Genomic DNA, 56,111 nt, shown 5'->3' with positions numbered 1-56,111 from the left:
CCAACTCCGTCCGTGTCCGCCATGTCCGCCGCGCCGACCGTGTCTGCCGAACCCGCCGCGCCCACCGAACCCGCCGCGCCCACTCCTCCTGCCCCTTTCGTCGCCCCCACCCCGTCCGCCGCATCCGCCGCACCCGCCGCGCAGCCCGGAGCGACCCGCGTCCGCCCCGCCCCCACACCGAGCCCGCCAACCCCGCCCTCGCCTCGGCCGAGCGAGACGCCACCACCGGCCACCCATACCAAGCCGCCCCGCCGACCACCACCACCGAGGGCCTCGACCGCACCAACCGCCTGGACCCCGCCGACCACCCCGCGCAGGTCCAAACGCCCGGCCCCGCGCCGGCCCCGCGGCCCGCTCCTGCTCGCCGCCGCCGCACTGCTCGCGATCGCGCTGGCCACCCTGGGCGTAGTCATGTCCCACCGACCCGCCACCCCGACCCCCCAGTCCACCCCGCCCCCCGCGCCGGCCCCGCCGACCCCCCGGTACGCCACGCCCACGGACCTGGTCGCCGCGATGACTGCCCGACAGCGGTCGGACCAAGCCGGCAAAGTTCACATGCACACCGGTGGCACCGGCCCCGGCGCGGTCAGCATCGACGTCGACGGGGCGTTCCGCTACGGCGACGCCGGCGCCGCCCTGCGCTACGACGAGCGGATCCAGGACGGTGCCGCCGGCATCGGTGACATGGAACTGAGCGTGATCATGCTGCCGGACCAGGACCGAGCCTGGCTGAGGCCGACCCGGATGCCGGGCAGCGCGCCGCTACCGCCCGGCAAGACCTGGCTCGAACTCACCCCCGGCTCGACGAACCCGCTGGCCACAGGCCACCTCGACACTGCCGCCTCACGCCGCCGCGAGGTCGACCCGGCGCGCCAGCTGACCCGGCTCGGCGACGCGGTCACGCTGCTCGGCTCGGCCGACGACCCGGTCGCCGGAGTGCCGGCCCGCCGCTACGCGCTCGTGGTCGACTGGGCCAGGGCCGCCGCGCGCGAGCCCGATCCCGTCCTCAAGGCCGACATGCGACGGCGCGCCAAGGACGGCCCGGAGACGCAGCTGCTCTGGCTGGACGCCCAGGACCGGACGCTGCGCAGGCTCACCCCCGAGGTCGACCTCACCTTCCGCGACTGGTCGACCCCTGTCGACATCGCCCCACCCCCTACCGACCAGATCGCCCCCGGCTGACCGCCCGCACCCAGAAGACTCAGCTCAAGCGGGCCAGCTTGGCTCCCAGCCCGTGCCGCCACCCCTCGGCCAGCGCGGGCGCCCGCACCGCCCGCTCCAGCAGCCGCCGGTGTTGGCCGGGGTCCAGCTCGCCGGCGCGGACGTTCGCGGCGAGGTACACCTCGCCGACCGTCGGCGCGGACTCGTCCCGCTCGACCAGCGTCATCGGCCCCTCGGTGGGCACCCGCCCGGTCCGCGCCACCCGCAGGTACCAGCCGCAGCGCCCGGTGCGCAGCATCGCGGCGATCATCTCCTGGCGGCCCACCCGCATGGCCAGCTTGTAGCACGGCGAGCGGGGCTGGGAGACCTCCACGACCGCCGTGCCCCACGCCCACCGGTCGCCGATCCGCACGCTCCACTCGTCCGCACCCGAGGTGCTCACGTTCTCCCCGACCATCCCCGGATACAGCTCGTACGGCTCCGGCTCGGCCCGCCAGCCCGGGTAGTGCTCGGCGGGGTAGGAGTAGACGGCCTTGTCCGGCCCGCCGTGCACGCTCAGGTCGGCCTGCTCGTCGCCGTCCAGGTTCACCTCGGTCAGCGCGAGCTCGGCGGCCGCCACCGGATGCTTGACGATGCCGCTGTACACCGGCCGTCCGCGCCGTGACCCGAGCACCGCCGGGCGGCCGACGTACACGCCGGCCACCGTCAACACCACCGGCGCGTTCAGGCGTCGATCACCTGATCGGGCGGCGGCGGGTTGATGTCGACCGGGAGTCCCCAGTCCCGGTAGCGGGCGTCGATGGTCACGATGCTGGTGGCGTCCTCACCCGGCCGCTGGGCGACCTGACGCAGCATGCGGTTGTGTTCGTCCAGCCAGAGCGTGGCGTCCACCGAGGGCGGCTGCGACTGGAGCTGCGCCTTGATCGCCGGGTCGGTCTGCTGCTCGGCCGCCTTGACCATGTCGATCCTGATCTTGTAGCGAACCGACCGGACGCCGTTCACCGGTTCCTCGACCGACTCCGTGATCCCGGCCGCCGATCCGAGCTGGGTGAACGTCTTGGTCGGGTCGGCGGTCTCGCGCAGCGCCTGCACCTGGAGGATGAGCTGTTGCAGCCACGGCTCCTCCGAGGCGGTCGGGACCTTGATCCACGACTTGCCCAGCGGCATGCCGATGCCCTCCGGCGGCTTGACGTAGGCCTGGTCGGGCAGCACCAGGATGGTGCTCTCCATCGGGACCGGCGAGCCGGGCTCCTGCAGCTTCCGGCTCAGCTGCACGGAGATCCCGCCCGCGTCGTAGCGGACCTGCTGTTCCTCGTTCGTGGCCGGTTGGGGCGAGGCGCCGCCGCTGACGGTCCCGACGATCGAGAGCTTGACGGTCTTGTCCTGTTTGGCCTGGATGCCGACGGCGTTGCCCAGCTCGGCCACCGTGGCGTAGCGCGGCAGCGGCGGTGGCGCAGACGGAGCGGACGGAGGCCCGCCACAGCCCGAGGCCAGCGCCGTGAGCAGCACAGCCGTCACGGCGAACCGCCCCGGGCGTGCGAACGATGGGGACGTTGAGCGACGCATCGGCTGCTCCAATAGGGGGGATCCGTCCACGGTATCTGCTGGGCACGGTTCCCGCCGATGCGGCACCCGGACGGGTCCGACCCGCGTCACGACCACGACGGGGTGGACAGCGCCACCAGCACGCGGCGCAGCGCGGCCAGCCGACCGTCGCTCACCCCGCCGCGCGCGGCGAGCTCGTCCAGCACGCACTCCGGGTCGGCCGGCGGACCGAGGTGGCCGCATCCGCGCGGACAGTCCCGGACCGCCTCGGCCAGGTCGGCGAACGCGGTCACCACCTCGGTGGCCGTGACGTGTGCCAGCCCGAACGAGCGCACCCCCGGTGTGTCGATCACCCAACCGCCCCGGGCGCCCGGCTCGGCGGACGGGGTCGCTGCCAGCGCCAGGGCGACCGCCGAGGACGAGGTGTGCCGCCCCTTGCCCACCCCGGAGACCTCGCCCACCGCCCGCTCGGCCTCCGGCACCAGCGCGTTGACCAGCGTCGACTTGCCCACGCCCGAGTGCCCGAGGAACGCCGAGACCCGTCCGGCCAGCATGTCGCGCAGCTCGTCGAGCGGACGGTCGTAGCGGGTGACGACCACCGGGAGGTCCAGCTCGGCCCACTCGGCGGCGACCTGGTCCACACCGGCGCCCGCGTCGACGAGGTCGGCCTTGGTCAGGCACAGCAGCGGCCGCAGCCCGCCCGCGTACGCGGCGACCAGCGCGCGGTCCACGAACCCGACGCTGGGCGGCGGGTCGGCCAGCGCGGTCACGATGACCAGCAGCTCGGCGTTGGCCACCACCACCCGCTCGTACGGATCGTCGTCGTCCGCGGTGCGGCGCAGCACGCTGGACCGCTGCGCCACCCTGACGATCCTGGCCAGCGCGTCCGGGCCGCCGGACAGGTCGCCAACCAGCCCGACCCGGTCACCGACCACCACCGGCGTCCGTCCCAGCTCGCGGGCGCGCATGGCCACCACCCGCGCGTCCGGGTCGTCCGGCGCGGCGCCGTCCGGAACGCAGGTCCAGCGGCCCCGGTCCACCGCCACGACCATGGCCGGGGTCGCGTCGGCGTGCTCCGGGCGGCGCTTGGTGCGCGGCCTGGTGCCTCGGCGGCCGGGGCGCACCCGGACGTCGGACTCGTCGTACTCCCGGGGGCTCACGAACCGCTGGTCACGCTCCTTTCTCCGAGATCAGCTCCGTCCAGCGGGCCGGGAAGTCCGGGATGGTCTTGCCGGTGCTGTCGATGTCGTCCACCGCCATTCCCGGCACCACCAACCCGAGCACCGCACCCGCGGTGGCCATCCGGTGGTCCGCGTACGCCCGCCATGGCCGCCCCACCGGTGCGGACAGCGGCCGGGGCCGGATGAGCAGGCCGTCGTCCGTCTCGGCGGCGTCCGCGCCCAGCGCGGTCAGCTCGGCGGCCAGCGCGGCCAGCCGGTCGGTCTCGTGCCCGCGCAGGTGGGCCACGCCGCGCAGGCGCGTCTGCCCGGTGGCCAGCGCGGCCACCGCCGCGATCGTCGGGGTGAGTTCGCCGACGTCGTGCAGGTCGACGTCCACGCCGACCAAGGTGTCCGGGCCGGTCAGCGTGGCCCCGTCCGGCCCGACCGCGACGTGGCAGCCGAACCGCTCCAGGATGCCCAGCACCGCCGCGCCGGGCTGGCGGGACTCCGAGGGCCAGCCGGCCACCGTGACCCGCCCACCGGTGACGGCCGCGGCGGCCAGGAACACCGCCGCGTTGGACAGGTCGGGCTCGATCGTCCAGTCCCGCGCGGCGATCGGGCCGGGGTGCACCCGCCAGCTGTCGTCTTCTCCGTCCTCCACCTCGACGCCGGCCGCTCGCACCATGTCCACCGTCATCTCGATGTGCGGCAGCGAGGGCAGCGGCGGGCCGACGTGGCGCACGGCGACGCCCTTGTCGTACATCGCCCCGGACAGCAGCAGCCCGGACACGAACTGGGACGAGCCGGACGCGTCCAGCACCACCTCGCCGCCGGGTAGCCCCCCGGTGCCGTGCACGGTGAACGGCAGCGCGTCGCCCTCGATCCGTGCGCCGAGGGCGCGCAGCGCCTCCAGCACCGGCCCCATCGGCCGCTCCCGGGCGCGCGGGTCGCCGTCGAACCGCACCGGGCCGTCGGCCAGCGCGGCGGCCGGCGGCACGAACCGCATCACGGTGCCGGCCAGGCCTACGTCCACGGTGCCGCCGCGGAGCGCACGGTCCGGGCGCCCGACCAGGAGCCGCTGGTCGCCCGCCTCGGTGACGGTGACCCCGAGCGCCCGCAGCGCGCCGACCATCAGCGCGGTGTCCCTGGTCGGCGGCGCGCCGACCACAGCTACCTCGGCCGGCCCGGTGGCGAGCGCGGCCAGCAGCAGCGCGCGGTTGGTCTGTGACTTCGAACCGGGCACGTGGACCCGGCCGGTCACCGGGCCGCCCGGTGTCGGCGCTGGCCACGGGTGTGTGGCGGACGAGGCGTTCACCTGGCCAATGATTCCGTATTCGGGGCGGCCGTCCAGCCGAGGGGGCCGAGTTATCCACAATCGGAACGAACAGGGCACCCCGGTAACCCGGTGGGATGTGCGAGCGGTGATTGACCGGCTGTGATGTGGGAACATCGCGAGCATGTGCGGCCGGTATGCCTCGACCAAGTCGGCGGCGGACATCGCGACGGAGTTCCACGCGGTGGACGCCACGGCTCGCAGCGCGCTGGCCGCCCCGGGCGCGGACTACAACGTGGCGCCCACCAAGCCGGTGCTGGCGGTGGTGCAGCGGCACCCGCGTGACGAGGACGGCACCGCGGACACCGGCCGCACCGAGCGCAGCGTGCGGGTGATGCGCTGGGGCCTGGTGCCGTCCTGGGCGAAGGACCCGTCAGTGGGCTCCCGCATGATCAACGCACGGGCCGAGACGGCGGCGGACAAGCCGGCGTTCCGCAAGGCGCTGGCCCGGCGGCGCTGTCTGCTCCCGGCGGACGGCTGGTACGAGTGGCGCCGTGACGGCCGTACCAAACAGCCCTACTTCATCACCGGCGCCGACGGTGCGTCGCTGGCGATGGCCGGCGTGTGGGAGTTCTGGCGCGCCCCCGACGGTGGCGAGGACGAGCCGCTGATCACCACCGCTGTGGTGACCACCGACGCCGTCGGCCCGATGCGGGACATCCACGACCGGATGCCGTTGCTGATCGCCCCCGACGACTGGGCCGCCTGGCTGGACCCGGACGCCGACCAGGTCAGCGAACTGCTCAGGCCGCCGAGCGCGGAGCTGGTCGCCGGCCTCGAGCTGCGCACGGTGTCCGCGCTGGTGAACAACGTCCGCAACGAGGGCCCCGAGCTGGTCGAACGCGTCGACCCGGTCACGGCCCCCGACGAGCACCGCCAGACGCTCGCCCTGGACCTGTGACCCCATGACCGTACCGCGCCCGCGCGCCGAGCCCGTCCCGTTTATCCACAGCGGAAGCGGCGCGGCATGACGACACACGAGGTGGACACCCCGCACGGGCCGGCCCGGGTGGCGCTGCACTGCGCCCCGGAAGGGCGGGCGGGGCTGCTGCTCGGGCACGGCGCCGGGGGCGGCGTGGGCGCTCCCGACCTGGTGGCCGCCGCCCAGTCCGCGCACCGGGTCGGCGTGCACGTCGCGCTGGTCGAACAGCCGTACCGGGTCGCCGGCCGCCGTGCACCCGCCCCGGCGAACCAGCTCGACGCCGCCTGGCTGGCCGTCGTCGAACACCTCGGTAGCGGGGTGCTGGAGGGATTGCCGCTGGTGTTCGGCGGCCGGTCGTCCGGCGCCCGGGTGGCCTGTCGGACGGCGGAGGACGGCGGCGCGACCGCCGTGTTGTGCCTGGCCTTCCCGGTGCATCCGCCCGCGCGCCCGGAGAAGGACAGGACGGGCGAGCTGTCCGGCGTGGACGTCCCGGTACTTGTCGTCCAGGGCGAGCGTGACCCGTTCGGCCGCCCCGAGCCCGCGCCGCACCGCGACGTCGTGCTCCTCCCGGGTGACCATTCGCTCAAGTCCGACCTCGACGGGCTGTCCCGGGCGGTCGGCGAGTGGCTCGAGCGGGTGCTCCGCCCCATCGCCTGACCCCCCGCCGCGGCTGTGGACAGATTCTCGTTTTCCGCCCACGGCGCCGGCCTCGGGTGCTAGCGTCGATCGCAGCTCGGACCGGTCCGTTGCCAAACTCTCTCGCGAGGGGCCGCTCGGAGCAGCTCACGGCCCGGCGTGACCCACGCTCGTCACGACCGCCCGTCTTCTTCGGCCGCCCCGTGCGCGACGGGCTCTCTTCGCATCTCTGAGCCTCCTCTCACCCGTCCCGCGTGCGGCCCTTCACTGGAGCCGATCCGATGAGATCACCTGTCCCTGCCCGCGTGCGGTGCCTGGGCCGGCTGGCGTCCGTGCTGTGTTGGTGCCTGGGCGTGGCGGGCGGCGCGGCGCCGCTGTGGCTCGGCGTCGCGCTGTTCGGCGGCGCAACCGCCTCGGCGGCCACCCCCGCGCCCTGGGCGGCCACCGCCGCGCCCTCGGTGGCCGATCCTGCGTTCTCGGTCGCTGCCCCCGCGCCCTCGGTCGCGCCCGCGCGAGCCGTCACCACCGTCCCTGCCGAGGCGATCCCGGACTCGGTGTGGGACAAGATCGCCAAGTGCGAGAGCGGCGGCCGGTGGAACATCAGCACCGGCAACGGCTACGACGGCGGCCTGCAGTTCAAGCCGTCCACCTGGCGCGCGTACGGCGGCACGAAGTACGCGGACCGGGCGCACCGGGCCACCAGGGAGCAACAGATCGAGATCGCCGAGAACGTCCAGGCCGGGCAGGGCTGGGGAGCCTGGCCGGTGTGCGCCCGCAAGGCCGGCGCGACCGGGCGCGGCAAGGCCACCGCCCCCAAGGCCGAGCCGAAGCCCCCGCCGAGGTCCGAGCCGGGGTCACAGCCGAAGTCACAACCGAACACGGCCCCGTCCATGCCGCCGGCACCCGATGCGGGCAAGGACACCGGCGGGCCCGCGCCGCACGGCAAGATCCGCGTCAAGGCCGGCGACACGCTCTCCTCGCTGGCCGCCGAACACCACATCAAGGGAGGCTGGAACGAGCTCTACCAGAAGAACCGCGACAAGCTGTCGAGCCCGAACCTGATCAGGCCGGGCCAAGAACTGAACACATAGGCCGACCCGGCCACCCACCACACGGCCACCCACCACGGGGGTGGCGGCTAGGGCACCTGCTGCGCCGCCACCGGCTGCTCGGCGGTCACGGTGAATGACGAGATCATCTCCGTGAGGACCTGGGCGTCGACCTCGGCACGGTCGGTCAGGCAGCTGCCGACCAGGGCGTAGACGCTGCGCACCCCGGTGGGCGAGCGATCCGGCCCCTCGGTGGTCACCGCGATCTGGCGGACCCAACGGCCCTCCAGCTGCAGGTCGGTCTGCCGGGCCGCGCTCGGCAGTTGCTCCTCGCTCTCCGCGCCGTCCTCACCGATCGGCACGATGTTCGTGGCGCCGGCGCCGAGCAGGGCCTCCTCGGCCAGCTCACCGAGCTCCTTGTCCGAGGGCACGCGCTCGCCGAACACGACGAGGTTGACCCGGAAGTCGTCCCTCGGTGGGGCGAGGAACGCGATCAGGCCGCCGGCCGGTTCGATGGCCGACCAGTCGGACGGAACGTCGATCCGAAAGGCGCCGATGCCAGGGGAGACCGAGTTCGGCCACCCCACGTTCTGCATCGACCCGTTGGAACCCATGGCGCCACCTTAAGCTCTTCGTTTCCGAGCGAGTCCGTCGCTCCGTCCCCCATCGCGCGTTATATCTTGCCCTTTTGGCCGCGCGGTTCAAGAACCGCCCCCTACGCAGCGTCACGCAATCCTCGCACAACCCTCTAACGGATGAAGATCGACAGCTAGTCCATAACGCCTCCGCCACTCACACGGACGCCACCGCCCGCGCGCTTCTGGCGCCGGCCCGGCGGCACGGCCGGTTCCAGGTGTGCGGCCCGACAGGTGACCCGGCACGGCATCCGAGCGGCGCCCTGGCGCGGTGCCCGCCCGACGACTCGGCGCGGTGCCCGGCCGGCGCCTCGGCACGGCGTCCGACCGGCGTTCGACCGGCGACACGAGCAGTACCCCACGGGCGGCGCGACCAACACCGGACAGCGCCGCCCGCCTCACCGCTCGCTCACCCGTAACTCCTCGGCAGCCCGGTCCCGACCGCCGCAACCCCAGCGGGCGCACCACCGCTACAGCCCCGCGCCAACAGCCAGACGCGTCACGTCGAGCACAGAGGCACCAGCAATACCGCCAGCATTCGGACGCCGGGGCGTTGGTCGGAACGGGTGAAGCCAAATTCGCTGAGACGTGAGCCGCATCATCCGTGCGTCCGGCCCGCCGATGCGACGCGAATCACACCCGACGCCGATCGGCCCGAGCTCCAACCGGCCAGGCTCGACGGCGGCCACACTCCCGCCGGTGCCGGTGCGCTCGAAACTACGGCTGGCGCGCAGTGATTGTGGCCACGGTGGCGGCGGTGAGCGCGGCCAGGTCGTCCGGGGCCAGCTCGACCTCCAGCCCGCGCCGCCCACCGCTGCAGAAGACCGTCTCGAAACCGCGGGCGCTCTCGTCCAGCACCACCGGCAGCCGACGCTTCTGGCCCAGCGGCGAGATCCCGCCGGCCACGTACCCGGTCGCCCGCTCGGCGTCGCGGACCTCCGCCATCCGCGCGCGCTTGCCGCCGACCGCGGACGCCAGCGCCTTCAGGTCCAGCGACCCAGTCACCGGCAGCACGCCCACTGTCAGGGTGCCGTCCACGTCCGCGACCAGCGTTTTGAACACCCGCGACGGGTCCAGCCCGAGCGACTCCACGGCCTCCAGCCCGAACGCCGCCCCGGGCCGGTGCCGATAACTGTGCAGTCGATACCGAACCTTGCGCGCGTCCAACAGCGCGGTCGCCGGGGTCTTGGCCGCCATAGCCGCCGAGCCTACGGCCACCGCCCGAGGGCACCGGCCGGGAATGCCGCACCCGATCCGTGCGTTCCAGCCCACGTGCCACACGCCGTGATAACCGATGCGACGGGAGACCTGTTGCCTGAGCTCGAAGCACCCGTTCCGGCCGTCGCGCCAGCCAAACCGGCTGGACGGCGGGGCGTATCCTCAGCCCGGATTCATATGGACGTCGCCATGCCGGCGGCGGGGAAGCTGGGGTCGCCGCCGAAGCGGCGCGGAGGGAGCTTGGTGCCAGTACAGGGCGAGCCTGCCGAGGTTCCGGCGGCCGACCAGTCCGTCACGACAGGCGTCGGATCGGAACCGACCGACGCCGAGTTCGCCGAGCGCGAAACGGACATCCCCGAACCCTCGACCACCCCGGAGAACGGCCGGCCGGCCGAGTCCGAGGCGGCCGCCGACGAGACCGGGACCGATACCGAGTCCGCCGAGCACCTGGCCGAGCGGTTCGAGCGCGACGCCATGCCGCTGCTGGACCAGCTCTACGGTGCCGCGCTGCGGATGACCCGCAACCCGGCCGACGCCGAGGACCTCGTCCAGGAGACGTACCTCAAGGCGTACGCCGCGTTCGGTTCCTTCCGCGCCGGAACTAACCTACGGGCCTGGCTCTACCGCATCCTGACCAACACGTACATCAACGGCTACCGCAAGCGGCAACGCCAGCCGTCCCAGCACCCGACCGAGGAGATCACCGACTGGCAGCTCGCGCAGGCCGGCGAACACTCCTCGACCGGGCTGCGCTCGGCGGAGGTGGAGGCGCTGGACCGGCTCCCCGACAGCGACGTGAAAGAGGCGCTGCAGGAGCTGCCGGAGGACTTCCGGATGGCCGTCTACCTGGCCGATGTCGAGGGTTTCGCGTACAAGGAGATCGCTGACATCATGGGCACACCGATCGGCACGGTGATGTCGCGGCTGCATCGCGGCCGCCGCCAGCTGCGTGACCTGCTGACCGACACGGCGCGCGACCGTGGGTTCCTGCGCGGCCAGGAGGTGGCACGGTGAGCTGCGGGGAAGAGCACGAGACACATTGCAACGAGGTGCTCGCGGAGGTCTGGCTGTTCCTGGACCAGGAATGCGACCAGGGACGCTGGGAGCTGCTCCGCCGCCACCTCGACGAGTGCAACCCGTGCCTGGCCGCGTACGGGATCGAGGAGAAGCTCAAGCAGCTGCTCGCCCGCAAGTGCGGCGGCGAGCACGCGCCGAACGAGCTGCGTGACAGGTTGCGCGAGCAGATCCGCGCCGCCGTGCTCTCCCAGGTCAAGTCCGCGATCACGGTCGAGCAGACCCAGGTGACCGTCGAGGTCCGCGGCGCCCACGTCGAGCGCCGCTCCCGCTGACCGCCAACCCGCACCGCACACAGCTTCGGTACGTCGCGCTGCGTGCGGCGCGGTCGGCTCGGGCTCAGGCGTTGGGGCGCTTGCCGTGGTTCGCGCCGTTGCTCTTGCGGGAGCGCCGCTTGCGGGCACGCCGGGACATCGTCTCGCCTCGCTCTCCTGGTCGGACATCATGTAACGGACCGGTGGTTCGTCGTTAGTCGAGTCTGTCATGCGTGGTTGGATGTCGTCCGACAGCGGGTGGCCGAGTGAGCCGGAGGGGTGGCGTGGCCGAGGAGATCCGGGCCGAGATGGTGGCCAACGTGATGAGCGTGGTGGTAGCCCCGGGGGCTCGGGTCACGGATGGCGACACGCTCGTCATCCTGGAGTCGATGAAGATGGAGATCCCGGTGATCACCGAGGTCCCCGGCACGGTGACCAAGATCGAGGTGTCCGAGGGCGACGTGGTGCAGAGCGGCGACCTGATCGCCGTCGTCGACTAGGCGCACCGAGGGACTGTGGGCCTCCCAACAGGCCGGCTCGGGGCATACCCGAGGTAGGCTGGCTGAGCTGCGACAACAGCTCGCGCAAGGGTGAGCGGGACGACACCGCCACCGGACGGAATCCGCGACTCACCCTGACGGAATCCCCGACTCGCGGGCGGGTAGGAACGGAGTGCACGTCTGTCAACGTTGACCGAACTGGTCGCCGAGCACACCCGGCTCTCGGGACAGTCCGTCGACCACCTGCAGCGCGTCGTCGCCGAGTGGCAGCTCCTGGCGGACCTCTCGTTCGCGGACTTCATGCTCTGGATCCCGCTGCCGGTCGCCGGCGACGACGGGAAGGGCGGTGAGCCCGGGCGGTTCCTGTGCGTGGCGCAGGCCAGGCCGACCACCGCGCCCACCGCGCACCCGGAGGACTCGGTGGGCACGATCGTCACCGAGCCCGAGCACTCGCCGCTGCGCCGCGCCCTCGCCGACCAGCGCCTGTGCCGCGAGGAGGACCCGCGCTGGCACCACGGCGTGCCGGTGCGCCGCGAGACGATCCCGGTGTGCCGCGACAACGTGGTGCTCGCGGTGCTGTCGCGCGACACGAACCTCGCGGTGGCCAGGGTCCCGAGCCCGTTGGAGATCGCCTACCTCGGCGGCGCGGCCGACCTGTGCCAGATGGTCGCGGACGGCACGTTCCCGAGCGCGGACGCGATGGTGGACACCCAGACCAACCCGAGGGTCGGCGACGGGCTGATCCGGCTGGACACCGGCGGGCGGGTGGTGTTCGCCAGCCCGAACGCGCTGTCCGCGTACCACCGGATGGGCCACGCCTCCGACCTGGTCGGCGCGGTGCTCAGCAACGTGACCCGCCCGCTCGTCCAGGACCCGTTCGACTCCAGCGAGGTGGTCAAGCGGATCCGGGGCGCGCTGGACGGCAAGCCGTCGCTGCGGATGGAGTTGGAGGCCGGCGGCGCGGCGATGCTGCTGCGCGCGCTGCCGCTGCGGCCCCGGGGCGCGCCGGCCGGGGCGTTGGTGCTGGTCCGCGACGTGACCGAGGTCAAGCGCCGGGACCGCGCGCTGATCACCAAGGACGCCACCATCCGGGAGATCCACCACCGGGTCAAGAACAACCTGCAGACGGTGGCCGCGCTGCTGCGGCTGCAGGCCCGCCGCACCCCGAACAACGAGGCCCGCAAGGCGCTCAACGAGTCGATGCGCCGGGTGACCTCGATCGCGCTGGTGCACGAGACGCTGTCCATGTCCGTCGACGAGCGGTTGGACCTCGACGAGGTGGTGGACAAGGTCATCCCGATGATGGCCGACGTGGCGATCGCCGAGTCCCGGGTGTCGCTGCGCCGGGAGGGCAGCTTCGGCGTGGTGGCCAGCACGCTCGCCACCCCGCTGGTCATGGTGCTCACCGAGCTGGTGAACAACGCGCTGTCGCACGCCTACGCGCCGGGCGCGCGCGGCGAGGTGGTGATCTCGGTGCGCCGGTCCGCCGGCTGGCTGGACGTCGTGGTCACCGACGACGGGCGCGGCCTGCCCAAGGGCTTCTCGCTGGAACGCTCGCACGGCCTGGGTCTGCAGATCGTCCGCACCCTGGTCGACTCCGAACTAGACGCCTCCCTGAGCATGCGCCCCCGGTCCCCCAAGGGCACCGAAGCCGTGCTCCGCGTCCCCCTGCTGCGCGCCTAAGGCCCGCTCGCACACCCACTTCGTAGCTCGCACACGCGCTGAAGCAGGTGTGCGGCGTACGAAGTGGGTGTGCGGGTGCGGCCGTCGCGGTGGTCACTGGGGAGCGGTGGCCACCGGGGGCGGGCAGACCGCGAGCCCGGTACCGGAGGTCGGTTCCGGGCTCGCGGACGGGGAGCGTTCTTCTGGCTCGGGTGCCGATCAGGCTCCGGTGCGAGCCCGGGTACGAGCGTTACGGCGCTTCAGTGCGCGACGCTCGTCTTCGCTCATTCCGCCCCACACACCGGCGTCCTGGCCGCTCTCCAGCGCCCAGGTCAGGCACTCGGTGCTCACGGGGCAGCGCCGACAGACAGTCTTGGCCTCCGCGACCTGCAGGAGTGCGGGGCCGGAGGTCCCTACCGGGAAGAAAAGCTCCGGGTCCTCGTCACGGCAGCTCGCGCGGTGGCGCCAGTCCATGATTGCTCTGCTCCTTGCTGCTGCGCGCGCGTGGGCGCGCACCTCTCTCGTCCGTTCGGTAAGTTGCTTGTGAATTCTTTCACGAGCAACGCATGTCTTCAAGGATTCCGGGGCAGTCGAGTGAGAGTGTCCTCACCCACACAACGCAATCCGGCTCACGGCTACTCACGCCGTGTCACCAACTACGCTGAACGACTGACCGAACCCGCCGGCCCCTTCCCGATCCCCCGAGTCCGGGCCGACCGTGCCAGAGGATCTCTCCTCAGCGGTCGTGCTGGCTTCGAGAACCACGTTGAACGATCACGGTCCATAAGGCGAGCCCCAACGGGATCGACGGTTCGGCTCGGTCGGTGAATGGCGAGAAAAGGACCGGTCACGGACGTTCGTCGCACCGGTAACTGCGGCGAGCCGCGGTTCTCACACGACGACGCGCAGCGCGGCCGGTGCGGCGACGAACTCGACCTCGCTGCGTTCTCCCAGGTAGTCACCGTCCACTTGGAGCGCCACGGGGGTGGGGCTGCTCACTCGAATGAGTGGCAATTCCTCGCGCCGTAGCACGTTCCGCCCCCGTGGATCACCTTGTTTGCGCAATAGCTCGCGCAATACCGGCACCATCGTGGCGAGATCGAGACTGCGTAACGCGAACAGCGCCAGCCCGTCGCCCCGGCCGGAGCCCGGGTTGGTGCGCACCGGCCGCCGGCCCAGGTACGTCCAGGGGTCGGTGTTGGTCACCATGGCCAGCCGGATGCCGCCGACCGGTGGATGGCCGGGCAGCTCGACGGTCAGCTCGGACGGGTGACGGCGCTGGCGGAGGTAGTGGTACAGCGCGGTGCCGGCGTAGCGGGCCGGGGTGGCCTCCCGGCCGCGTGCCCTGGCCCGTTCCATGGCTGCGATGACCTCGCCGTCCCAGCCCATGCCGGCGTTGAAGGTGAACCACCTGTCGTCCACGCGGCCCAGTCCGACGGCCCGGCTACGCCGTTCGATGATCGCGTGCAGCACCGCCGAGGCGGCCTCCATCGGGTCGGCGGGCAGCCCGAGCGCGCGGGCGAACACGTTCGCCGAGCCGCCGGGGACCACGGCGAGCTGTGGCCGTTCCGAGAGGCTTACGCCGTCTGCCGCCTCGAGGATGCCGTTGACCACCTCGTTCACCGTGCCGTCCCCGCCGTGCGCGACGACCAGCTCCACCCCGGCGCGCACCGCGGCGGCCGTCGCCTCGGCGGCGTGGCCTCGGTAGCGGGTCTGCAGGACGTCCAGCTTGAGCTCGCTGGCCAGGGCGTGCGCCAGCACGTCCCGACCGGCGGCGGTGGTGGAGGTCGCCTGCGGGTTGACCACGAGCAGGGCGCGCACCTGGGCAGGGTAACCGGCTCGGGTGAGTGCTCGGGCCCAACGGCTGCTCCACCAGGACGAACGGCGGGCTAGGCTCGCGGCCGTGACCGAACCATCCGAGGGCCGTACGGGTGCGCGGCCGCCGGCGCCGGTGCGGGTGGCCGGCGTGCTGGTCGCCGTGCAGGGGACGCTCGGTGTGGCGTTCGCCGTATACCTATTAATAAGGGCGGGGTCCGCGCGGCTCGGGCTGGGCGCCGTGCTCGGCGAGGCGGCGATGTACGTCGTCCTCGGGGGCGCCGTGCTGTTCGTCGCCTCCGGGCTGTTGCGCGGGCGGTTCTGGGCGCGGACGCCGGCCGTGGTGACGCAGCTGTTGCTGCTGCCGGTGGTCTACTCGCTGTTCGTGTCCGGGCAGGTGCTGTGGGGTGTGCTCGCGGGTGTCGCCGTCGTCGCCACGCTGGTGCTGATGCTCGGCGCGCGCGCCAGGGCCTGGGCGATGGACCTGGACGAGGCGCGCCGCGGCCGTTAGCCGTTCAGGGCCACCAGGTTGACGTGGTCCAGCCGGGGGCGGCCGCGTTCGTCGCCGAGCACCGTCAGCCCGCCGGCGTCCAGCGCGAACCCGACCCCGGCCGGCGCCGGCAGGCCCAGCCAGCGCGCGGTCAGCACCCGGCTGAAGTGGCCGTGTCCGACCAGGATCACGTCGCCGTTGGCCGCCCGCGCGGTGGCGAGCACGTCGTCGGCGCGGGCGGCGACCTGCTCCGCCGTCTCCCCACCGGGCATCGGGTGGGTCCACACGGTCCAGCCCGGCACGTCCTCCCGGATCTCCGGCGTGGTGCGTCCCTCGTACTCGCCGTAGTCCCACTCCACCAGCCGCTCGTCCACGGCCGGGGCCAGCCCGGCGAGCGCGGCGGTGTCCACGGCGCGGCGGCGAGGGCTGGTCAGTTCGAGCGCGAACGGTTCGTTGCCGCGCAGGCCGGCCAGCACCCGCCCGGCGTCGCCGGCCAGCGCGCGCCCGGCGTCGGTGAGCGGCACGTCGGTGTGGCTGGTGTGACGACCGGTCGCCGACCACTCGGTCTCGCCGTGTCGCATCAGGAAGATCCGGCCGGAAGGGGGCACCCGGCCACGGTAGCGGGCGCCGGGCGATCAGACCTGGTACTCGCCGGCCAGCGCCCTGGGGAGCACCGGTTCGAGGATGCGCAGCGTGAGCCCCCAGAGCACGTGCCGCCCGATCCGCCGCACCGGCACCCGCAGCGTGGTGTCCCAGGACGCGAAGTGCATCTCCTGCTCGGCCCGCGCGCTCGGGGCGGCCACCTCGGCGACGTCGACGTCCAGCACGTCGGCGACCTCCCGCTCGGCGGGCCGCCAGCGCGCGGGCACCGAGCGCAGCCGGGCCACGAACGGCCACACCAGGTAGCCGGTGGACCGGGTGCGCACCGCCGGCAGTTCGGCGAGCACGTCGAGGTCACCGGGCGTGAGCCCGAGCTCCTCGCAGGTCTCCCGGACGGCGGTGGCGCGCATGTCCCGGTCGTGCGGCTCGTGCTTGCCGCCGGGCAGCGCGACCTGCCCGCCGTGCACCCCGTGCGGGGTCCGCTCGATCAGGACCATCCGCAGCGCGCCGCCCTCGTCGCGGTAGAACGGGATCAGCACGGCCGCCGTCCGTACCGTCCGCGCGCCGCGTACCTCCGCGTCCGTCACGCCGCACATCATCCGGTCGGATCCGGGGCCGCTCAACTCGACGCCCGCTCGGCCCGGCGGCGGGCCCGGTAGGCGGCCACGTTGACCCGGTTGCCGCAGACCTCGGGCTCGCAGTAGCGCCGCCGCCCGCCGCGGCTGGTGTCGATGAACGCGCCCGTGCAGTCCGGCGAGGCGCAGCCGCGGAACCGTTCGTATCCGAGCGCGTGGAGGACGGCGAGCACGGCGGTGCCGGTGAGCAGCGCGAGCTCGTCGGCCGGCGGCGCGTCAGGCCGGGTGTGGACCTGCCAGTGCCAGCGGCCGGCGTCGTCGGCGGCCAGCGCCGGGCCGACCCCCGCCGCCGAGGCCAGCTCGCCCGCGCGCTCGGCCAGCTCGGTCGCGGTCGTCGAGGTGACCGCCGCGCGCAGCGCTCTTCGGAGTTCGTGGACCCGCTGTATGTCGGTGGCCGTGAGCGTGCGTCCGGCGAGTGGCACGCCGTGCTGCTCGAGAAAACCGGCGAGCGTCGCGGCGTCGGCGATCTGGTCCCCGGTGCTCTGTTGCTCGGGTCCGGAGTTGACCAGCGCGGTGGCGACCGCGGCTCCGTGGTGGTAATCGTCTAAACGTACTTGCAACCCTTACCGCCTCGGTCGTATCGTCATGGTTAAAAGCTTAGTTTACCCCTGTCGAGTCCGGGAGAGGTATACGCCGTGTCACGGTGGCCCACCACGTTCCTGTCCGTCCCGTCCGTTGTCGGCCGGTCGTCCGCGCGGTCCAGATCCGACGAGCGGTCCGAACGGCCGGTGCAGGCGGATCCGTCTAGGCGGACGGATTCGCCGGCGCGGGTTGAATCGGGTGTGCGAGTCGAACCGGCCGTGCGGGTCGACCCGGCGGACCACGCCGAATCCTCCGTGCCGCCCGATCGGTCCGCGTCCGGCCCCTCGCCGAGCGTCGCGTCGTCGCCCGCACCCGGCCGCGCTCGGTCGCCGGTGGCCATGCGCTGGATGCTCGTGCTCGGCGTGCTCGCGCTGGCCCTGAACCTGCGCGCCGCGCTCGCCGGATACCCGCCGCTGCTGCCGGCGGTGCGCGCGGAGCTCGGACTCTCGGCCGCCGTGGCCGGGCTGGTGCAGGCCGGCGCGGTGCTGGCGATGGCGGCCGGGTCGTTCGCCGGGGTGCCGATCGCCGCCCGGTTCGGCGCGGCGCGCTCGCTGGGGGCGGCGGTCGGACTGGTCGCGGTGGGCAGCCTGGCGCGCGGCGCGCCGTCGACGGTGTCGCTGGTCGGCGGAACCGTGCTGGTCGGGCTGGGCATGGGCACCGCCGGGGTATTCCTCGCCGGGGTCGTCCGTACCTACTTCGCCGCCCGCGCCGGCACGGTCACCGGCGGCTACGTGGTGGCCATGCTGGCCGGCGCGACGGCGTCCAGCGCGATCGCGGTGCCGCTGGCCACGCTGCTCGGCGGCTGGTCGTTCTCGCTGGCGGTGTGGGCGGTGCCGGCGCTGCTCGCGGTCGCCGGGTGGACCCCCGTCGCCCGCGCGGTCCGCACCACCGCGCCTGGCCGCCCGGCGCCGAGGGCGGACCGGCGCGCGTCCACCCCGCCGCCCCGGGTGTCGCCGCGCCGGTGGACCCGGCTGGCAAGGCTCGCGTCCGTGTACCAGGCCGGCACCTCGCTGGTCTACTACGGCTGGCTGACCTGGATGGCTCCGTACTACCAGAGCCAGGGCTGGGCGCCCGCGCTCGCCGGCGTGCTGATGGCCGTCTTCAGCCTCGCGCAGGTGCCGTCCGCGCTGCTCGCCCCGGCGCTGGTGGACCGCCGCCGTCGCTGGCGGTTCTGGGCGTCGCTGGCGGTCGGCACGTTCGCGGTCGGGACGCTCGGCGCGCTGCTGGTACCGCTGCCGCCGGTGGTCGGGCCGTGGCCCTGGGTGATCCTGATCGGGCTCGGCGGCGGCGCGATGTTCCCGCTGGGCATGACGATCATCGCCTGGCGCACCCCGGACGGCCCCGCGAGCGCTTCCACCAGCGGGCTGGCGCTCGGCGTCGGATACACGGTCGCGGGTCTCGCGCCGTTGCTGATGGGGCTCCTGGTGGACGCCACCGGCGGCTACCGGGCCGCCATCTGCGTGCTGCTCACCGCCGCCGCGCTGCAGGCCTGGGCGATCATCCGGCTAGGCGACGGCTGACCCTCCCGAAGCGGCCGGCGGGGGACGCCCGCGCTCCGACGCCCCCCGACCGTCTATTCCGGACGCGACCCCCTTAGCAGTCGACCAGCTCCGGCTTTTGGTTCAGAAGCTGAGCCCTGGGCGAGACGAACTCCGCATACTCTTCTGTCGCGCTCGGGTCGAAGAAGGCGACCTTATGGCAGTTCTGGAATGCCATCCGCACACCGAAGTGACGCTCCACGGCCCCTCGCATTGCGTCGCTTCCGACCAGTCGGAACAGCTGGCCCCAGCTAGCCTCGGTTGGCGGCTCGGTGTCGTCGATCGCCATCTGATCACCGGTTTCGCGCAGCTCACGGCCGAGTCCGCTCACCACGGACCAGGCGTAGGGCAGCGAGTCTTGAATGCATTCGATGAAATCGACGTCCGAAACTGGCCCCTGCTGCGCCTGGGCGAGCAGGTCCGCCGGTACCTTGAGCGACACCGTGATCCTCCTGGGTTCGGAAATGGACCACTTCGACGCTACGTAACGCGAAAGCAAATGGGTACCCCCGCCTAGGCGACGTTAAGAATCAACGTATTCGCACCCCCGCATGAAATAAGCCGCGCCGCGCACACCTGGCCGTCGCCGCACCCAGGAGGGAGCGCAGCGACGAGCGAGCGCATGTCACAGCTCCAACCCCGTGTGCGGCGCCCGCCCGCTGTGTGCCGCCGACCGCGGCCCGGCGGGGCGGACGCACGAAGGCGCCGGCCACGGGGGTTGAACCCGTGAGCCGGCGCCTCCGGGGGTGATCAGGCGTTCTGCTTGGTCTCCCAGAAGATCTTGTCGATCTGCGCGATGTAGTCCAGCAGCTGCTGGCCGGTGGCCGGGTCGTTGGAGCCCTTGGTGCCGGTGGCGCCGGCCGCCTTGGTGGCCTTGTTGAACAGCTCGTGCAGCTCCGGGTACTTCTCGAAGTGCGGCGGCTTGAAGTAGTCCGTCCACAGCACCCAGAGGTGGTGCTTGACCAGGTCGGAGCGCTGCTCCTTGATCTCGATCGCGCGCGCCCGGAAGTCCGCGTCGTCGTTGCCCTGGTACTTCTCCTGGATTGCCTTCACCGACTCGGCCTCGATCCGGGCCTGTGCGGGGTCGTACACGCCGCAGGGGAGGTCACAGTGCGCCGTGGCCTCCAGCCGAGGACGGAGAACGCGAGACAGCAGTCCCATTGTTACTCCCTTAGCTTGGTGATCGTTCCGACCAGCGCGACACTACTCCGCGATCCGGAGGGTGGCAGGCCCGTGCACCCAGGCGCGCACGGGTGAGGTACAGGCGGTGAGGCGGTGCCGTTGAGGTGGCGGCGGGTGGTGGTGCGGGGTCCGTCCATGTCGCCGGCACTGCGCGACGGAGACGTGGTCCTCGTCACGTTCGGCGCCCGGCCGAGGACCGGTGACGTGGTGCTGGTCCGCTGGCCGGCCCGCCCCGGGCAGTTGTCGATCAAGCGCGCGGACCGCCCGGCCGGCGCCGGCTGGCACGTCACCGGCGACAACCCGTACGGCTCGACGGACTCCGCCCAACTCGGCCCGGCCGAGGTGCTCGGCGTGGTCCGCGTCCGGCTGTGGCCCTCGCCGACGCGCCTACGCCGCCCATGAGCGCGGGGGACCCGTACCGCTGCCCTCCGTCGTCTTACCCCGCCACACGGCTCGCCCGCCACGCGGCTCGCCCGCCACGCGGCGACATGTCCGTATTCGCCACTCACGACCGGCGGGGTCGTGCCCCCGGGTAGAGCCGCCCCCGCAGCTTGGTCAGCAGCTCGGAGGTTGCGGCGGCGCGTTCCTCACCGCGCGCGGCGACCGCGAGCAGCAGCGCGTCGGTCAGTACCAGCGAGGTGAGGAACTCACCTGTCAGGCCGCTCGGAGTGTGGACGGCGGGCAGGCAGACCCGCACCCGGTCGCGCAACCGGCTGGTGAGCGAGTCGGACACCAGGATCACCGGTGCTCCCACCTCCGCGGCGTGGTCGAGCACCACCTCGCAGTCCGGCAGCAGTCGGCCCGGCACGTACATGACCACCACGTCCTCGGCGGCCAGCGCCAGCAGCTCGTCCGGCAGCGCGAAGCCGGTGGCCGAGGCGTCTCGACCCCGCCGGCCCAGCCGGCCCAGTCGCATGACCAGGTAGCGGGCCGTGAGTGAGGAGAGCCCGAGGCCGAACGCGACCACCTCGCGGGCCGAGCTGATGAGCTCGGTGGCGGCCGTGAGCTCCTCCGCTCCGACCAGCCGCCGCGTTTCTCCGATCCGTTCGCCGGCCTCGGCGAACACGGAGTCGAGCAGGTCTTCGGCGTCGTGCCCGGCGTGCTCGATGCGATTGCGCAGCCGGATGGACGGCCGGGTCTGGCCGATCATGCCCATGCCGAGGTCGTGCCTTAGCTCGGGCAGCCCGGCGTACCCCAGCGACTTCGCGGCCCGGATCACCGTCGCGTTGCTGGTGCCGGTGGCCTTGCCTATCTGGTCGGCGCTGGCGAACAACACCTCCTCTGCGTGGTCGCGTAGGTAAGACGCCACGACCTGTTCGGCGGGGGACAGGTCGGCGAGCCGCTCGCGCAGGCGGCCCACGAAGGTCGGATCTGGCATCAGGATGAACCATACACTACACCGCTTGACAGTGGCGAATCGTTCGTTACATGATGTGCGTAGCTTCCATTACATCGACGTCTCGGACTCGTACTATCCGTTACGGAGCAGCAGTCATGGCTATCTCGCTGATCGAGCTGCGCGGTACCCCCCGCGAGCGCGGGCGGCACTACGGCGAGGCCGCCGGTCCCCGGGTGCGCGCCTCGATCGACTACTACGCGGCGGCGTTCGCGCGGTCCTCCGGCCTGGACTGGCCCGAGGTGATGGCCCGGGCGCGTCGCTGGCTGCCCCTGGTGGAGGACTTCGCGCCCGACCTGGTGGAAGAGATGGCCGGCGTCGCCGAGGGCGCCGGGGTGGACCCGCTGGAGGTGCTCGCGCTCAACGCCAGGGGTGAGATCGTCTACGACCACACGTTCGCCAGGATCGACCCGGCCCCGGATTGTGGTTCGTCGGCGGAGTGCACGTCGCTGGCGCTGCTGCCGCCCGCCGCCGGCGACGGCCATGTCTACGCCGCGCAGAACTGGGACTGGCGGGCCGAGGCGGTCAACTGGACGGTCATGCTGCGCATCGTCCAGCCGCCGAAGCCCACGGTGATCATGCAGGTGGAGGCCGGTCAGATCGGCAGGCACGGCGCGAACTCGGCGGGGATCGCGCTGAACGCCAATGGCCTCGGCGGGCGCTTCGACAACGCCATCGGCATCCCGCAGGCGTTCATCCGCCGCCGGATCCTGGACAGCGACAGGTTCTCCGACGCGCTGGACGTCCCGTTCCGGGTCCGCCAACAGATCGCGGCGAACCTGCTGCTGACCCATCGCGACGGCGTGAGCATCGACCTGGAGACCACCCCGGCGCGACACCGCTGGCTCTACCCCGACGACGGCCTGCTGGTGCACGCCAACCACTACCAGGCCGGCGTGCCCAGCCAACTGGCCGACTCCTACCGTCCGTTCGCCGTCGACTCGCTCTACCGCACCGAGGTGCTGCGAGGACGGCTGCGCGCGTGCGTCGGCGAACCCGACCCCGACGCCGTGCGCAAGCTGATCGGCGACGGACTGAGCGACCACTTCGGCCACCCCGACTCGGTATGTAGCCACCCGGACCCTCGGGAGGACCCGTTGCTGCGCTCGCAGACCATCGTGTCCTCGATCGTCGACCTCACCACGGGCGCCTACTTCGTCTCCGACGGCACCCCCTGCGACGACGGCTACACACGGCTGCCGTGGGGCCTCTACGACGAGCCCGGCGAGCAGGCGGTGTGACGTGGCCATGACGGATGACACCGCGCGGGCGGCGACCAGTGAGGCCCGCGCACCGCCCGATCGTGACGACTCGGCGGTTTAGGGTCGATATGTGACGGATCGGAGCGCACGGCCGGTCGCGGTGGTCACCGGCGCGAACCGGGGCATCGGCGCCGAGGTCGCGCGTCAGCTGGCGGGGCGTGGCCACCGGGTCGTGCTCGGCGCTCGCGATCCGGCAGCCGGAGAGCGCGCGGCCGCGCGGGCGGGCGCGGGGGCGTGCGCGCGGCGGTTGGACGTCACCGACCCGGCGAGCGTCGACGCTTTTGCCGGGTGGCTGCGCGAGGAGTACGGGCGGTTGGACGTGCTGGTCAACAACGCCGGCATCCACTACGACACCGGCCAGCGCGCGGTCGCACCGGACTTCGCGGTGGTCCACGAGGCGCTTGACGTCAACCTTGTCGGCGCCTGGCGGATGTGTGCCGCGCTGCTGCCACTGATGGGCGCGGGCGGGCGTGTCGTCATGGTCACCAGCGGTGCTGGCTCGTTCGCGGAGACGGGTGGGTCGGCCGGGACGCCGGCCTACTCGGTCAGCAAGGCCGCACTGAACATGCTCACCGTCAAGCTCGCCGCCGAGCTTCGGCACCGCCGCATCCTGGTCAACGCGGTCTGCCCGGGCTGGGTGGCGACGGACATGGGTGGGCGCGGCGGCCGCCCGGTCGCGGAAGGCGCCGCCGGCGTGGTGTGGGCGGCGACGTTGCCGGACACCGGACCGACCGGCGGCCTGTTCCGCGACGCCCACCCGCTGACCTGGTAGTCCGGCCGGCCGCCGTTTCCGCGCCGCACACATGGTGTTGCCGCGGCACGCGCGTCTCCAAGCCGTGTGCGGTGGCGGCCCTGTGTGCCGGTCACGAGGCGGCTGGGCGACCGGGGCCGGGCGCGGTGCCCTGGAGCAGCATGCGCAACAAGGTGTCGAAGTCCATGGGGGTGGTCGAAGGGAAGTTGTGGCTCTGGTCGGCGGCGATCCAACCGAGGACGGCGGCGCTGAACGCGGACCAGTACTGCGGCGCGTCGGTCGGGTCGATGCCGGCGGCGACGAAGGCGGCGGTGGCGCGGTGCTCGAACTCGACGTGGTTCTCCGCGCGGTGGGGACCGGTCAGCAGGCGCACGGCGAACCCGGGCGCGGTCTCGCACTCGCGGCGCAGGTTGTGCGCCCACTCGGTGAGCCACTCCCGCCAGGTGGCCGGGTCGGGCTGGCCGGCGGGAAGGATGCGCTCGGCCATGCGCGCGCTGACCAGGCTCAGCAGGGTGTCGCGGTCGCTGACCCAGCGGTAGAGCGCCGGGGTCGTGACGCCCAGCTCGGCGGCGACGGAGGTCATCGTGAGCCGGCTCGGATCCATGCCGGCGGCGGTGGTCACGATCTTGTCCAGGTCGAGCACCGGGGGTCGACCCCGGCGAGGCGTGCTGGGCGGCGCGTGGTCCATCTAGTGAAGGGTAGGTCGAAATGAGTTAGTTAATGCATTAACTAATCTGTTAGGGTGCCCTTATGGCTGGTCTTCGGCTGGTGGCGTCATGGGTGCGCCGGGATGGCTCGCTCAAAGGGTTGTTCACGAAGCGTCTCCGGCGGTCACGCGCCCGTTACGGTGAGCGGCGGGCACTGGGTCGCGGCGGGAGCGCGAACGACTGTCCGCGTGTCGTGCTGGTGGCGGCGTGCCTCGCCGTGTTCGTGGTGATCTTGGATGCCACGATCGTCGCGGTGGCGTTGCCGGACATCCAGGTCCAGCTGGGCGTCCCTGGCGGTCAGCTGGCCTGGGTCATGAACGCCTACACGTTGGTCTTCGCCGGCTTCCTGCTGCTGGGCGGGCGATGCGCGGACGTGTACGGGCACCGGGCGGTGCTGGTGGCCGGGACCGCGGTGTTCACGGTGGCCAGTGTCGGCGCGGGCTTGGCCACGTCGGCGGGCGTGCTGGTGGCGGCGAGGGCCGCGCAGGGGCTCGGTGGCGCGCTGATGTTGCCGGCGACGCTGGCCACGGTGAACACGAGCTTCGCCGGCGCGGCGCGAGCCCGCGCGCTGGCCAGTTGGAGCGTGGTCGGCGCGTGCGGCGGCACGGCCGGCACGCTGCTCGGCGGCGTGTTGACGCAGTGGGCGGGCTGGCGGTGGATCTTCCTGGTCAACCTGCCGCTCGGCGCGGCGGTGGTCGCGCTGGCGGTGCGCGCGCTGCCGAGGGCGTCCGTTCGCCGGGGGCCGGTGCGGGCGCGGCTGGACGTGCCGGGGGCGGTCCTGGCCACGCTCGGCCTGACCGCGCTGGTGTTCGCGATCATGAGCGCCGGGCGGGGCGGCGGCCAGGCGCTCGACGTCGGCTCCGTCGTCGTGGCGGTGCTGGGGCTCGCGCTGCTGGCGGCGTTCGTGGCTCACTCCCGGTGGTGGGCCGCGTCGCCGCTGTTGCCGCTCTCGATGTTCAGGGCACCCGGCGTGAGCAGCGGGAACGCGGTGATGTTCCTGATCGGCCTCGGGTTCTTCGCCAGCCCGGTGCTGCTGTCGTTGTACCTGCAGACGGTCCGGCACGAGACGCCGTTCGCCGCCGGCCTGGCGTTTCTGCCCGGTGCGGTGGGGCTGATCGTCGGCGGCCGGTGCGCGGGGCGGACCACCACCGCGCTCGGGACACGCCGGGCGGCGGTGCTCGGGCTGGTGCCGGCCGGTGTCGGGTTCGCCGCGTTGGGCGTCCTGACCGGTCAGGCGCACCCGGGGACGGCCGCGGTGCTGGCGGCGGTCGCGGTGTTCGGGCTGGGAATCGGGGCGGCGTTCACCCCGATCACCGTCGCGGCGACCGCGGCGGTGCCCGCGCGCCACAGCGGGGTGGCCGCCGGCGTGCTCAACACGATCCGCCAGGCCAGCGGCGCGCTCGGGCTGGCCGTGCTGACCACGGTGGCCACCGCATCCGGCGCGCGCGGGTACTCGGCCGCCTACGCGGTGGCCGCGGCGTGCGCGTTGGCCGCCGCGCTCCTCGCCGGCCTGTCGCTGCCGCGCCGCCGCACCGGGGCGTCGACGCCGGACGGACCCGCCCGGTGACCGACCGCCCGCCCGCACGGCACACCCCGCCCGCACGGCACACCCCATCTCGCCTCCGCACACATGACAGGACGTGTGCGGGGCGACAGCACGATGTGTGCGGGGGTCATGGGCACGGTGGCCACGGCGACAGCGGGCGTCACGGTGTGCGCGGCGGGCGACGGCTGGTGACGCTGGTCGTGCTCTACGGCGGTCAGTATCTCGCCGCCGGCCTGATCGTCGCGCTGCCGGCGTTGCTGCGCGAGCGGGGTGCGTCGCTCGACCAGGTCGGGGCCATCTCCCTGGTGACCTTCGGGACGATCGCCAAGGTCCTGTGGGCGCCGCTGGTCGACCGCCGCCGGGAGGCCGGCGCGCGTCGAGGCCACTACCGCATGTGGCTGCTGCTGGTGCAGCCGGCGATCGCGCTGACCCTGCTGGCGATGGTCCCGCTGGACATCGGTACGCAGTTCACCGCGCTGTTCGTGGCCACCTGCGTGCTGGCCGCGCTGATCGGCACGCAGGATATTGCCACCGACGCCCTGACCGTCCGGCTCACCACGCACGCCGGGCGCGCGGCCGCGAACGCGGTGCAGGTCGGCGCCGGGTTCGGCGGCGCGATCGTCGGGACCACCGGAACCCTGGTGATCGTGCAGCACTGGGGCTGGGGCTGGGCGATGGTCGCGCTCAGCGGGGTCAGCCTGGTCCCGATGATCGCCGCGTACCGCCTCGTCGAGCCCGCCGCCACCAAGACCGAGCGGCGGCCGAGGGTCGCCGACGTGCTGTCGCTGCCCCGGCGGCCGGGAGTGGCCGCCTGGATGGGGCTGGTGGTCCCGCTGACCTGGTCCGGGATCATCCTGCCGCAGTCGTTGCTGGCGCCCATGCTGATCGACGGCGGCTGGCGGCTCGACCAGCTCGGACTGCTGACCTCCGTGCTGACCGGCGTCGCGGGCATCGCCGGAGCCGCCATGGCGGGCGGGATCGTCGGGCGGTACGGGCGCAAGCCGGCGCTGGTGGCCGCGGCCGCCGTGCAGCTGGTCGCCACCGCCGGGCTGTTCCCGCTGGCCAACACCGCGCTGGCGGTGGCCACCGTGGCTGCCCTGGGGGTGGCGCGCGGCGTGACCAACACGATCATTTTCACCGTCTGCATGGACCTGTGCCGGGAGAACACCGAGGGCAGCGACTTCACGCTGCTCGGCTCCTGGGGCTACGGCATCGCGGTGGGCGCCTCGGCGCTCGGGCCGGTCCTGGCCGGGCGGTTGGGCTACCCGGCCACGATCGCGATCGCGCTGGGCCTGAGCGCGGCCGCGCTCGTCGCCATCTGCGTCACGTTCCCGAACAGCGGCCGGTGAACCGGGGGAGCAGGCCCGCGTCGGCGGCCTCGGCCAGCGTCGGCGCGGCGGCGTCGCGTTCGGACAGCACCGGCGTCAGGCCGGACGGCCAGGGCAGGCCCAGCGCGGGGTCCAGCGCGGAGACCGTGCGCTCGATGGCCGGCGCGTACGGCGTGGAGCACAGGTAGCTCGCGACCGTGTCGTCCTCCAGCGCGCAGAACGCGTGCCCGAGCCCCTCGGACAGGTACAGCGCGGTGTACGACGAGGAGTCCAGCCGCACCGCCTCGTGCGCGCCGAACGTCGGCGAGCCGACCCGCACGTCCACCACCACGTCCAGCAGCGCGCCGCGCGGGCAGTAGATGTACTTGGCCTGCCCGGGCGGCACGTCCGCGAAGTGCACCCCCCGGATCACCCCGCGCCGGGACACGCTGTGGTTGGACTGCGCCACCCGCAGCGGCGCCCCGACCGCCTCGACGAACGCCGCCTCCTGGTACGGCGCCACGAACTCTCCCCGGTCGTCGTCGAACCGCGGCGGCGAGAAGGCCCAGGCGCCCGAGATGGACAAAGATCGACACTGCACGGGGTGTGATTCTGCTAGACGGGGCAGACAAGCCGCCCGGAGAGATGACACACTGGAGGCCTACCTGACAGCCGAGCCTCGCCGGCCGCCGCGCCATCCAGCGGCGCGACCCGAGGCGCCGTCGGGCACCGTGGTGGCGCGATACCTCGCGGACCGGTGCACGGCCAGCGGGTGCCTGGGACACCCGCCGTTTCACCAGCACCGGTTCTTCGAAGGGAACAAGATCGTGACGATCGTGCCCGAGCGCATCACGCCCTCGGATACCGCCGCCGTCCGTGAAGTCGGCGAGATCGGGACGGACGAGATCCTCACCGCCCACCGGGGCGGCAAGCTGGACATCGCCCCGACCGTGCCGCTGGACGGCGCCCGCGACCTGTCCGTGGCCTACAGCCCAGGCGTGGCCGAGGTGAGCAGGGTGATCGCCGCCGACGCCAGCCTGGCCGCCAGCTACACCTGGTCGGACCGGCTGGTCGCGGTGGTCAGCGACGGCACCGCCGTGCTCGGCCTCGGCGACATCGGCCCGCGCGCCGCGCTGCCCGTGATGGAGGGCAAGGCGGCGCTGTTCAAGACCTTCGGCGGGCTGAACTCGATCCCGATCGTGCTGGACACCACCGACGTGGACGAGATCGTCGAGACGCTGGTGCGGCTGCGGCCCAGCTTCGGCGCGGTGAACCTGGAGGACATCTCCGCGCCGCGCTGCTTCGAGCTGGAGCGCCGGGTCACCGAGGCGCTGGACTGCCCGGTCATGCACGACGACCAGCACGGCACCGCGATCGTGGTGCTGGCCGCGCTGCGCGGCGGGTGCGCCGCCCTCGGGCGCGAGCTGCCGCCGTTGAAGGTCGTCATCACCGGCGCCGGCGCGGCCGGGGTGGCCTGCGCGGAGATCCTGCTCGCCGCCGGCGTCACCGACGTCACGGTGCTGGACTCGCGCGGCGTGCTGGTGCCCGGCCGGGACGGGATGAACCCGGTCAAGGCCGACCTGGCCGAGCGCACCAACCCGCGCCGGATCAGCGGCGGGGTGGCCGACGCGCTGCCCGGCGCCGACGTGTTCATCGGGCTGTCCTGCGCCACCCTGCCCGAGGAGCTGCTGGCCACGATGGCGCCGGACCCGATGGTGTTCGCGCTGTCCAACCCCGACCCGGAGGTGAACCCGGACGTCGCCGCCCGCTACGCCCCCGTGGTCGCCACCGGCCGCAGCGACTTCCCGAACCAGATCAACAACGTGTTGGCCTTCCCCGGCGTGTTCCGGGGCGCGCTGGACGCCGGCGCCACCCGGATCACCGACGCGATGAAGCTGGCCGCCGCCGAGGCGATCTTCGAGGTGGCCACCGACGACCTGGCCACCGACCGGATCGTGCCCAGCCCGTTCGACCCCCGGGTGGCCTCCACGGTCGCCACCGCCGTCGCCCGCGCCGCCGCGCAGTCCTAACCGACGCCCAGGTCGGCCGCCGCGTCCCCCACCGCGATCGACAGCACCAGGGACGCGGCGGCCAGCGCCAGGAACGCCCCCGGGAAGGCGATGTTGTAGAACACCCGGGCGCGCACGTGCGCGATCACCGCGCCGACGAAGAACGCCACCAGCCCGAAAGCGGCCGCCGTGCCGATCACCGGCACCCCGAGCAGCCCCAGCAACAACCCCGCCGCGCCGGCCGCCTTCAGCACCGCCAGCCCCGGCAGCCACGAGACCGGCACGCCGACCTCGGCGGAGTTGTCGAGAACGAACCGCGCCCGAGCGAAGTCCGCCGCCGCGATGCCCGCGTTCGCCAGGATCGTGACGCCGGCGACGACAACATATGCGATACCCATGCCCCCTCGACGGGCCGGCCGCCGCGGAGGTGACCGCAATAGCCGTGAGTGGTTAGCGTGGCTATAGCAACGCTAACCACTCACGGGTGCAGGACGTCGTCGAGCCAGTCGTAGATGCGCGCCAGCGCGAGCCGTTGCGCGCCGACGTGGCAGTGCGCGTCGGCGCCCTCCTCGGCGGTGAACTCCAGCAGCGTCTTCGGGCAGGTCAGGTGCTCGAACAGCCGCTGCGGCTGGCCCTCGAAGAACAGGTCGTCGGCGGCCGAGCAGACCAGGGTGGGGCAGGCGATCCGCTCGGCCACCCCGTCGCGCAGGTGGTAGTCGAGGTAGCTGGCCAGGAACCGCCGGGGCGAGTCGGCGCCCATCACGTACTGGCCGTGCCCGAAGGCCCACCGCGCCGTCGGGTTGGTCTCGATGGCCGTGCGCAGCATGTCGTCCAGCTCGTCGTCGCGCGGCGCGCGGGCGCGGCGGGCCAGCTCGTCGGCGTCGAGCGGGAACATGGCGGTCACCGCGGCGGCGGCGTCGTACACCCCGTCGACGGCGATGACCGCGGCGATCCGGGGCTCGAACGCGGCGGCGCGCGGCGCGAGCATCCCGCCGAGGCTCTGCCCCAGCAGCGCGACCCGCGTCATGTCGACCTCGGGCCGGGTGGCCAGGTGGTCCAGCACCGGCGCCACCGCGTGCTCCCAGTCCGGCCGGAACGGCAGGCCGTAGCGGTGGATGGCGCTGGGCTGGCCGGGCCCGTCGAAGCTCAGCACGTGGTAGCCGCGCTCCACGGCGGCCCACGCGCCGACGAAGTGCACCTCCTCGGCGCTGCCGTCGAACCCGCTGTGCATCATCACGGTCGGGCGCGGCTCGGACCCGTCGCCGGCGCGGTAGAAGTAGCCGTGCAGCGCCGCCCCGGCGATCGAGCCGTACGGGATCGTCACCGGCTCGATCGCCGGCCGGAACAGCCGCGCCGCCGCCCGGAAGTGCTCCACCGACCTGTCGTAGGCGTACGCGATGCGCGGGTCGCTCGGGTTGTCGTGCAGGAAGAACTCGGCGGTACGGAAGTACGTGGACGCGCGGAGGTGGCCGTCGCGGGCGCTGACCGGGTGCCCGGCGGCCTGCGCGCGCGAAGCCTCCCCGCCGACCCGCTCGGCGGTGGCCAGCCAGGCGTCGTGCCAGCCGTCGTAGTCGCCGGGGGTGATCCGTTCGGCGGTGGCCAGCACCTCGCCGAAGTCCGCACCGCCGTAGCTGGCGTTGCCGAACACCCGCAGCGTCTCGAACCAGAACTGCTTGTCGTCCTCGAACAGCACGGCGCGCATGCCGCCTCCTCCCAGAATTTGGACGGGACGGAACCGTACCGTCCTATCTCAATGTAGACGGGACGGGTACGTACCGTCCACACGTATGCTGAGACCGTGACCGAGACCCGCCGCGCGCCGACCGGCGCTGCCGTACTCCAGTCCCGGGTGACCCGCGCGATCACCGAGGCCGTGCTGGACGAGCTGGCCGAGCGCGGCTACGGGCGGCTGTCCATGGAGGCGGTGGCCAGGCGCGCGGGCGTCGGCAAGAGCGCGCTGTACCGCCGCTGGCCGGCCAAGCGGGACATGGTGGTCACGGTGATCTCGGAGTTCAGCGTGCCGCGCGCCGAGGTCCCGGACACCGGGTCGCTGCGCGGCGACCTGCTCGCCACGCTGCACGCCATCCACGAGTGGCTGGCGCATCCGAGGACCGCGACGATCCTGCCGGACCTGACCGCCGAGGCGGCGCGCAACCCGGACCTGGCCGAGGCCATGCGGGACGCGGTCGGCGAGCCGAGGCGGGCGCTGGGGGCGGCCACCCTGCGTCGCGCCGTCGAGCGCGGCGAGCTGCCCTCGGACCTCGACGTCGAGCTCGCCCTGGACCTGGTCGCCGCCCCGATCTACTGGCGCGCCAACGTCCGAGGCGTCCCGGTGACCGCCGCCTACCTGGAAGACCTCGCCGAGCACCTGCTGCGCGCCCTGGGCGCGGCGGTGCCCCGGCGGTAGTGCCGACCGCGACGCGCCGGCGAGAACGGGTTTCACCGGAACGCGGTCACCGGTGTGGTGGGGGCACGGCGGCCGGTTGATCACCCCAATCGGTGCACGCGGGTTGTGATCACACCGGTCACGGACGGTAGCATGGCGATGCGGCTCGACCTGGGCAAATCCGCGGGCCTTCACGGGCAGTAACCCTTCGTGAGGGACCGTCCGCGCACCCGGCCGATAGTTTGTCACCTACACGAGTGAGACCCCCGGACCTTTTGTTGCCATGGCTCGTTGGGCCGGGTGACAACGTCCACGCGGGCGTGAATTCGGACCGTGAAGGGGAACACGTGGCCGACCTCGGGCAGTGGCTCGACTCCCAGAGGGGTGGGGGTCCGGGCGGACGAGGGGGAGCGGGGTCGACGACCGGGATACGGAACGGGGCCGCCGGAAGGCACGGCCTGGTGCCCGCCCAGGTCTCCGACTCGCAACCCAATCCGCTGGTCGCCCCCGGATACTCGTCGATCCCGGACTCACCGGCCGGTATCGCCGGCCCTGGCGCCCCCGCCGCGCCGGCCCGCTCGCGCCACGGTAATCCCGGGAACGCGCAGGTCCCCGGGAACGGCCAGGCCCCGCGCGGCGCGCCCGGTTCGAACGGCGGACAGGGTTCGGTCGGCCCGCTGGGTTCTGGTGCCGGCGCCGCGCCCGGTGCGGGCGGTGCGGGCGGTGCCGCCCCCTCGGCTGGCGCGCCTTCGGGTGCCAAGCCCGCCGGCGCGGGCAACCAGGCCGGGGTTGCGAACGCGCGGGCCGCATCGGCGACGCAGAAGGTCGCGCCGCCTGCCGCTCCCGCGGGGCCGGGCAGCGCCGGACCGGACTCCGGCGCGACGCGAGCGTTAGTGCCGCCGACCCCGCCGCCGTCGACTCCTCCGACCCCGCCGCCGGCCGCCCCGCCCTCGGCGTCGGTCTCGATCGAAGCGCTGCCGCTGCCGTCCGCGCCCACGATGCTCTGCGACGCGGGCGACCGCGTGCTGCGGGTGAACGCGGCCCTGCTACGGATGGCCGGCCGCGACCCACGGCTGCCGAACGCCGCCGACGGCATCGTCGGCCGCCCGCTGTCGCAGCTGGTGGTCGGCCCGGACGGCGACGCCCGGCTGGTCCGCCCGGACGGCGCACTGGCCAGGGTGCGGGTGGTCCGCTGGGCGCTGCCGAACGTGGGACCGGACGGCCTGCGCGCCGTGATGCTGATCGACGCCGCGGCAGCCGCGCCGCCGGTCGCCCGCCGCGACGACGCCGACCGCGAGATCGCCGAGCTGCAGCGGTTGGCCAAGGTGGGCGGCTGGAGCTACGACCTGCGCACCGGCGCACTGCACCGCAGCGTGGCGCTGGTCGAGCTGTACCGCGACATCGGCCTCGAACCCGACGCCCAACCCAACGGCTCGATCGAGCTCGAACAGGTCGCCGCTCTGTGCACCGTGCTGCGCGACCAGGCCGCCAAGCCCGGCGACAAGGCGGCCGACACGAACAAGGCCACCGACGAGCACCAGATCGAACGCCGTACCGTGCCCTCGCCTCACTCGCCGGCGGGGCTGGATGAGCGCTCCTCAGCGGGTCGTTCTGATCTCGGTGCGGGTCGCGCTGTACCGCCGTCCGAGCACGTTCTCAGCTGCCGGGCCACCGTCGAGCGCAACGCCGAGGGCGCGCCGGTGCGGCTGGTCGGCACCGTGCAGGACGTCACCGAGCGCTGGGTCGCCGAGCAGCGGATCGGCCGCGCCACCCAGCGCTACCTGGACCTGGTGTCGATCGCCCCGGTCGGCGTCGGCGTGTTCAACCGCACCGGCCACCTGGTCGACGCCAACGGCGCCCTGTGCGCGCTGCTCGGCGTGTCCGGCGAACGGCTGCGCGGGGTGTCCGCCCGCAGCCTGGCCGTCGAGCCGACCGCTGCCGGCAACACCCCCCAGGACGGCGAGGACGAAGAACTGGCGTTCCTGCGCCGCCCGCGCCCCGGCGGCCCCACCGGCTACCGGGTGCCGCAGTACGCCATCCGGCGCGCCGACGGCACCTCCGTCTGGTGCGAGCTGTCCGTGACGGTCTCCATCGGCGACGACGGCCGCCCGTTCTGGCTGGTGGTGTTCACCGACATCTCCGAGCGCCGCCGTGCCGCCGACGTGCTGCGCATGTCCGGCACCCACGACGAGCTGACCCGGCTGCCCAACCGGTCCTCGGTCACCGCCCGGCTCGGGCGCCTGCTGGCCGGCCCGGACCGGCACAAGATCGCCGTCCTGTGCTGCGACCTGGACGACTTCAAACGGGTCAACACCGCGCTCGGGCACGCCGCCGGCGACCAGGTGCTGATCATGCTGGCGGCCCGGTTGCAGCGCGAGCTGCCGGTGGGCTGCTCGCCGGCGCGGCTGTCCGGCGACGAGTTCGTGGTGGTCTGCGACGACGTGCTGGCCTTCGGCGGGGTGCCCAAGCTGGCCGAGACGGTCTCCGCGCTGCTGCGCGGCCCCGTCGAGGTGGACGGCCAGGTCGTGCGGGTCTCCGCCGCGATCGGCGTGGCCACCCCCGCGGACGGCGACGGCCGGATCGGCGTCACCAGCGCCGAGGACCTGCTGCGCTTCGCCGACGCCGCCATGTACGACGCCAAGGGCCGGGGCGCCGGCCAGCTCGGCTTCGTCACCGCCGAGACCGCGACCAGCGCGAACAACCAGCTGCGGCTGGAGGACGAGCTGCGCGAGGCGATCGCCACCGACGGCCTGGCGCTGCACTACCAGCCGGTGGTGGGCCCGGACGGCACCGTGCGCTCGGCCGAGGCGCTGATCCGCTGGCCGCACCCCGAGCGCGGCATGCTCTTCCCCGGCGAGTTCATCCCGGTGGCCGAGCGCGGCGGGCTGCTGCGCGAGCTGGACAAGTGGGTGCTGCGCACCGCCGCCAAGGAGGCCGCCGGCTGGCCCGCGCACAACCGCCGCCCGGTCAGCGTGGCAGTCAACCTGGCCGGCCTGCTCCCCGGCGACGACGACTTCCTGCCGACCGTGCGCACCACGCTCGCGGAGAGCGGCCTGAACGGCGACCGGCTGGTGCTCGAACTGGTGGAGACCAGCCTGGTCTCGCTGCCCAAGCGCACCCTGGCCGCGATGAGCGAGCTGGCCGGGCTGGGCGTGCGCTTCGCGGTGGACGACTTCGGCACCGGGTACTCCTCGCTGTCGCGGATCAAGGAGCTGCCCGCGCAGATCGTCAAGGTGGACCGGACGTTCGTCAGCGGCATCAGCTCCGACCCGGCCGACTTCGCGGTGGCCAGGGCCGTCGTCCAGATGGCCTCGGCGATGGGCCGCTACTGCGTGGCCGAGGGCGTCGAGACCGCCGAGCAGTTCCACGCCCTGCGCGGCCTCGGCGTGGACGCCTACCAGGGCTGGCTGTTCGCCAAGGCGATGGACCCGTCCGCGTTCCGCTCCGTCCTGACCGGCCCGACGCTGCCCACCCCCGACGGCGAGACCCCGTCCCCGCCCGACGGCATGGCCACCCAGGCCCTCCCGACCGGCGCCAAGATGCCCGAGCCGATCGACATCCGCGGCCTCGACCGCCCGGCCGGCCGCCGCGCGGCCCCGCCCGACAGCGAGCGTCCGGACCTGCCCCGCCGCGCCGCCCCGGCCGGAACCGACCGCCCGGACACCGGCCGCCGCGCCGCAACCGACCGCCCGGAGTCGGGCCGCCGCCGCGCCGCGAGTGACCGCCCGGACAGCGGCCGCCGCGCCGCCCCGCCCGCGACCGACCGCCCCGAAACCGGCCGCCGTGCGGCCCCGACCGGAGGAGACCTGCCGCGCCGTTCCACCCCGGAACGCCCGGACGGACCTCGCCGGTCGGCCCCGCCACCCCCGCCGCCCGCACCACCCAAACCACCGGGCCGACCGTCCGCGCCACCCCGGCGCCCGGACCCGACCCGCGACGGCGGACCGGAAACCAAGTTCGACCTCCTCGCCGGCCTTCCGCCGCCACCCCCGAAGTCCGACCCCCTGGCCCCCTGACCGGCACCGCCGTCGCCGATCTACGGGAGGCGTCCTGGCTAGGCCACCGTGCGCGGGATAGCCTGTTCGGACTCGTGGCGGCCGGCAAGGAGCTGTCATCGACAGTGTTGGGGGCCCCGGATGATCGAGTTCCGGGATGTGACGAAGCGTTTCCCTGACGGCACCGTCGCCGTGGACGACCTGAACCTGGAAGTGGAGAACGGACGGATCACCGTATTCGTCGGCCCGTCCGGCTGCGGCAAGACGACCTCGCTGCGGATGATCAACCGGATGATCGAGCCCACCGAGGGCGCCATCCTGGTCGACGGCAAGGACGTGATGGCCGGCGACCCGGCCGAGCTGCGCAGGGGCATCGGCTACGTGATCCAGCAGGCCGGCCTGTTCCCGCACCGCACCATCGTGGACAACGTGGCCACCGTGCCGCTGCTGCTGGGCTGGGACAAGAAGAAGGCCCGCAAGCGCGCGCACGAGCTGATGGAGCTGGTAGGCCTCGCGCCCGAGATGGCCAAGCGCTACCCCGGCCAGCTCTCCGGCGGCCAGCAACAGCGCGTCGGCGTGGCCAGAGCCCTGGCCGCCGACCCGCCCGTACTCCTGATGGACGAGCCGTTCAGCGCCGTCGACCCCGTCGTGCGCGAAAGCCTCCAGGACGAGCTGCTCCGCCTGCAGTCCGAGCTCGGCAAGACCATCGTCTTCGTCACCCACGACATCGACGAGGCGATCAAACTCGGCGACAAGGTGGCCGTCTTCCGGGTAGGCGGCCTGCTGGCCCAGTACGACGAGCCCGGCGCCCTGCTGGCCCGCCCCGCCGACGACTTCGTCGACAACTTCGTCGGCCGTGACCGCGGCTACCGAGGCCTGGGCTTCCGCTCCGCCGACGGCCTCCCCATCGGCGACCTCCGCACGGTCCCCCTGGGCACCCCCACCGCCCAGGCGCGCACCGACCTGGGCGACGACTGGGCCCTCGTCGTAGACGCCGACCGCCGCCCCCAAGGCTGGGTCCGAGGCCCCGACCTGCCCACCCCCACCGCCCGCGAGTCGGGAGACTCAGCACAGCGAGTCGGGGCCAACGGCACACCCGGGGACGGCACAGAGACGCTGATCGGCGCCGAGCACCTGGTCGCCGGCGGCTCCCTCTACGACACCGAGGCCGACTCCCTGCGCGGCGCGCTGGACGCCGCGCTCAGCTCGCCGTCCGGCATCGGCGTCGCGGTGGACGGACAGGGCGCGGTGGTCGGCTCGGTCAAGGCCGACGACGTGCTCGACGCGCTGGCCGCCGCCCGCGCCAGCGAGGCCGCCGCGTGATCTGGAGCTGGATCCCGCGCAACGCGGACCTGATCCTGTCCCTGCTGGGCGAACACCTGGTGCTCTCCCTGGTGCCCGTGGTCATCGGCCTTGTGGTGTCCGTCCCCCTGGGCTGGCTGGCGAACCGCTCGGTAGCCGCCCGCGCGATCCTCATCCCGTCCGCCGGGATCCTCTACACGATCCCGTCGCTGGTCCTGTTCATCGTCCTGCCCAGCATCCTGGGCACGAAGATCCTCAACCCGATCAACGTCGTGGTGGCCCTGGCCATCTACACGGTGGCCCTGCTGGTCCGTTCGGTCGCCGACGCGCTGGCCGCCGTCCCGTCCGCCGTGATCGCCGCCGCCACCGCCATGGGCTTCCGCTCGCTGCGGCGCTTCGCCACCGTCGACTTCCCGCTGGCCATCCCGGTGCTGATCGCCGGCCTGCGCGTCGCCACCGTGTCCAACATCAGCCTGGTCAGCGTCGGCGCGGCGATCGGCATCGGCGGCCTCGGCCAGCTGTTCACCGACGGCTACGACCGCAGCTTCCCGACCGAGATCGTCACCGGCATCGCGCTGTCCATGCTGCTCGCCCTGCTGGCCGACGCAGCGCTGCTGGCCCTCGGGCGGCTGGCCACCCCGTGGAACCGGGTCGGCACGGCGGCCGGGAGAACCTCATGAACATCTTCGCGCAGGTCCTGGGCTGGCTGGCCGACCCGGCGCACTGGAAGGGCACCGACGGCATCCCGGTCCGGTTGGCCGAACAGCTCTACTACAGCGCGCTGGCGCTGGTCGTCGGCTTCGTCATCGCGGTGCCGGTGGGCGCGTTCGTGGGCCACACCGGCCGGGGCGGGTTCCTCGTCGTCGGCATCGCCAACTGGCTGCGCTCGCTGCCCGACTTCGGCCTGCTCATCCTGTTCGTGCTGCTGATCGGCATCCAGCTGCTGCCGGTGACGGCGGCGCTGCTGGTTCTGGCCGTCCCGCCGCTGCTGGCCGGCACCTACGCCGGCATCAGCAACGTGGACCGCTCGGTGGTGGACGCGGCGCGCGGCATGGGCATGCGCGAGCGGGACGTGCTGCTCAAGGTCGAGCTGCCCAACGCGCTGCCGCTGCTGATCGGCGGCCTGCGCTCCGCCGCGCTGCAGGTGATCGCGACCACCGCGATCGCGGCCTACGTCGGCTACGGCGGCCTGGGCCGCTACCTGATCGACGGCCTGCACCGCCACGACTACACCCAGATGGTCGGCGGCGCGGTGCTGGTCGGCCTGCTCGCGCTCGCGGTCGAGGGCGTCCTGGCGCTGCTGCAGCGCGCGGTGGTGTCCCCGGGCCTGCGCGTCGACCGCCGCCGCGCCCGGCCGGTCAGCGAACCGAAGACGGACATCCCCCGCCGCCCGCCGGCGGACCGACCCACCCTGGAGAAGGCCGGAGTGACCTCATGAGACGCACCCTGACCGCGCTGACCACCGCAACCGCCGCCGCCCTCGCGCTCGCCGCCTGTGGGGGTGGTGGGGGCGGTCCGCTGGACAGCGGCTCCGGCGCCGGCTCGCCCGCACCCAGCGACGTCCTCAAGATCGGATCGGCGAACTTCTCCGAGAGCACGCTGCTGGCCGCGATCTACGCCGGTGCGCTGCAGGCCAAGGGCGTCAAGGTCGACAGCACCCCGCCGCTGGGCAGCCGCGAGACCTACGTGCCCGCGCTCAAGGACGGCTCCATCGACCTGATCCCCGAGTACACCGGCACCCTGCTGAAGTACCTGGACCAGAACGCCGCCCAGAGCGCCCCCGACGAGGTCTACGCCGCGCTGCAGAAGACGGTGCCCGCGCCCCTGACCGTCCTGGAGAAGTCCCCCGCCGAGGACAAGGACGCCGTCGTGGTCTCCAAGGAGACCGCCCAGAAGTACAACGCCAAGTCCATCGCCGACCTGGCCCCGCACTGCGGCGAGCTGGTCTTCGGCGGCCCGTCCGAGTTCGAGACCCGCGCGGACGGCATCCCGGGCATCCTCAAGACGTACAACTGCAAGTTCCAGTCCTACCGCCCGCTGGACACCGGCCCCGTAACGATCAAGGCCCTGGAGGACGGCACCATCCAGGCCGCCGACATCTTCACCACCAACCCCGCGATCAAGGACAAGGGCTTCGTCATCCTCGACGACCCGAAGAACAACTTCGCGGCCCAGAACGTGGTCCCGCTGATCAACTCCAAGAAGGCCACCGACCAGGTCAAACAGACCCTGAACGCCATCTCCGCCAAGCTCACTACCCAGACCTTGATCGACCTGAACGCCAAGGTCAACGCCCCCGACAAGCCCAACCCCAGCACCGTCGCCAAGGAATGGCTCACCGCCAACGGCCTGGCCTGACCCGACCCCGTGAGTGGTTAGCGTTGCCATAGCCACGCTAACCACTCACGGGCTCAAGGTTCTGCTGACTCAACGGCATTTGCACAGCCATCGGGCTTTCTGTCGTGCGCACGACAAGCAGGCGTTGAGGATCAATGCCAGCCTGGTCGGCACATACCCCAGTCGGGCGCAGTTCTATCGGTGGGTGTTCGGTGAACTCGCCGGGTTGCCGTATCCGGATCGCTGTCGGGTATTGGAGGCGCTCTTTCCCGGCCACACCGCAGCCGAGCTTTTCGGTGCACCATTAACCGTCGGAGTCGGCGAAAGGGCTGCCGCTCGGGCGGAGCGGCCGGTGAACCTCCGGCCGCACATCGAGCGCGGCTTCGAGCGGCCGAGGGTGACGATCGACTTCGCGGGCTTCTCGGGCGAGACCCGAGGTGGCGGAGTCACTGGTCGGGGTGCTTCGTCAACATTCGCGGGCGATCGACGTGCGCGCATTCGATGTGAACGATCCGCTGGATGTCCTGCGCTACTCCGCCCGGTTCGGCCCATCGGCCGTCCGCGACGTGGAGGGCGAACTCGTGAGAGCCGAGATCGAGGCTGTTCGGTCGGCGGCACCCACACCGGCGGGGGCGAGGGCGTTGCGCGGTTGCGTCGCGAGCGGACGACTGGCAGCCATTGTCTCCAACAACGCGACCGAGGCCGTCCGCGAATACCTGACCGGCCACGGCCTGGCCGGCCTGGTGCACACGGTGATAGGCCGGCCCCACGGCGAACCGGATCGCATGAAGCCGAACGCCGAGCCCGTCGAGCGCGCCATGGAGGCACTCTCGGCGAAGCCGTCCGCCTCGGTGATGGTCGGGGATTCGCCGAGCGACATCGTCGCCGCCCAGGCCGCCGCGGCCTCGTGCATCGGTTTCGCCAACGCACCCTCGATGCGGCGCCGGCTCGCGGGCGCCGATGTGATCATCGAGAACATGGCCACGCTCGCCGCCGCGCTGGAGTCCAGCCCCATCGACTAGGGGCGAAACGCGTGGCGTTTTTGCGGCGGCCGCACCCTGAAGTCGGGAAACGCGCTGCCGTTCGTACGATCATGCGGATGAATCGAGTGTCGGGGACTCGTGGCATCAGGGTGGTTGGCTGGCGGCGGGCGTTAGCGCTGGGCTGCATGGCGGTGGCGGCCGCGGTGGTGGCGGGGGCGTGCTCGGCGGCGCCGATGCCGATCACTCCGCCGAAGGCGGCCAACCCGGACATCCGGACGGTGCCCAAGCCCACGAACTGTTCGGAGTCGCTGAGCGACGCGAACGGTGCGCAGCAGGCGCTGGACGTGGCCCAGCCCGGTGACCGGCTGTGCATCTACGGCCAGTATGTGCAGGGTGCGTCGCTGAAGCTGCAACGTTCCGGCACCCAGCAGGCGCCGATCCATCTGCTGTCCGACGGGTCGACGTTCGGCGGGCTGGAGATCCGGGGCGACAACGTCGTGGTGGAGGGGTTCAACACGAACGGCGGCAGCGGGATCAAGGCCAGGGGCACGAACGTCATCATCCGCAACAACGACGTGCGCGGGGCCGCCGACGACGGCATCCGGTGTGCGCCGTGCGTGGGCTCGGTGGTGGAGAACAACACGGTCAAGGACTCCGACGGCAGCGGCATCGTGATCTCCGGGCAGCGCGACGTGATGCGCGGCAACGACATCAGCGGCTCGCGGCGGCGGACGGCCACGGACGCGGACGGCGCCCGGTTCTTCGGGGTGAACCACCGCATCGAGAACAACAACGTGCACGACATCAGCCAGGCCGGTTACCCGGCGGGCCAGACGCCGCACACCGACTGCTTCCAGACCTTCGACAGCGACAGCCCGACCACGTACGGCGTCGTGATCCAGAACAACAAGTGCGTCAACGTGGACGCGCAGTGCCTGATCGCCAGCGGCACCGAGCGGCACAACGCCGGGGTGCCGGCGGGGGTGATCGCGATCCAGTTCGTGAACAACTACTGCCAGAGCGGGGCGTCGCAGGCGGTCAACCTGGAGGGGTACCCGAACGTGCTGGTCAAGGGGAACACGTTCTCCTCGAGGTACGAGGCGGCGGTGCTTGCGCAGGAGGGCGCGGTGGATGTTCGGGTCGCGGACAACATCCTGGTCGGGGACTTCCAGGCGTTCGACGTCGATGAGAAGTCCAAGAGCGGGTTCCAGGAGTCCAACAACCGGCGCAAGTGAGGTTCGTGGCGGGCTCGGGCGCGTTTCGGTGCACGGCGAGCGGGGCGCCAGTCCGCTGTTTCCGTAATCGAACGTGGACCGGCGCCGTGCCTCCATCGGTAGATAGATCGTTCTAGCAATTGATAGAACGTTCTATTGCGCAGGCGCAGGCGCAGGCGCAGGCAGGGACGGGGCCTGCGCCGCGGGCCAGGACGGCGTGGGACGGACGAGCCCCATGGATCCTCGTGAGGGCGGCGAGGCGGCGGTCGCGGCGGTAACGTTCTTCGCTATGTTGTCGTCTCAATCGCTGATACGGGCCGCGTCGTGAGCGAACTGTGCTGGGCCGATGCCGGTGAGCTGGCACGGCTGATCAGGGACGGTGAGGCGTCGGCGCGGGAGGTCGTGCAGGCGCACCTGGATCAGGTCGAGCGGGTCAACCCGGCGGTGAACGCGGTGGTCACCCTGGTCGCGGAGCGGGCGCTGGAGGAGGCGGACGAGGCCGACAAGCGGTGGTCGGCGCGCGCCGAGCCGCTGGGTCCGCTGCACGGGGTGCCGATCGCGCACAAGGACACCCACGACACCGGCGGGATCCGGACCACGTACGGCTCGCCGCTGCTGGCGGACAACGTGCCGGAGACGGACGAGCTGGTCATCGAGCGGCTGCGGCAGGCGGGCGCGATCACGATCGGCAAGACCAACGTGCCGGTGTTCGCGGCCGGCAGCCACACCGTCAACCCGGTGTTCGGGGCCACCCGCAACCCGTATGACCTGAACAGGTCGGCCGGCGGGAGCAGCGGGGGCGCGGCGGCGGCGTTGGCCTGCGGCATGCACCCGCTCGCGGACGGCAGCGACCTCGGCGGTTCGCTGCGCAACCCGGGGTCGTTCTGCAACGTGGTCGGCCTGCGGCCCTCGCCGGGGCGGGTGCCGAAGTGGCCGGATCCGCTGCCCTGGTCGCCGCTGGGCGTACAGGGGCCGATGGCGCGCACCGTGGCGGACGTGACGTTGGGGCTGTCCGTGATGGCCGGGCCGGACCCGAGGGCGCCCTCGGCGCTGTACCAGCGCGGGTCGGACGTGGCAGGCCCGCTGGCCGCCGACCTGACCGGGCTGCGGGTGGCCTGGGCGCCGGACCTGGGCGGCCGGGTGCCGGTGGACCCGGAGGTGAGCGAGGTGCTGGCGGCCGCGCCGGCGGTGTTCGCCGAGCTGGGCTGCGAGGTGGAGCCGGCCTGCCCGGACCTGACCGGCGCCGACGATGCCTTCCGCACCCTGCGCGCGTGGATGTTCGAGCTGGCGCACGGCGAGCAGGCCGCCGCGCACCCCGAGGCGTACAGCCCGCAGCTGCTGGAGAACATCGAGCACGGCCGGCGGCTCTCCGGCGCCGACGTGGCCCGCGCCGAGGCCGAGCACACCGCGATCTACCACCGGGTGCGGGAGTTCTTCACCGAGTACGACCTGCTGCTCGCCCCGGTCAGCCAGGTGCCGCCGTTCCCTGTCGAGTGGGACTGGCCCACCGAGGTGGCCGGCCGGCCGACGCCGCACTACCTGGACTGGATGGCGTCGTCATATTTGATAACAATAACGGGATGTCCGGCGGTATCGGTTCCGGCCGGGTTCACCCCCGGCGGACTGCCGATCGGCCTGCAGATCGTCGGCCCGCACCAGGGCGACCTGGCGATCCTGCGCGCCGGCCACGCGTTCGAGCAGGCCACCCGGTACGGCGAGCGCCGGCCCTCGGTGGCCCGGTGAGCACCGGGAGGTTGACATGATCCTGATCGTCCTGAAGGCCCAGATCCGGCCGGAGAAGCGCGACGAGTGGCTGGCCGGGATCAAGCGGTACACCGCCGACGTGCGCGGCGAGCCCGGCAACGTCTCGTTCGACTACTACGAGAACGCCGAGAAGCCCAACGAGTTCGCGATCGTCGAGACGTTCGCGGACGGCGACGCCGGGTCCGCGCACGTGGCCACCGAGCACGCCACGAACTTCTTCAAGTGGATGCCCAAGATGATCACCGAACGCCCAAAGATCAACTACCAAGCCCTGCCCGGCGAGGCCTGGTCCGACATGGCCGAGGTCTCCCCGGAGTGACCGTATAGGGGCGTTCGCACACCCACTTCGTACCCCGCACACGCGCTGAAGCCGTTGTGCTGGGTACGAACCGGGTGTGTGGCTAGATCACCGCCCAGAGGAGGCCGGCGGCGGCGAAGCCGACCACCGAGAGGATCGTCTCCAGGAGCGTCCAGGTTTTCAGGGTGTCCTTGACGGACATGTTGAAGTAGCGCGCGACGATCCAGAAGCCGCCGTCGTTGACGTGGCTGGCGATGATCGAGCCGGCGGATACGGCGATCACTATGAGCGCGATCTGGGCCTGCGAGTAGCCGCCGGCGGCCACCGAGGGGCCGATGATCCCGGCGGTGGTGACGATGGCGACGGTCGCGGAGCCCTGCGCCAGCCGCAGCGCGCAGCTGATCAGGTAGGCGGCCACGATCAGCGGCAGCCCGCCGGCGGTCAGCGACTTGGCCATCGCGTCGCCGACGCCGGTCGCGCGCAGCACCGCGCCGAAGAACGCGCCGGCGCCGATCACCAGCAGGATCATGCCGATCGGCTTGAGCGACTCGCCGGTGATCCGGCCCAGCTCGGTGACGGTGGTGCCGCGCCGGATGCCGAGCAGGTACATGGCCACCAGCACCGCGATGGTCAGCGCGATCGTCGGGTTGCCCAGGAAGAGCAGCACCGAGCGGGTCGTCGACCCGTCCGCCAGCGCGATGGTGGCCACGGTGGCGGCCAGGATCAGCACCATCGGCACCAGGACGATGAAGGCGATCAGCCCGACCGACGGCGGCCGGGTGCGGGCCAGCGTCGCCGTCCCCCCACCACCATCAGGGTTGCCGCCCGAACCGGCAGGCTCGGTGTCGATGCTCGTTCCGCTGGCGCTGCTCTCGACCACCATGTCGGCCGGCACTTCCACCATCGTCCGCCGCCCGATGAACGAGCCCCACCACACGCCCGCCACCAGCCAGGCCGGGATGCCGCAGGCCACGCCCATGATGATGATCCAGCCCAGGCTCACGTGCAGCAGCCCGGCGGCGGCCACCGGCCCGGGGTGCGGCGGCAGGAACGCGTGCGTCATGGACAGCCCGGCGAGCATCGGCATCGCGTAGAGCACCAGCGAGCGCCCGCCGCGCTTGGCCGCCACGTACACCAGCGGCGCGATCACGAACACGCCGATGTCGAAGAACACCGGGATGCCCAGGATCAGCCCGGTCACCCCCATCGCCAGCGGCGCGCCCTTGGGCCCGAACAGCGCGAGCAGCCGGCTGGTGAGCACGTCCGCCCCGCCGGAGCGCTCCAGCACCGCGCCGAGCACCGTACCCAGCCCGATGATCGGTGCCACGTGCCCGAGGATGCTGCCGAACCCGGTCTCCAGCAGCGAGGACGACGACTTGATCGGCGTCCCGACCAGGTCCGCGACCGACACCCCGCCGGCCAGCGCGACCAGCACGCTGACCACGATCAGCGCGATGAACGGCTCCACCTTGAACTTGATGATCAGCAACAGCAGGACGGCGACGCTCACAGCCGCCAGGGTGAGCAGCCCCGAGGCGTCGTGATGCAGCCAGTTGACGAACCCGCTCATCGGACGTCACCAGCCCCTCTACGGCGCAGCGCCCGTCCTGCCACGGCATCGGTCCGGCGGCCGTCGTCCATCGCGAACTCTCCGTTCACCAGCACGTAGGGGATGCCGGCCGCCGGGCTGCGGGGCCGGTCGTAGGTGGCGGTGTCGGCGACCGTGTCCGGGTCGAACAGCACCAGGTCAGCGGCGTAGCCAAGACGCACCAGGCCGCGGTCGCGCAGCCCCAGCCGGGCCGCCGCCCGCCCGGTGAGGTGCCCGACGCACTCCTCCAGCGAGAACAGCCCCAGCTCGCGGCAGTAGTGACCGAGGTAGCGCGGGAACGTCCCCCAGGCCCGAGGGTGCGGCTTCGCCCCCACCAGCAGGCCGTCGCTGCCGCCGGTGTGCCGGGCGTGGCGCATGATCGTCCGCACGTTCTCCTCGTGCCCGACGTGCTGCAGGATCCCGGTGCCCAGGTCGTCGCGGACCAGCAGGTCGACGAACACCTCGAACGGCTCCCGCCCGTCGCGCGCGGCCAGCTCGGCGACCGTGTGGCCGACCGCCCACGACAGCGACGACCGGGACACCCCGCTGATCTCGATGGTGTCCCACTCGGCGACCACGCCGTGGCAGCCGTCCGAGCCGTTCACCTCCAGGTCGGCCCGGATCCGCTCCAGCGCGGCCGGGTCGCGCAGCCGGGCCAGGGTGTCGTCCGGGCTGCCGGAGGTCGACCAGCTCGGGAGCACGGCGGACAGCGTCGTCGCGCCCGGCAGGTACGGGTAGGTGTCCAGGCTGATGTCCGCGCCGGCCGCGATCGCCTCGTCCAGCAACGAGACCAGCTCGCCGCCGCGCCCGGCGTTCGGCCCGAAGTTCATCACCGCGTGCGACAGGTGCAGCGGGCAGCGGGCGCGGGTGGTCAGGTCGATCATCTCGGCGTAGGCGTCCAGCGCGCCCTTGCCGTAGGAGCGGTGGTGCGGGGCGAAGAACCCGCCCAGCTCGCCGACCACCGTGCACAGCGCGACCAGCTCGGCGGAGTCGGCGTACATGCCGGGGGTGTAGGTCAGCCCGGCGGACATGCCGACGGCGCCCTCGGCCATCGCCGTGCGCAGCAGCCCGCACATCGCGGTGATGTCCGTGATCGTGGCCGGCACGTCCTCCCAGCCGCAGACCAGCGCGCGCAGCACCCCGTGCGGCACCAGGTACGCCCCGTTGCCGGCCGCGTCCGCGTCGATGCGGTCCAGGTAGCCCGCGACGGTGCGCCAGGTGAAGGCGTCCGGGCCGGGGTCGGAGTTCCAGCCGGCGATCTTGCGGCGGAGCACGGTCAGCGCGGCGTCGTCCACCGGGGCGTAGGACAGCCCGTCCTGGCCGAGCAGCTCGGTGGTGACGCCCTGGCTGAGCTTGGCCAGGTGCTCGGGGTCGAGCAGCAGCGCGAGGTCGGAGTGCGCGTGCATGTCGATGAAGCCGGGCGCGAGCGCGAGCCCGTCCGCGTCGATCACCCGGTCCGGCTCGGCGTCGGAGGGGGAGACGGACCCGATCGTCTCGATCCGGTCGCCGGCGACGAGCACGTCGGCGACGTAGCGCTCGGTCTCGGTGCCGTCGACGACGGTGGCGCGGCGGATGAGGGTCCGCATGATCGTTTAGAAGTACGTCCGGACGAGGTCCACGACCAGCGGATCCTCACCGTCGCCGTCGCGTGAGAGCACCGGGATCCACCGCCACTTGTCGAACGCCGTGCACGGGTGCGACAGCCCCAGGCGCACCACCTGCCCGACCCGTAACGGGGTGTCCGGACCCAGGCGGACGAACGCGTGCTGGTCGTTCACGGCGGTCACCTCGCCGGCCAGTGGGGTGGTCGGCGCGCCGAGGTCGTCGGCGACCAGTTGCGGGCGGGGCAGGCCCTCGTCGAACGGGACGTCCCGCTTGCCGACGTCCAGCAGCGCCAACCCCGGCTCCGGGCGCGACAGCACCCGCGCCCAGGCGTGCATCGCCGAGTGGAACGGCGAGGATCGGGCGAACGGCGAGATCCCGGAGTAGAAGCCGTCGTCGTGGATCAGGTACGCCCCCGAGCGCAGCAGCACCAGCGTGTCCGGCCCGGCCAGCGGCGCGAGCGCGTCGGTCACCTCGTCGAAGAACGAGCTGCCGCCGGCGGTGACCACCGCGACGTCCACCTCGTAACGCCCACCCTCACGCAGCGCGGTGTGCAGCTCGGCCAGCTCGCGCAGGTAGCGGCGGACGGCCTCCAGTGCGTCCGGTGACCGGTCGTGCGCCAGCGCACCCTCGTACCCGCACACCCCGCCGAGCACCAGGTACGGGCTCGCGTTCACCGCCTTCGCGACCGCGTGCGCGGCGTCGGCGTCCCGAGCCCCGGTCCGCCCACCGGGCGCGCCCAGCTCGACCAGCACCGTCAGCGGCCTTTCCACCCCCGTGGACGTCAACGCCGCGTCCATGGCGCCCACCGTGTCCACCGAGTCCACCCAGGTGTGCACCGTCAACCCCGGGTCGGCGCGCAGCGCGTCGGCCAGCTCGGCCAGCGCGCTCGGGTCCACCAGCTCGTTGGCCAGCTGCACGCTCGGCACCCCGAACCGCAGCGCCACCCGCAGCTGCGGCGCGTTGGCCACGGTGATGCCCCAGGCGCCGGCCCGCAACTGGCGGTCCCACAGCGCGGGGGCCATGGTGGTCTTGCCGTGCGGCGCCAGCCCCACCCCACGCTCCGCGCACCAGGAGGCCATCCGTGCCAGGTTCTCGTCCAGCGCGGACGCGTCCAGCGCGAGCAGCGGGGTGTGGAACTGGGATAGCCGGGGGCCGGCGGCCAGGAACTCCGCGACCGTCCGTCCCCGGGCGGAGGCGGGCAGCCCCTTCTCCAGCCCGGTCAGCCGGTGTTCGGACAGCTCGGCGAGCAGGCCGGGGTCGACCGCGCGCGTCCCGCTCATACGGCGTCCTTCCAGATCGCTCTGAGCAGTGTGATTGCACGCAGTGCAACGTTCATTGCACCGTGCGCTGTGACGGTTGTAGCATCGGCGCCCCGGGTCGTCAACGGCCGGGCGGAGAGGTGGCGATGAGCCAGAGCTTGGGCAGGGCGTTGCGGATCCTGGCCAGGTTGGGGGACGGGCCGGCGAGCCTGGACGAGCTGGCGGACGGCGTGGGTGTGCACAAGACGACGGTGTTGCGGATGTTGCGCACGCTGGGGTCCGAGCACTTCGTGTTCCGGGACCGCACGCACCGCTACCACCTGGGCGCGCGCATCCACGAGCTGTCCTCGCGCGGGCTGGACCAGCGCGAGGTCCGGGGCATCGCGCTGCCGCACCTGGCCGCGTTCAACCGCGAGCACGGCCGGACCACGCACCTGTCCGAGCTGCTCGGCGCGGAGATCGTCTACATCGACAAGCTGGAGTCGCACGACCACGTGCGGATGGCCTCCCGGGTCGGGCTGCGCGCCCCGGTGCACTGCACGGCGGCCGGCAAGGCGCTGGTGGCCTGGCTGCTGCCGGCCGAGCTGGACGCCGTGCTCGCGGCGCTCACGTTCGTACCCCGCACCCCGAACACGATCACGAACGCGGACGCCTTCCGCGCCGAGCTGGACCGGGTCCGGGCCCAGGGCTGGGCGCACGACGGCGAGGAGAACGAGCCGTCCATCAACTGCATCGCCGCGCCGGTCCGGGACGCCACCGGCCGGGCGGTGGCCGCCGTGTCGGTCTCGGTGCCGAATATCGTGATGAGCGACGAGCGGTTGCGAGAGCTGCTGCCGTCGCTGCTGGCCGTGACCGAGCGGATCTCCCGCGACTGCGGCTGGCGCCCCGTGACCGTGCGCGACCCCGTGAAAGGACACCCATGACCTCTTCGGCCGAGAAGACGGCAGTCACCTCCCCGGACGCCCCCGCCCCGCTGGCCGTGTACAGCCAGGCCGTGCGCAAGGGCGGGCTGCTCGCCGTGTCCGGCCAGGGCGCCGGGGACCCGAAGACGAACACCCTGGTCGGCGAGGGCGACGTCCGCGCGCAGACCCGCCAGACGCTGGAGAACGTCCGGGCCATCCTGGAGGCCGGCGGGTCGAGCGTGGACGACGTGATCATGATGCGGGTGTACCTGACCACCCGTGACGACTTCGCCGCGATGAACGAGGTCTACTCCGAGTTCCTCGCCGAGCACGTGAAGAGCGGCGTGCTGCCCAGCCGGACCACCGTGTTCGTCCAGCTCCCGCTGCCGCGGATGCTGGTGGAGATCGACGCGCTGGCGGTGCCCTCGGCCTGATCGGGCGTCCTAGAGATCCAGGGTCGCACCCACCCGGTCGCCGAGCGTGATGCCCGCGCGGGCTCGGGCCTTGGCCTTGCTGCGCACCAGCGCCTCGCGCGGACCCTTCGCGATGTCGGCGCACAGGTCCAGCCCGGCCTCGCGCAGCTCGGCGTCCGGGTGCACCGACCCGACCAGCCCCAGCTCGTGCGCCCGCCGCACGCCCAGCCGCCGCCCGGTGAGCGTGAGGTAGCGCGCCATCGAGCCGCCGACCAGGTCGTGCAGCGGCGAGAACACCGGGTCGATGAAGGCGTGCTCCGGGTGCGCGAACCAGGCCGACTCGCCGGCCACCCGCACGTCGCACATCGTCGCCAGGTCGAACCCGCCGCCCAGCGCCGGGCCGTTCACGATCGCCACCGTCGGCAGCGCGCACTCCAGCCAGGCGCGGTGGAACGCGTCCGAGGACTCCCAGAGCCGCCGCTTGGCGTCCTCGCCTGTGTTCGCCTCGAACTCGCCGAGGTCGAACCCCGCGCAGAAGTGCCGCCCCGCCCCGGTCACCGCGATGACGCGCACGTCCGGGTCGTCGACGAGGGTCGCGAGCGCGGCCGTCACCTCGTCGCGCAGCGAGATCGACAGCGCGTTGGCCGCGTCCGGGCGGTCCAGCACCATCAACGCCACCCCCGCGCGGGGACGTTCCTGCCGCAGCTCGCCCATGCCGTTCACGCTCCTCGCTTCGGACTATGACGGGTGTCATACTGGCTATGACGGGTGTCATAGTCAAGGAGAACGATGGACCACGCTCGTGACCGCATGATCCGCGCGGCCTCGGCGCTGTTCCGCGACCGGGGATACGTGGCCACCGGCTTCCGCGAGGTGGTCGAGCGCGCCGGGGCGGCCCGGGGCTCGATCTACCACCATTTCCCGCGCGGCAAACTGGAGCTGGCCGAGGAGGTGGTCCGCTGGGTGGGCGAGTCCGTGGCCGCGGTGCTGTCCGAGGACGTCGACCCGGTGCGGGCGGTCGGGGGGTTCGTTGACCTGGTCGCCGCCACGCTGGTGCGCGGTGAGCTGCGGCCCGGTTGTCCGGTCGCGGCCGTCGCGCAGGGCAGCGGACCGGACGAGTCGCGCCTGCGCGCCGCCGCGAACGAGGCCTTCGCCGCCTGGCAGGCCGCCCTGGGTTCGCGCCTGGAACGCGCCGGGCTCTCCGCCGAGCACGCCTCGGATCTGGCCACACTGGCCGTGGCCTCCGTGGAGGGCGCGCTCATCCTGTGCCGGGCTCGCGGCGATGACGAACCCCTGCGCCGGGTCGGCGCGCAATTAGAACGATCTATCCGTCAAGCGCTTGACGAAGCGTAACTGTCCGTTCGACGAGCCGTCATACCGTCCGTATCCGGGTTACCGCCCGGCCGCCGCCCCCGCCGCCCGCTCCACCCGCTCACGATGCTCCGCCCAGGCCGCCTCGTCGCCCGGCGCCATGTTGTCGCGGTCCCGGCGCAGCCCCACCGCGCCGTCGATGACCTCGCGGACGATGTCGGCGTGCCCGGCGTGCCGGTGCGTCTCGGCGGTGACGTGCACGAGCACGCGGTGCAGGGTGATCTCGGCGCGCTCGGGCGGCCAGTGCTCCACCCGGCCGACCGCGTCCAGCGCACACATCTCGATCGTCGCGTCCGCGTGCGCCCACGCCGCCCGGTACAGCCCGATGATCCACTCGCGCGGCTCGTCCTCGGTGGCCCACATGTCCACGTTCGGATCGGCCTCAAAGGCCTCGTCGGAGATCCACGACGGCAACGGTTCGTACGGACGCCCGAACGTCGGCCCGAAGTACCCCAGCTCGACCCCGATCAGGTGCTTGACCAGCCCCAACAGGTTCGTCCCCGTCCGCGTCAGCGGCCGCCGCACGTCATACTCGGACACCCCCTCCAGCTTCCACAGCATCGCCTCCCGCCCCGCCCGCAGGTACTCATGGAGGTCCCCCTTCGGATCCGTCATACCCCCACCCTCCCACCGCCGCCCACAGGGCCTCCGCACACCTTGCTGGGGTGCCGCACATGGTGCGGGGCGTGCGGAACCCCAGGTAGGTATGCGGCGGCGGTCACCGGAAGGCGGCGAAGGCGACGGCGGCGGCCCGGGCGATCAGCTTGTCGTCGTACGGGGCGTCGGGGGCCGGGCGGTCGGACAGCACGGCCAGCACGAGCGGCGCGCGGCCGGGCGGCCAGACGACGGCGATGTCGTTGCGGGTCGCGCGGCCGCCGGCGCCCGACTTGTCGCCGACCTGCCAGCCGGCGGGCGCCCCGGCCCGGATCAGGGTGGCGCCGGTGGTGTTGGCACGCAGCATGTCGGTGAGCAGCGCGCGGCGGTCCTCGGGCAGGGCGGTGCCGACGGTGAACGCCCGCAGGCTGCCGGCCAGGGCTCGCGGGGTGCTGGTGTCGCGGGGGTCGCCGGGGGAGACGTCGTTGAGCTCGGTCTCGAACCGGTCCGAGCGGGTGACGGTGTCGCCGAGGTCACGCAGCGCGGCGGTCAGGCCACCCGGCCCGCCCAGCTCGCGGAACAGCAGGTTCCCCGCGGTGTTGTCGCTGTAGCGGACCGCCGCGTCCATGGCCGCGCGCAGCGTCATGCCGGTGTCGACGTGCTGTTGGGTGATCGGCGAGTTGCTCTTCAGGTCGCTCCGCGCGTACCGGACCACCTTGTTCAGCCCGTCCAGCGGCACCCGCCGCAGGATCGCGCCGGCGGCGAGCGCCTTGAACGTGGACGCGTGGCCGAAGCGGTCGTCGGCGTGGTAGGCGACCTCCCGCCCGGTGCCGGTGTCCACCGCGTACACGCCGAGGCGCGCGCCGTACTCCCGTTCCAGGCCGCCGAACTCATCGGCAGCGACGGTGCGGGACGCGGGAGCGGGCGGGGCCGGGGCTTCGACGGAGCCGCAGCCGGACAGCGCGACGGCGAGCACACCGACCAGGGCGGCCGCCAGCGGTGAGATGCGTGGAATGGACACGCTCGCATCCTGGCCCGGCCCGCTCATGCCGTCCAAGACAGAAACGACCAGTCCGATGCCGTACGAACATAAGATGCGGCGGTGGACCTCATCGCCGGCTGCCGGGCGTTCGTGTGCGTCAGCGAGACCGGCAGCTTCACCAGGGGCGCCGCCGCCGCGGGCATCCCGCAGTCGGTGGCCAGCCGGCGCATCGCCGCGCTGGAACGCCACCTCGGCGAGCGGCTGTTCGACAGGTCCACCCGCAGGGCCGGCCTGACCCAGTTCGGCCAGGACATGCTCCACTCCGCGCAGCGGCTGGTGCGCCTGGCCGACGCCCTGGAGCAGGACGCGCACCGGGCCAGGCTGCGCCCGCTGCGGGTGGCGGTGCCGGACACCTGCACCACCCGGGCGCTGGCCGAGCTCGACGCGGAGGCCCGCGCGCACGAACTCTTCCTGGAGTTCCGCGCCGCCGCGCCGGGCGAGCGGGTCCAGCTGGTACGAACCCACGAGGTGCGCGCCGCGCTCGCCTCGGTGCCCGCCGAGGACGGCGCCTGGAAGGTGCCGCTGGGCGTCGCCGGCGCCGCGGCGCTGCGGGCGGCGGGTGCCGTCCACCTGGAGTCGCTGCGGGTCGGACGTTCCGGCGGTCGCCCCCGGCGCCGGGTCTGGATCCAGCCCGAGGACGACGTCCCCCACATCCGCGACCGCCTGATGCGCGTGCGCGACGCGGTGGGCCTGCCGCCGTCGCAGGTAGCGGTGGCCGGTTCGCTCACGGCGGCCACCGCCGAGGTACTCGGCTCGGCCGACCTACTGCTGTGCTCCACCGAGCAGGCGCGCGAGCTGGGCCTACGCTGGCGCCCGATCGGGGAGCTGCAACTGGCCAGGGGCTACGACGTCACCGCCGCCATCCCCGACGACGCCGACCGCCTCCGCACCCGGCTGCGGACGGCCATCGCACATTGCCTGGGCGCCACGGAGGAGGACGGATGAACGCCGAAGCGCTGGTCCGGGCACTGCGCGCGGAGCTCGACGACGGCGGGCTGCGCGGCTCGTTCCTGGTCCGCGACCTGCACTCCGGCGCCGAGGTCGGCATCGAGCCGGACGTCGAACTCCCGGCCGCCTCGCTGGTCAAGCTCCCGCTGGCGGCCGTCACGCTGGACCGGATCCGCCGAGGCGAGCTGGACGGCTCGACCCAGCTGCGCCTCGAACCCGGCCGCATCACCACCCCAGGCCCGACCGGGCTGAGCAGGTTCCGCCACCCGGCCAGCATCGCCGTCGAGGACCTGCTCTACCTGAGCATGGCGATCAGCGACAGCGTCGCGTCCGACGCGCTGTTCGACCTGACCCCGCCCGCCGAGGTGACCCGCACCCTGCGGGACTGGGACCTGCACGGCATCACCGTCCGGCACCTGCTCCACGAGCTCACCGAGACCCCGTCCGAACGTTTCCACGAGGCCGAGGCCCACCTGGCCCACTCGCTGGCCATCGGCGCCGGCACCGCCGGGCGCGGCCACCCGGTCGCCCAGCTCGACGTCACCCGCGCCAACACCGGCTCGGCGCGCGCCTTCGTCGACCTCCTCCAGGCCCTCTGGACGCCCTCCAAGATCGACCGCGAGGTCGCCGGCCAGGTGCGCGAGCTCATGCACCACAACCTGCTGCGCCACCGCCTGGCCCCGGACTTCAGCTCGGACGCCAGCAGGTGGGCGTCCAAGACCGGAACGCTGCTCAACCTGCGCCACGAGGTCGGCGTCGTCGAACACGCCGACGGCCAGGCCTTCGCCGTCGCCGCGCTCACCGAGTCCAGCGTGCCCGCCGTGACCCAGCCCGAGGCCGAGCTGCTCATGGCCAGGGTCGCCCGCGCGCTGCGCGACCACCTGCGGCACATATAAACGCGGTCGAATGAAACCGTCACAGAAATGCTATATCGCTCGGGTGTGGCGTGACGACATCGATTGTTTCGCCACGCATGTCGCCCGACCGTGATCCAAGATCGCGTACTACATTTCTTGCCTGAGCAGGACATCGAAGGGATTTGCCGTCATGGCGAGCATCGAAGAGGTGCGGGCCGGAATTGCGCTGGCCAACCAGAAGGCCTCGGAGAGCCTCGGCGCGCTGCAGCAGGCGCACTCTCAGCTGGAGGAGGCCCAGAACGCGCTGACCAGGGTCACCGAAGGCAGCGCGCAGGCCGACGTGCACGACGCCAACAACCAGCTCCAGCACGCGGTCAGCAGCCTGTCCGAGGTCCAGCAACTGGTGCGCACGGCGATCGACACCGCCGAGGGCATCTCGCACCGGTTGTGACCGAGTCGCTCGGCGATATCAAAGCCGCGCTCGCGGAGGTATCCGAGCGGCTTCGGGCGGCCTATGGTTGTGCCCAGTCCGCCGAGCAGCGGCTCGCCGAAGCCGTCGCGCTGCTGAGCGAGCTGGGCCAGTCGTATCACGATGGGTTGGTGCCGCCGGAGTTGGTGCGCGCGGACGCGGAGTTGACACGAGGGCTGGGGTTGATCAGCGGTGGAGCCGATGCGGTTGCAGCCATCGAACAGCGGTTATAACGCGCCGGGGTCGCGGTGAGCCGCCGGCAGGAGCGGCGGGAGCGGATCGCCTCGGCGTTCGACCAGTTCCGGGACGCGGTGGGGGTCGCGCTGGGCGCGGCGGCGGCGGTGCGGGAGCGGGCGGTCACCGAGCACGCCCAGGCGCTGTTCGAGATGATCCTGCGCGAGGGCGGGCTGGACGCGGCGCGGCGGCACCCGGTGCTGGCCAAGGCGCTGGTGAACCCCCGGCTGGCGGAGACGGTGCGCCGGGTGGAGGCCGACCAGCGGGCGGTCTTCGGGGACTGGGTGATGGGCGAGCCCGAGCGGCTGGCCGAGCTGGTCGGTGACGCGGCGCCGGGCTCGGCGGGCGAGCCGATGGACTACTGGCTGGGCGAGCCGGGCAAGGCGGACGGCTCCGGGCCGATACCCCAGCTGTGGCGGATCGGCTCCGCGACGACCGACGGGGCGCCCCCGCACCGGCCGTTCCCGGTCGCGGTGCCGCTGCTGGACGAGTCGCACCTGGAGATCGTGTCCACCCCGGCCACCCGGGGCGCCGCCGAGTCGCTGGTGGAGACGCTGCTGCTGCGGGTGGTCAGCCACTTCCGGCCGGGCATGGTGGCGATGCACGTCTGGGACACCGGGCAGATCACCGGCGCGATGCCCGGGCTGTACCCGCTGACCAGGGGCGGGCTGCTCACCGTGCACGACCCGGCGCGGCTGGACGAGCTGCTCGAGGAGCTGTCCGAGCACATCCGCCGGGTGCACACCCGGGTGCTGGTGGACGGGCACCCGTCGCTGCGCGCGCTCGCCGAGGGCACCGGGACGCGCACCGAGCCGTGGGTGCTCGCGGTGCTGGTCGGCAACCGGTCCGCGCTGCCCGACGACGAGCGGCGCGCGCTGCAGCGGATCGCGCGCGGCGGGCTGGCCTGCGGCATCCAGCTGGTGCTGGTGGACGTGCCGCTCACCGTGAGCGCGCCGGTGGAGACCGTGAGCATGATCGACCCGCCGAACGCGGCCGCGCCGGTGACCGCCCGCGGCACCATGACCGGCCCGCACGCGACGGTGCTGCTGGACGAGGCGCTGCCCAGGGAGCGGGTCACGGCGGCCTGCCATGCCATCTCCGACGAGCTGGAGCGGCTGCGCAGCCGGGTCGGCACCTTCGGCGACCTGCTGCCCACCGAGCGGTGGTGGTCGGCGACCTCGATCAGCGGGGTGCGCGCGCCGGTCGGCTTCCGCGACGGCATGCCCGTCGAGCTGGCGCTGTGCGACGCCTCGCCGCACGCGCTGATCGGCGGCCCCAGCGGGTCGGGGAAGACCAACTTCCTGTTCGCCATGATCGGCTCGATGGCCGCGCGCTACTCGCCGGACGAGCTGGAGCTCTACCTGCTGGACTTCAAGGAGGGCGTGTCGTTCGCCCAGTTCACGCCCGGTAAGCGAGATCCGTCGTGGCTGCCGCACGCCCGGCTGGTCGGGGTGAACATCAACACCGACCGGGAGTTCGGGCTGGCGCTGCTGCGGTTCCTGTCGGCGGAGATGCGCAGGCGCGCGGAGGCGGCCAAGGCCTACGAGGTCACCAAGCTGGAGGAGCTGCGCGCCGCCGATC

General features: G+C 72.8%; 59 protein-coding genes (2 of these 59 cut by a window edge). 34 read left to right on the top strand and 25 right to left on the bottom strand.

Going from position 1 to position 56,111, the window contains the following annotated elements; genetic code table 11:
• On the top strand, positions 1–1,182 hold the 3' portion of the coding sequence (locus N912_RS61005; RefSeq protein WP_051581231.1) for a serine/threonine-protein kinase. Its footprint begins 1,017 nt before the window's first position; only the last 1,182 of its 2,199 coding nucleotides appear in the window; its start codon lies beyond the left edge, outside the window; its stop codon occupies positions 1,180–1,182.
• Between the two features lie 19 nt (positions 1,183–1,201).
• Here N912_RS61005 and N912_RS0135085 read toward each other — a convergent pair whose 3' ends face one another.
• The 4 genes from N912_RS0135085 to aroA all read right to left on the bottom strand — a co-directional run bounded on the left by N912_RS0135085 (position 1,202) and on the right by aroA (position 5,181).
• Positions 1,202–1,864: an MOSC domain-containing protein gene (locus N912_RS0135085; protein WP_342670889.1), complete on the bottom strand. Its 663-nt coding sequence runs from the start codon at positions 1,862–1,864 to the stop codon at positions 1,202–1,204.
• Between the two features lie 20 nt (positions 1,865–1,884).
• Positions 1,885–2,679, bottom strand: coding sequence for an SCO4651 family lipoprotein (locus N912_RS0135080; RefSeq protein WP_156994237.1), 795 nt, complete (start codon positions 2,677–2,679; stop codon positions 1,885–1,887).
• A gap of 134 nt (positions 2,680–2,813) precedes the next feature.
• Complete coding sequence (gene rsgA, locus N912_RS0135075; RefSeq protein ID WP_028926097.1) at positions 2,814–3,866, bottom strand: ribosome small subunit-dependent GTPase A; 1,053 nt, start codon at positions 3,864–3,866, stop codon at positions 2,814–2,816.
• 10 nt (positions 3,867–3,876) lie between these two features.
• Entirely contained in the window at positions 3,877–5,181 is a 1,305-nt protein-coding gene (gene aroA, locus N912_RS0135070; RefSeq protein WP_028926096.1) for a 3-phosphoshikimate 1-carboxyvinyltransferase, read from the bottom strand.
• Positions 5,182–5,323: 142 nt separating this feature from the next.
• On the opposite strand from aroA, the gene N912_RS0135065 reads away from it, so the two are divergent.
• The 3 genes from N912_RS0135065 (at position 5,324) to N912_RS66575 (ending at position 7,848) form a co-directional block, all read left to right on the top strand.
• Positions 5,324–6,100, top strand: a complete 777-nt coding sequence (locus N912_RS0135065; protein WP_028926095.1) for an SOS response-associated peptidase — start codon at positions 5,324–5,326, stop codon at positions 6,098–6,100.
• Positions 6,101–6,166: 66 nt separating this feature from the next.
• Entirely contained in the window at positions 6,167–6,778 is a 612-nt protein-coding gene (locus N912_RS0135060; protein WP_028926094.1) for an alpha/beta hydrolase family protein, read from the top strand.
• 260 nt (positions 6,779–7,038) lie between these two features.
• Positions 7,039–7,848: a LysM peptidoglycan-binding domain-containing protein gene (locus tag N912_RS66575; RefSeq protein ID WP_084211479.1), complete on the top strand. Its 810-nt coding sequence runs from the start codon at positions 7,039–7,041 to the stop codon at positions 7,846–7,848.
• Positions 7,849–7,895: 47 nt separating this feature from the next.
• On the opposite strand, the gene N912_RS0135050 is transcribed toward N912_RS66575, so the two are convergent.
• A complete protein-coding gene (locus tag N912_RS0135050; RefSeq protein WP_028926093.1) occupies positions 7,896–8,420 on the bottom strand; it encodes a hypothetical protein in 525 nt (174 codons plus the stop codon).
• 738 nt (positions 8,421–9,158) lie between these two features.
• Positions 9,159–9,638 (bottom strand): Cys-tRNA(Pro) deacylase, encoded by a 480-nt coding sequence (gene ybaK, locus N912_RS0135045; RefSeq protein WP_028926092.1) that lies wholly within the window; start codon positions 9,636–9,638, stop codon positions 9,159–9,161.
• 468 nt (positions 9,639–10,106) lie between these two features.
• Here ybaK and N912_RS0135040 point away from each other — a divergent pair, with 468 nt between their 5' ends.
• Together N912_RS0135040 and rsrA are read left to right on the top strand one after the other, a co-directional pair.
• Positions 10,107–10,673, top strand: coding sequence for a sigma-70 family RNA polymerase sigma factor (locus tag N912_RS0135040; RefSeq protein ID WP_245645650.1), 567 nt, complete (start codon positions 10,107–10,109; stop codon positions 10,671–10,673).
• Positions 10,670–11,008 (top strand): mycothiol system anti-sigma-R factor, encoded by a 339-nt coding sequence (rsrA, locus tag N912_RS0135035; protein WP_028926090.1) that lies wholly within the window; start codon positions 10,670–10,672, stop codon positions 11,006–11,008. The genes N912_RS0135040 and rsrA overlap by 4 nt, the downstream gene beginning before the upstream one ends.
• Positions 11,009–11,072: 64 nt before the next feature.
• Here the strand turns inward: rsrA and N912_RS67135 are convergent, their stop codons facing one another.
• Positions 11,073–11,147 (bottom strand): 50S ribosomal protein bL37, encoded by a 75-nt coding sequence (locus tag N912_RS67135; RefSeq protein WP_425415348.1) that lies wholly within the window; start codon positions 11,145–11,147, stop codon positions 11,073–11,075.
• Between the two features lie 106 nt (positions 11,148–11,253).
• Here N912_RS67135 and N912_RS0135030 point away from each other — a divergent pair, with 106 nt between their 5' ends.
• Positions 11,254–11,487 carry a biotin/lipoyl-binding carrier protein gene (locus N912_RS0135030; RefSeq protein WP_281176331.1) on the top strand — a complete coding sequence of 78 codons (234 nt, stop codon included), beginning with the start codon at positions 11,254–11,256 and terminating at the stop codon, positions 11,485–11,487.
• A gap of 180 nt (positions 11,488–11,667) precedes the next feature.
• A complete protein-coding gene (locus tag N912_RS0135025; protein ID WP_028926088.1) occupies positions 11,668–13,170 on the top strand; it encodes a sensor histidine kinase in 1,503 nt (500 codons plus the stop codon).
• Between the two features lie 198 nt (positions 13,171–13,368).
• On the opposite strand, the gene N912_RS62665 is transcribed toward N912_RS0135025, so the two are convergent.
• Positions 13,369–13,623 (bottom strand): WhiB family transcriptional regulator, encoded by a 255-nt coding sequence (locus tag N912_RS62665; protein WP_037068283.1) that lies wholly within the window; start codon positions 13,621–13,623, stop codon positions 13,369–13,371.
• Between the two features lie 417 nt (positions 13,624–14,040).
• Complete coding sequence (locus N912_RS0135020; RefSeq protein WP_028926087.1) at positions 14,041–14,970, bottom strand: diacylglycerol/lipid kinase family protein; 930 nt, start codon at positions 14,968–14,970, stop codon at positions 14,041–14,043.
• An 82-nt stretch (positions 14,971–15,052) separates the two neighbouring features.
• Here N912_RS0135020 and N912_RS0135015 point away from each other — a divergent pair, with 82 nt between their 5' ends.
• A complete protein-coding gene (locus N912_RS0135015) occupies positions 15,053–15,475 on the top strand; it encodes a hypothetical protein (protein ID WP_028926086.1) in 423 nt (140 codons plus the stop codon).
• Here N912_RS0135015 and N912_RS0135010 read toward each other — a convergent pair.
• From N912_RS0135010 to N912_RS0135000, 3 genes are read right to left on the bottom strand one after another with little or no spacing between them, the layout of a single operon-like run.
• Entirely contained in the window at positions 15,472–16,035 is a 564-nt protein-coding gene (locus N912_RS0135010) for a histidine phosphatase family protein (protein ID WP_037068138.1), read from the bottom strand. The two genes, N912_RS0135015 and N912_RS0135010, sit on opposite strands and share 4 nt — an antisense overlap.
• A gap of 54 nt (positions 16,036–16,089) precedes the next feature.
• Positions 16,090–16,641 carry an NUDIX hydrolase gene (locus tag N912_RS56570; protein ID WP_169748012.1) on the bottom strand — a complete coding sequence of 184 codons (552 nt, stop codon included), beginning with the start codon at positions 16,639–16,641 and terminating at the stop codon, positions 16,090–16,092.
• 32 nt (positions 16,642–16,673) lie between these two features.
• Positions 16,674–17,249: a CGNR zinc finger domain-containing protein gene (locus N912_RS0135000; protein WP_028926084.1), complete on the bottom strand. Its 576-nt coding sequence runs from the start codon at positions 17,247–17,249 to the stop codon at positions 16,674–16,676.
• Positions 17,250–17,471: 222 nt separating this feature from the next.
• Here N912_RS0135000 and N912_RS0134995 point away from each other — a divergent pair, with 222 nt between their 5' ends.
• On the top strand, positions 17,472–18,791 hold the full coding sequence (locus N912_RS0134995) for an MFS transporter (RefSeq protein ID WP_245645632.1): 1,320 nt from the start codon (positions 17,472–17,474) through the stop codon (positions 18,789–18,791).
• Positions 18,792–18,864: 73 nt separating this feature from the next.
• Here N912_RS0134995 and N912_RS0134990 read toward each other — a convergent pair whose 3' ends face one another.
• Positions 18,865–19,251 (bottom strand): SCO5389 family protein, encoded by a 387-nt coding sequence (locus tag N912_RS0134990; RefSeq protein WP_028926082.1) that lies wholly within the window; start codon positions 19,249–19,251, stop codon positions 18,865–18,867.
• Positions 19,252–19,559: 308 nt separating this feature from the next.
• Positions 19,560–19,970 (bottom strand): superoxide dismutase, Ni, encoded by a 411-nt coding sequence (gene sodN, locus N912_RS0134985; protein WP_037068136.1) that lies wholly within the window; start codon positions 19,968–19,970, stop codon positions 19,560–19,562.
• Positions 19,971–20,084: 114 nt separating this feature from the next.
• Here sodN and N912_RS0134980 point away from each other — a divergent pair, with 114 nt between their 5' ends.
• Positions 20,085–20,393: a S26 family signal peptidase gene (locus N912_RS0134980; RefSeq protein WP_037068133.1), complete on the top strand. Its 309-nt coding sequence runs from the start codon at positions 20,085–20,087 to the stop codon at positions 20,391–20,393.
• Between the two features lie 103 nt (positions 20,394–20,496).
• Here the strand turns inward: N912_RS0134980 and N912_RS0134975 are convergent, their stop codons facing one another.
• Positions 20,497–21,369 carry a MurR/RpiR family transcriptional regulator gene (locus tag N912_RS0134975; protein ID WP_037068131.1) on the bottom strand — a complete coding sequence of 291 codons (873 nt, stop codon included), beginning with the start codon at positions 21,367–21,369 and terminating at the stop codon, positions 20,497–20,499.
• A 116-nt stretch (positions 21,370–21,485) separates the two neighbouring features.
• On the opposite strand from N912_RS0134975, the gene N912_RS0134970 reads away from it, so the two are divergent.
• Together N912_RS0134970 and N912_RS0134965 are read left to right on the top strand one after the other, a co-directional pair.
• Entirely contained in the window at positions 21,486–22,628 is a 1,143-nt protein-coding gene (locus N912_RS0134970; protein ID WP_037068130.1) for an acyl-CoA--6-aminopenicillanic acid acyltransferase, read from the top strand.
• Positions 22,629–22,719: 91 nt separating this feature from the next.
• On the top strand, positions 22,720–23,421 hold the full coding sequence (locus tag N912_RS0134965; RefSeq protein ID WP_028926077.1) for an SDR family NAD(P)-dependent oxidoreductase: 702 nt from the start codon (positions 22,720–22,722) through the stop codon (positions 23,419–23,421).
• Between the two features lie 91 nt (positions 23,422–23,512).
• Here the strand turns inward: N912_RS0134965 and N912_RS56565 are convergent, their stop codons facing one another.
• On the bottom strand, positions 23,513–24,088 hold the full coding sequence (locus N912_RS56565) for a TetR/AcrR family transcriptional regulator (protein ID WP_037068272.1): 576 nt from the start codon (positions 24,086–24,088) through the stop codon (positions 23,513–23,515).
• Between the two features lie 212 nt (positions 24,089–24,300).
• Here N912_RS56565 and N912_RS0134955 point away from each other — a divergent pair, with 212 nt between their 5' ends.
• Positions 24,301–25,674 (top strand): MFS transporter, encoded by a 1,374-nt coding sequence (locus tag N912_RS0134955; protein ID WP_028926076.1) that lies wholly within the window; start codon positions 24,301–24,303, stop codon positions 25,672–25,674.
• 167 nt (positions 25,675–25,841) lie between these two features.
• Complete coding sequence (locus N912_RS0134945) at positions 25,842–27,002, top strand: MFS transporter (RefSeq protein ID WP_169748011.1); 1,161 nt, start codon at positions 25,842–25,844, stop codon at positions 27,000–27,002.
• Here the strand turns inward: N912_RS0134945 and N912_RS0134940 are convergent.
• Positions 26,977–27,546 carry a dTDP-4-dehydrorhamnose 3,5-epimerase family protein gene (locus tag N912_RS0134940; RefSeq protein ID WP_425415345.1) on the bottom strand — a complete coding sequence of 190 codons (570 nt, stop codon included), beginning with the start codon at positions 27,544–27,546 and terminating at the stop codon, positions 26,977–26,979. The two genes, N912_RS0134945 and N912_RS0134940, sit on opposite strands and share 26 nt — an antisense overlap.
• A gap of 304 nt (positions 27,547–27,850) precedes the next feature.
• On the opposite strand from N912_RS0134940, the gene N912_RS0134935 reads away from it, so the two are divergent.
• Positions 27,851–28,990, top strand: a complete 1,140-nt coding sequence (locus tag N912_RS0134935; protein WP_245645648.1) for an NAD(P)-dependent malic enzyme — start codon at positions 27,851–27,853, stop codon at positions 28,988–28,990.
• Here the strand turns inward: N912_RS0134935 and N912_RS0134930 are convergent.
• Entirely contained in the window at positions 28,987–29,367 is a 381-nt protein-coding gene (locus tag N912_RS0134930; protein WP_028926072.1) for a DoxX family protein, read from the bottom strand. The two genes, N912_RS0134935 and N912_RS0134930, sit on opposite strands and share 4 nt — an antisense overlap.
• Positions 29,368–29,447: 80 nt before the next feature.
• Positions 29,448–30,671 carry an alpha/beta hydrolase family protein gene (locus N912_RS0134925; protein ID WP_028926071.1) on the bottom strand — a complete coding sequence of 408 codons (1,224 nt, stop codon included), beginning with the start codon at positions 30,669–30,671 and terminating at the stop codon, positions 29,448–29,450.
• A 96-nt stretch (positions 30,672–30,767) separates the two neighbouring features.
• Here N912_RS0134925 and N912_RS0134920 point away from each other — a divergent pair, with 96 nt between their 5' ends.
• The 10 genes from N912_RS0134920 (at position 30,768) to N912_RS0134875 (ending at position 43,269) form a co-directional block, all read left to right on the top strand.
• Positions 30,768–31,376, top strand: coding sequence for a TetR/AcrR family transcriptional regulator (locus tag N912_RS0134920; RefSeq protein WP_028926070.1), 609 nt, complete (start codon positions 30,768–30,770; stop codon positions 31,374–31,376).
• Positions 31,377–32,248: 872 nt separating this feature from the next.
• Entirely contained in the window at positions 32,249–35,371 is a 3,123-nt protein-coding gene (locus N912_RS56560; RefSeq protein WP_051581225.1) for a putative bifunctional diguanylate cyclase/phosphodiesterase, read from the top strand.
• Positions 35,372–35,491: 120 nt separating this feature from the next.
• Complete coding sequence (locus tag N912_RS0134910) at positions 35,492–36,673, top strand: ABC transporter ATP-binding protein (RefSeq protein WP_028926069.1); 1,182 nt, start codon at positions 35,492–35,494, stop codon at positions 36,671–36,673.
• Complete coding sequence (locus tag N912_RS0134905) at positions 36,670–37,332, top strand: ABC transporter permease (RefSeq protein WP_211261511.1); 663 nt, start codon at positions 36,670–36,672, stop codon at positions 37,330–37,332. The genes N912_RS0134910 and N912_RS0134905 overlap by 4 nt, the downstream gene beginning before the upstream one ends.
• Positions 37,329–38,090: an ABC transporter permease gene (locus N912_RS56555; protein WP_051581224.1), complete on the top strand. Its 762-nt coding sequence runs from the start codon at positions 37,329–37,331 to the stop codon at positions 38,088–38,090. The genes N912_RS0134905 and N912_RS56555 overlap by 4 nt, the downstream gene beginning before the upstream one ends.
• On the top strand, positions 38,087–39,010 hold the full coding sequence (locus N912_RS0134895; protein ID WP_028926067.1) for an ABC transporter substrate-binding protein: 924 nt from the start codon (positions 38,087–38,089) through the stop codon (positions 39,008–39,010). The genes N912_RS56555 and N912_RS0134895 overlap by 4 nt, the downstream gene beginning before the upstream one ends.
• Before the next feature lie 416 nt (positions 39,011–39,426).
• The gene (locus N912_RS56550) at positions 39,427–40,011 is read left to right on the top strand and encodes an HAD family hydrolase (RefSeq protein WP_084211475.1); all 585 of its coding nucleotides are present in this window, start codon (positions 39,427–39,429) and stop codon (positions 40,009–40,011) included.
• 77 nt (positions 40,012–40,088) lie between these two features.
• On the top strand, positions 40,089–41,207 hold the full coding sequence (locus N912_RS0134885; RefSeq protein ID WP_156994235.1) for a right-handed parallel beta-helix repeat-containing protein: 1,119 nt from the start codon (positions 40,089–40,091) through the stop codon (positions 41,205–41,207).
• 303 nt (positions 41,208–41,510) lie between these two features.
• Positions 41,511–42,929, top strand: coding sequence for an amidase (locus N912_RS0134880; protein WP_028926065.1), 1,419 nt, complete (start codon positions 41,511–41,513; stop codon positions 42,927–42,929).
• A 16-nt stretch (positions 42,930–42,945) separates the two neighbouring features.
• Positions 42,946–43,269, top strand: coding sequence for a putative quinol monooxygenase (locus N912_RS0134875; protein WP_028926064.1), 324 nt, complete (start codon positions 42,946–42,948; stop codon positions 43,267–43,269).
• A gap of 82 nt (positions 43,270–43,351) precedes the next feature.
• On the opposite strand, the gene N912_RS0134870 is transcribed toward N912_RS0134875, so the two are convergent.
• Genes N912_RS0134870 through N912_RS0134860 form a run of 3 tightly spaced genes read right to left on the bottom strand, consistent with a single transcriptional unit; the run spans position 43,352 to position 47,721 of the window.
• On the bottom strand, positions 43,352–44,818 hold the full coding sequence (locus tag N912_RS0134870) for a GntP family permease (RefSeq protein ID WP_028926063.1): 1,467 nt from the start codon (positions 44,816–44,818) through the stop codon (positions 43,352–43,354).
• On the bottom strand, positions 44,815–46,422 hold the full coding sequence (locus N912_RS0134865) for an N-acyl-D-amino-acid deacylase family protein (RefSeq protein ID WP_028926062.1): 1,608 nt from the start codon (positions 46,420–46,422) through the stop codon (positions 44,815–44,817). The genes N912_RS0134870 and N912_RS0134865 overlap by 4 nt, the downstream gene beginning before the upstream one ends.
• Positions 46,423–46,428: 6 nt before the next feature.
• Entirely contained in the window at positions 46,429–47,721 is a 1,293-nt protein-coding gene (locus N912_RS0134860) for an alanine racemase (protein WP_028926061.1), read from the bottom strand.
• Between the two features lie 125 nt (positions 47,722–47,846).
• On the opposite strand from N912_RS0134860, the gene N912_RS0134855 reads away from it, so the two are divergent.
• Complete coding sequence (locus N912_RS0134855) at positions 47,847–48,623, top strand: IclR family transcriptional regulator (protein WP_028926060.1); 777 nt, start codon at positions 47,847–47,849, stop codon at positions 48,621–48,623.
• Complete coding sequence (locus N912_RS0134850; RefSeq protein ID WP_028926059.1) at positions 48,620–49,036, top strand: RidA family protein; 417 nt, start codon at positions 48,620–48,622, stop codon at positions 49,034–49,036. The genes N912_RS0134855 and N912_RS0134850 overlap by 4 nt, the downstream gene beginning before the upstream one ends.
• Positions 49,037–49,045: 9 nt before the next feature.
• Here the strand turns inward: N912_RS0134850 and N912_RS56545 are convergent, their stop codons facing one another.
• Positions 49,046–49,729, bottom strand: coding sequence for an enoyl-CoA hydratase/isomerase family protein (locus N912_RS56545; protein WP_051581222.1), 684 nt, complete (start codon positions 49,727–49,729; stop codon positions 49,046–49,048).
• 75 nt (positions 49,730–49,804) lie between these two features.
• On the opposite strand from N912_RS56545, the gene N912_RS0134840 reads away from it, so the two are divergent.
• Entirely contained in the window at positions 49,805–50,368 is a 564-nt protein-coding gene (locus N912_RS0134840; protein WP_028926058.1) for a TetR/AcrR family transcriptional regulator, read from the top strand.
• A 39-nt stretch (positions 50,369–50,407) separates the two neighbouring features.
• Here N912_RS0134840 and N912_RS0134835 read toward each other — a convergent pair whose 3' ends face one another.
• On the bottom strand, positions 50,408–51,001 hold the full coding sequence (locus N912_RS0134835; RefSeq protein WP_028926057.1) for a DinB family protein: 594 nt from the start codon (positions 50,999–51,001) through the stop codon (positions 50,408–50,410).
• A gap of 103 nt (positions 51,002–51,104) precedes the next feature.
• Positions 51,105–52,028 carry a class A beta-lactamase gene (gene bla, locus N912_RS0134830; protein WP_051581221.1) on the bottom strand — a complete coding sequence of 308 codons (924 nt, stop codon included), beginning with the start codon at positions 52,026–52,028 and terminating at the stop codon, positions 51,105–51,107.
• A gap of 54 nt (positions 52,029–52,082) precedes the next feature.
• On the opposite strand from bla, the gene N912_RS0134825 reads away from it, so the two are divergent.
• From N912_RS0134825 to N912_RS56535, 5 genes are all read left to right on the top strand, one after another.
• Positions 52,083–52,967: a LysR family transcriptional regulator gene (locus N912_RS0134825; RefSeq protein ID WP_028926055.1), complete on the top strand. Its 885-nt coding sequence runs from the start codon at positions 52,083–52,085 to the stop codon at positions 52,965–52,967.
• Positions 52,964–53,866 carry a serine hydrolase gene (locus tag N912_RS0134820; RefSeq protein ID WP_028926054.1) on the top strand — a complete coding sequence of 301 codons (903 nt, stop codon included), beginning with the start codon at positions 52,964–52,966 and terminating at the stop codon, positions 53,864–53,866. The genes N912_RS0134825 and N912_RS0134820 overlap by 4 nt, the downstream gene beginning before the upstream one ends.
• 151 nt (positions 53,867–54,017) lie before the next feature.
• Positions 54,018–54,278, top strand: a complete 261-nt coding sequence (locus N912_RS0134815) for a hypothetical protein (protein WP_028926053.1) — start codon at positions 54,018–54,020, stop codon at positions 54,276–54,278.
• Entirely contained in the window at positions 54,275–54,529 is a 255-nt protein-coding gene (locus N912_RS56540) for a hypothetical protein (RefSeq protein ID WP_037068127.1), read from the top strand. The genes N912_RS0134815 and N912_RS56540 overlap by 4 nt, the downstream gene beginning before the upstream one ends.
• A 15-nt stretch (positions 54,530–54,544) precedes the next feature.
• Positions 54,545–56,111, top strand: partial view of an FtsK/SpoIIIE domain-containing protein gene (locus tag N912_RS56535; RefSeq protein ID WP_037068125.1) — the 5' portion only. 1,376 nt of this gene lie beyond the right edge of the window; only the first 1,567 of its 2,943 coding nucleotides appear in the window; its start codon is at positions 54,545–54,547; the stop codon falls past the right edge of the window.

The sequence above is a fragment of the Actinospineispora acaciae DSM 45401 genome, assembly GCF_000620785.1.
In the GTDB taxonomy this organism is placed as follows: domain Bacteria; phylum Actinomycetota; class Actinomycetes; order Mycobacteriales; family Pseudonocardiaceae; genus Pseudonocardia; species Pseudonocardia acaciae.
This window is presented reverse-complemented; position numbering and strand designations above follow the sequence as displayed.

Bases quoted from the DNA above. Each gene is read 5' to 3' on its own strand.
- N912_RS0135065 (WP_028926095.1), top strand. From the start codon at position 5,324: ATGTGCGGCCGGTATGCCTCGACCAAGTCGGCGGCGGACATCGCGACG.
- N912_RS0135060 (WP_028926094.1), top strand. From the start codon at position 6,167: ATGACGACACACGAGGTGGACACCCCGCACGGGCCGGCCCGGGTGGCG.
- N912_RS66575 (WP_084211479.1), top strand. From the start codon at position 7,039: ATGAGATCACCTGTCCCTGCCCGCGTGCGGTGCCTGGGCCGGCTGGCG.
- N912_RS0135050 (WP_028926093.1), bottom strand. From the start codon at position 8,420: ATGGGTTCCAACGGGTCGATGCAGAACGTGGGGTGGCCGAACTCGGTC.
- ybaK (WP_028926092.1), bottom strand. From the start codon at position 9,638: ATGGCGGCCAAGACCCCGGCGACCGCGCTGTTGGACGCGCGCAAGGTT.
- N912_RS62665 (WP_037068283.1), bottom strand. From the start codon at position 13,623: ATGGACTGGCGCCACCGCGCGAGCTGCCGTGACGAGGACCCGGAGCTT.
- N912_RS0135010 (WP_037068138.1), bottom strand. From the start codon at position 16,035: ATGCGACACGGCGAGACCGAGTGGTCGGCGACCGGTCGTCACACCAGC.
- sodN (WP_037068136.1), bottom strand. From the start codon at position 19,970: ATGGGACTGCTGTCTCGCGTTCTCCGTCCTCGGCTGGAGGCCACGGCG.
- N912_RS0134975 (WP_037068131.1), bottom strand. From the start codon at position 21,369: ATGCCAGATCCGACCTTCGTGGGCCGCCTGCGCGAGCGGCTCGCCGAC.
- N912_RS0134970 (WP_037068130.1), top strand. From the start codon at position 21,486: ATGGCTATCTCGCTGATCGAGCTGCGCGGTACCCCCCGCGAGCGCGGG.
- N912_RS56565 (WP_037068272.1), bottom strand. From the start codon at position 24,088: ATGGACCACGCGCCGCCCAGCACGCCTCGCCGGGGTCGACCCCCGGTG.
- N912_RS0134930 (WP_028926072.1), bottom strand. From the start codon at position 29,367: ATGGGTATCGCATATGTTGTCGTCGCCGGCGTCACGATCCTGGCGAAC.
- N912_RS0134925 (WP_028926071.1), bottom strand. From the start codon at position 30,671: ATGCGCGCCGTGCTGTTCGAGGACGACAAGCAGTTCTGGTTCGAGACG.
- N912_RS0134910 (WP_028926069.1), top strand. From the start codon at position 35,492: ATGATCGAGTTCCGGGATGTGACGAAGCGTTTCCCTGACGGCACCGTC.
- N912_RS56555 (WP_051581224.1), top strand. From the start codon at position 37,329: ATGAACATCTTCGCGCAGGTCCTGGGCTGGCTGGCCGACCCGGCGCAC.
- N912_RS0134895 (WP_028926067.1), top strand. From the start codon at position 38,087: ATGAGACGCACCCTGACCGCGCTGACCACCGCAACCGCCGCCGCCCTC.
- N912_RS0134885 (WP_156994235.1), top strand. From the start codon at position 40,089: ATGAATCGAGTGTCGGGGACTCGTGGCATCAGGGTGGTTGGCTGGCGG.
- N912_RS0134875 (WP_028926064.1), top strand. From the start codon at position 42,946: ATGATCCTGATCGTCCTGAAGGCCCAGATCCGGCCGGAGAAGCGCGAC.
- N912_RS0134870 (WP_028926063.1), bottom strand. From the start codon at position 44,818: ATGAGCGGGTTCGTCAACTGGCTGCATCACGACGCCTCGGGGCTGCTC.
- N912_RS0134865 (WP_028926062.1), bottom strand. From the start codon at position 46,422: ATGCGGACCCTCATCCGCCGCGCCACCGTCGTCGACGGCACCGAGACC.
- N912_RS0134860 (WP_028926061.1), bottom strand. From the start codon at position 47,721: ATGAGCGGGACGCGCGCGGTCGACCCCGGCCTGCTCGCCGAGCTGTCC.
- N912_RS0134855 (WP_028926060.1), top strand. From the start codon at position 47,847: ATGAGCCAGAGCTTGGGCAGGGCGTTGCGGATCCTGGCCAGGTTGGGG.
- N912_RS0134850 (WP_028926059.1), top strand. From the start codon at position 48,620: ATGACCTCTTCGGCCGAGAAGACGGCAGTCACCTCCCCGGACGCCCCC.
- N912_RS56545 (WP_051581222.1), bottom strand. From the start codon at position 49,729: ATGGGCGAGCTGCGGCAGGAACGTCCCCGCGCGGGGGTGGCGTTGATG.
- N912_RS0134840 (WP_028926058.1), top strand. From the start codon at position 49,805: ATGGACCACGCTCGTGACCGCATGATCCGCGCGGCCTCGGCGCTGTTC.
- N912_RS0134835 (WP_028926057.1), bottom strand. From the start codon at position 51,001: ATGACGGATCCGAAGGGGGACCTCCATGAGTACCTGCGGGCGGGGCGG.
- bla (WP_051581221.1), bottom strand. From the start codon at position 52,028: ATGAGCGGGCCGGGCCAGGATGCGAGCGTGTCCATTCCACGCATCTCA.
- N912_RS0134820 (WP_028926054.1), top strand. From the start codon at position 52,964: ATGAACGCCGAAGCGCTGGTCCGGGCACTGCGCGCGGAGCTCGACGAC.
- N912_RS0134815 (WP_028926053.1), top strand. From the start codon at position 54,018: ATGGCGAGCATCGAAGAGGTGCGGGCCGGAATTGCGCTGGCCAACCAG.